The 44,721-nt window shown below is 69.0% G+C and carries 48 protein-coding genes and 6 pseudogenes; 35 read left to right on the plus strand and 19 right to left on the minus strand.

Features of this window, described 5'->3' with window-relative positions:
* The first annotated feature begins 69 nt into the window (after positions 1-69).
* A complete protein-coding gene (locus tag BN4348_RS30685) occupies positions 70-666 on the plus strand; it encodes a GNAT family protein (protein ID WP_066907477.1) in 597 nt (198 codons plus the stop codon).
* On the opposite strand, the gene BN4348_RS30690 is transcribed toward BN4348_RS30685, so the two are convergent.
* A complete protein-coding gene (locus BN4348_RS30690; protein WP_160040252.1) occupies positions 663-1,589 on the minus strand; it encodes a class I SAM-dependent methyltransferase in 927 nt (308 codons plus the stop codon). The genes BN4348_RS30685 and BN4348_RS30690 overlap by 4 nt on opposite strands.
* Before the next feature lie 10 nt (positions 1,590-1,599).
* A complete protein-coding gene (locus tag BN4348_RS30695) occupies positions 1,600-2,517 on the minus strand; it encodes a class I SAM-dependent methyltransferase (RefSeq protein ID WP_066907480.1) in 918 nt (305 codons plus the stop codon).
* A gap of 184 nt (positions 2,518-2,701) precedes the next feature.
* Between BN4348_RS30695 and secY the strand changes: the two genes are divergently transcribed.
* The 9 genes and pseudogenes from secY (at position 2,702) to BN4348_RS30735 (ending at position 8,071) form a co-directional block, all read left to right on the plus strand.
* Entirely contained in the window at positions 2,702-4,027 is a 1,326-nt protein-coding gene (secY, locus tag BN4348_RS30700) for a preprotein translocase subunit SecY (protein WP_066907483.1), read from the plus strand.
* Positions 4,024-4,569, plus strand: coding sequence for an adenylate kinase (locus tag BN4348_RS30705; protein WP_066907486.1), 546 nt, complete (start codon positions 4,024-4,026; stop codon positions 4,567-4,569). Before secY ends, BN4348_RS30705 begins: the two co-directional genes overlap by 4 nt.
* 2 nt (positions 4,570-4,571) lie before the next feature.
* Positions 4,572-4,946: pseudogene (locus tag BN4348_RS30710) on the plus strand (M24 family metallopeptidase); the annotation flags it as partial.
* A 16-nt stretch (positions 4,947-4,962) separates the two neighbouring features.
* Positions 4,963-5,508, plus strand: a complete 546-nt coding sequence (locus BN4348_RS30715; protein ID WP_084453867.1) for a sigma-70 family RNA polymerase sigma factor — start codon at positions 4,963-4,965, stop codon at positions 5,506-5,508.
* Positions 5,509-5,554: 46 nt separating this feature from the next.
* A complete protein-coding gene (locus BN4348_RS30720; RefSeq protein WP_066907492.1) occupies positions 5,555-6,328 on the plus strand; it encodes an anti-sigma factor family protein in 774 nt (257 codons plus the stop codon).
* A gap of 93 nt (positions 6,329-6,421) precedes the next feature.
* A pseudogene (locus BN4348_RS59245) lies at positions 6,422-6,526 on the plus strand (3-oxoacyl-ACP synthase); the annotation flags it as partial.
* On the plus strand, positions 6,526-6,984 hold the full coding sequence (locus tag BN4348_RS30725) for a hypothetical protein (RefSeq protein WP_084453875.1): 459 nt from the start codon (positions 6,526-6,528) through the stop codon (positions 6,982-6,984). The pseudogene BN4348_RS59245 and the gene BN4348_RS30725, both read left to right, overlap by 1 nt.
* An 8-nt stretch (positions 6,985-6,992) precedes the next feature.
* Positions 6,993-7,502 carry a MarR family transcriptional regulator gene (locus tag BN4348_RS30730; protein ID WP_066907498.1) on the plus strand — a complete coding sequence of 170 codons (510 nt, stop codon included), beginning with the start codon at positions 6,993-6,995 and terminating at the stop codon, positions 7,500-7,502.
* A gap of 20 nt (positions 7,503-7,522) precedes the next feature.
* Positions 7,523-8,071, plus strand: a complete 549-nt coding sequence (locus tag BN4348_RS30735) for a TIGR03086 family metal-binding protein (RefSeq protein WP_066907501.1) — start codon at positions 7,523-7,525, stop codon at positions 8,069-8,071.
* Between the two features lie 10 nt (positions 8,072-8,081).
* Here the strand turns inward: BN4348_RS30735 and mmsB are convergent, their stop codons facing one another.
* Genes mmsB through BN4348_RS30750 form a run of 3 tightly spaced genes read right to left on the minus strand, consistent with a single transcriptional unit; the run spans position 8,082 to position 11,659 of the window.
* Positions 8,082-8,963 carry a 3-hydroxyisobutyrate dehydrogenase gene (mmsB, locus tag BN4348_RS30740; protein ID WP_084453868.1) on the minus strand — a complete coding sequence of 294 codons (882 nt, stop codon included), beginning with the start codon at positions 8,961-8,963 and terminating at the stop codon, positions 8,082-8,084.
* Between the two features lie 9 nt (positions 8,964-8,972).
* Positions 8,973-10,133 (minus strand): isobutyryl-CoA dehydrogenase, encoded by a 1,161-nt coding sequence (locus tag BN4348_RS30745; RefSeq protein ID WP_066907506.1) that lies wholly within the window; start codon positions 10,131-10,133, stop codon positions 8,973-8,975.
* 5 nt (positions 10,134-10,138) lie between these two features.
* Positions 10,139-11,659, minus strand: coding sequence for a CoA-acylating methylmalonate-semialdehyde dehydrogenase (locus tag BN4348_RS30750; RefSeq protein WP_066907509.1), 1,521 nt, complete (start codon positions 11,657-11,659; stop codon positions 10,139-10,141).
* A gap of 88 nt (positions 11,660-11,747) precedes the next feature.
* Here BN4348_RS30750 and BN4348_RS30755 point away from each other — a divergent pair.
* The 6 genes and pseudogenes from BN4348_RS30755 to BN4348_RS30780 form a co-directional block, all read left to right on the plus strand.
* Positions 11,748-12,112 (plus strand): annotated as a pseudogene (locus BN4348_RS30755) (NAD(P)/FAD-dependent oxidoreductase); the annotation flags it as partial.
* Between the two features lie 22 nt (positions 12,113-12,134).
* On the plus strand, positions 12,135-12,671 hold the full coding sequence (locus BN4348_RS30760; protein ID WP_066907515.1) for an RNA polymerase sigma factor: 537 nt from the start codon (positions 12,135-12,137) through the stop codon (positions 12,669-12,671).
* Entirely contained in the window at positions 12,668-13,354 is a 687-nt protein-coding gene (locus BN4348_RS30765) for a Rieske (2Fe-2S) protein (RefSeq protein ID WP_066907518.1), read from the plus strand. Before BN4348_RS30760 ends, BN4348_RS30765 begins: the two co-directional genes overlap by 4 nt.
* Positions 13,355-13,516: 162 nt before the next feature.
* A pseudogene (locus BN4348_RS30770) lies at positions 13,517-13,735 on the plus strand (sigma factor-like helix-turn-helix DNA-binding protein); the annotation flags it as partial.
* A 185-nt stretch (positions 13,736-13,920) separates the two neighbouring features.
* Positions 13,921-14,841: a metallophosphoesterase family protein gene (locus BN4348_RS30775; RefSeq protein WP_066907625.1), complete on the plus strand. Its 921-nt coding sequence runs from the start codon at positions 13,921-13,923 to the stop codon at positions 14,839-14,841.
* Positions 14,838-15,245 (plus strand): hypothetical protein, encoded by a 408-nt coding sequence (locus BN4348_RS30780; RefSeq protein ID WP_066907521.1) that lies wholly within the window; start codon positions 14,838-14,840, stop codon positions 15,243-15,245. Before BN4348_RS30775 ends, BN4348_RS30780 begins: the two co-directional genes overlap by 4 nt.
* Before the next feature lie 174 nt (positions 15,246-15,419).
* Here BN4348_RS30780 and BN4348_RS59250 read toward each other — a convergent pair whose 3' ends face one another.
* The 10 genes and pseudogenes from BN4348_RS59250 to BN4348_RS30830 form a co-directional block, all read right to left on the minus strand.
* Positions 15,420-16,304 carry a PecA family PE domain-processing aspartic protease gene (locus BN4348_RS59250; RefSeq protein ID WP_235852611.1) on the minus strand — a complete coding sequence of 295 codons (885 nt, stop codon included), beginning with the start codon at positions 16,302-16,304 and terminating at the stop codon, positions 15,420-15,422.
* A 46-nt stretch (positions 16,305-16,350) separates the two neighbouring features.
* Positions 16,351-16,737: pseudogene (locus tag BN4348_RS63045) on the minus strand (PE family protein); the annotation flags it as partial.
* A gap of 119 nt (positions 16,738-16,856) precedes the next feature.
* Positions 16,857-17,702 (minus strand): SDR family oxidoreductase, encoded by an 846-nt coding sequence (locus tag BN4348_RS30795; RefSeq protein ID WP_066907527.1) that lies wholly within the window; start codon positions 17,700-17,702, stop codon positions 16,857-16,859.
* Positions 17,703-17,719: 17 nt separating this feature from the next.
* Positions 17,720-18,181 (minus strand): lipoprotein LpqH, encoded by a 462-nt coding sequence (locus BN4348_RS30800; RefSeq protein ID WP_066907530.1) that lies wholly within the window; start codon positions 18,179-18,181, stop codon positions 17,720-17,722.
* Positions 18,182-18,188: 7 nt separating this feature from the next.
* On the minus strand, positions 18,189-18,797 hold the full coding sequence (gene rfbC / locus BN4348_RS30805) for a dTDP-4-dehydrorhamnose 3,5-epimerase (RefSeq protein ID WP_066907534.1): 609 nt from the start codon (positions 18,795-18,797) through the stop codon (positions 18,189-18,191).
* 1 nt (position 18,798) lies between these two features.
* The gene (gene rfbB, locus BN4348_RS30810) at positions 18,799-19,794 is read right to left on the minus strand and encodes a dTDP-glucose 4,6-dehydratase (protein ID WP_066907538.1); all 996 of its coding nucleotides are present in this window, start codon (positions 19,792-19,794) and stop codon (positions 18,799-18,801) included.
* Positions 19,795-19,822: 28 nt separating this feature from the next.
* Positions 19,823-20,689, minus strand: coding sequence for an LLM class F420-dependent oxidoreductase (locus tag BN4348_RS30815; protein ID WP_066907541.1), 867 nt, complete (start codon positions 20,687-20,689; stop codon positions 19,823-19,825).
* 21 nt (positions 20,690-20,710) lie between these two features.
* Positions 20,711-21,553, minus strand: a complete 843-nt coding sequence (locus BN4348_RS30820; protein WP_066907544.1) for an LLM class F420-dependent oxidoreductase — start codon at positions 21,551-21,553, stop codon at positions 20,711-20,713.
* A 29-nt stretch (positions 21,554-21,582) separates the two neighbouring features.
* The gene (locus tag BN4348_RS30825; protein WP_066907547.1) at positions 21,583-23,070 is read right to left on the minus strand and encodes an ATP-binding protein; all 1,488 of its coding nucleotides are present in this window, start codon (positions 23,068-23,070) and stop codon (positions 21,583-21,585) included.
* Positions 23,067-24,761, minus strand: coding sequence for an FAD-dependent oxidoreductase (locus BN4348_RS30830; RefSeq protein WP_066907550.1), 1,695 nt, complete (start codon positions 24,759-24,761; stop codon positions 23,067-23,069). Before BN4348_RS30830 ends, BN4348_RS30825 begins: the two co-directional genes overlap by 4 nt.
* A gap of 250 nt (positions 24,762-25,011) precedes the next feature.
* On the opposite strand from BN4348_RS30830, the gene infA reads away from it, so the two are divergent.
* The 8 genes from infA to truA all read left to right on the plus strand — a co-directional run bounded on the left by infA (position 25,012) and on the right by truA (position 29,628).
* Entirely contained in the window at positions 25,012-25,233 is a 222-nt protein-coding gene (gene infA, locus BN4348_RS30835; protein WP_003418601.1) for a translation initiation factor IF-1, read from the plus strand.
* A gap of 52 nt (positions 25,234-25,285) precedes the next feature.
* On the plus strand, positions 25,286-25,399 hold the full coding sequence (gene rpmJ, locus BN4348_RS30840) for a 50S ribosomal protein L36 (RefSeq protein ID WP_003879483.1): 114 nt from the start codon (positions 25,286-25,288) through the stop codon (positions 25,397-25,399).
* 156 nt (positions 25,400-25,555) lie between these two features.
* On the plus strand, positions 25,556-25,930 hold the full coding sequence (gene rpsM, locus BN4348_RS30845; protein ID WP_066907568.1) for a 30S ribosomal protein S13: 375 nt from the start codon (positions 25,556-25,558) through the stop codon (positions 25,928-25,930).
* Between the two features lie 6 nt (positions 25,931-25,936).
* Positions 25,937-26,359 (plus strand): 30S ribosomal protein S11, encoded by a 423-nt coding sequence (gene rpsK / locus BN4348_RS30850; protein WP_066907570.1) that lies wholly within the window; start codon positions 25,937-25,939, stop codon positions 26,357-26,359.
* 9 nt (positions 26,360-26,368) lie between these two features.
* Positions 26,369-26,974, plus strand: a complete 606-nt coding sequence (rpsD, locus tag BN4348_RS30855; RefSeq protein ID WP_066907573.1) for a 30S ribosomal protein S4 — start codon at positions 26,369-26,371, stop codon at positions 26,972-26,974.
* Between the two features lie 76 nt (positions 26,975-27,050).
* Positions 27,051-28,094 (plus strand): DNA-directed RNA polymerase subunit alpha, encoded by a 1,044-nt coding sequence (locus tag BN4348_RS30860; protein WP_066907576.1) that lies wholly within the window; start codon positions 27,051-27,053, stop codon positions 28,092-28,094.
* Between the two features lie 60 nt (positions 28,095-28,154).
* The gene (gene rplQ / locus BN4348_RS30865) at positions 28,155-28,778 is read left to right on the plus strand and encodes a 50S ribosomal protein L17 (protein ID WP_066907579.1); all 624 of its coding nucleotides are present in this window, start codon (positions 28,155-28,157) and stop codon (positions 28,776-28,778) included.
* A complete protein-coding gene (gene truA, locus BN4348_RS30870; RefSeq protein WP_084453871.1) occupies positions 28,708-29,628 on the plus strand; it encodes a tRNA pseudouridine(38-40) synthase TruA in 921 nt (306 codons plus the stop codon). The genes rplQ and truA overlap by 71 nt, the downstream gene beginning before the upstream one ends.
* Positions 29,629-29,640: 12 nt before the next feature.
* Here the strand turns inward: truA and BN4348_RS30875 are convergent.
* Positions 29,641-30,251, minus strand: a pseudogene (locus tag BN4348_RS30875) (cutinase family protein).
* Between the two features lie 62 nt (positions 30,252-30,313).
* Positions 30,314-31,153, minus strand: coding sequence for a cutinase family protein (locus BN4348_RS30880; protein ID WP_066907585.1), 840 nt, complete (start codon positions 31,151-31,153; stop codon positions 30,314-30,316).
* A gap of 128 nt (positions 31,154-31,281) precedes the next feature.
* Between BN4348_RS30880 and eccB the strand changes: the two genes are divergently transcribed.
* Entirely contained in the window at positions 31,282-32,673 is a 1,392-nt protein-coding gene (gene eccB, locus BN4348_RS30885) for a type VII secretion protein EccB (protein ID WP_276002027.1), read from the plus strand.
* Here eccB and mycP read toward each other — a convergent pair.
* The gene (gene mycP / locus BN4348_RS30890; RefSeq protein ID WP_066907588.1) at positions 32,638-33,930 is read right to left on the minus strand and encodes a type VII secretion-associated serine protease mycosin; all 1,293 of its coding nucleotides are present in this window, start codon (positions 33,928-33,930) and stop codon (positions 32,638-32,640) included. The two genes, eccB and mycP, sit on opposite strands and share 36 nt — an antisense overlap.
* Positions 33,927-35,270, minus strand: coding sequence for a type VII secretion integral membrane protein EccD (gene eccD / locus BN4348_RS30895; protein ID WP_066907591.1), 1,344 nt, complete (start codon positions 35,268-35,270; stop codon positions 33,927-33,929). The genes mycP and eccD overlap by 4 nt, the downstream gene beginning before the upstream one ends.
* A 130-nt stretch (positions 35,271-35,400) precedes the next feature.
* Here eccD and eccCa point away from each other — a divergent pair, with 130 nt between their 5' ends.
* The 10 genes from eccCa to BN4348_RS30945 all read left to right on the plus strand — a co-directional run.
* A complete protein-coding gene (gene eccCa, locus BN4348_RS30900) occupies positions 35,401-39,036 on the plus strand; it encodes a type VII secretion protein EccCa (RefSeq protein WP_066907632.1) in 3,636 nt (1,211 codons plus the stop codon).
* Complete coding sequence (locus BN4348_RS30905) at positions 39,033-40,274, plus strand: type VII secretion-associated protein (protein WP_066907594.1); 1,242 nt, start codon at positions 39,033-39,035, stop codon at positions 40,272-40,274. Before eccCa ends, BN4348_RS30905 begins: the two co-directional genes overlap by 4 nt.
* 49 nt (positions 40,275-40,323) lie before the next feature.
* A complete protein-coding gene (locus BN4348_RS30910; RefSeq protein WP_066907597.1) occupies positions 40,324-40,635 on the plus strand; it encodes a WXG100 family type VII secretion target in 312 nt (103 codons plus the stop codon).
* 14 nt (positions 40,636-40,649) lie between these two features.
* Positions 40,650-40,946 carry a WXG100 family type VII secretion target gene (locus BN4348_RS30915; protein WP_066907600.1) on the plus strand — a complete coding sequence of 99 codons (297 nt, stop codon included), beginning with the start codon at positions 40,650-40,652 and terminating at the stop codon, positions 40,944-40,946.
* 186 nt (positions 40,947-41,132) lie between these two features.
* Positions 41,133-41,375 (plus strand): DNA-binding protein, encoded by a 243-nt coding sequence (locus BN4348_RS30920; RefSeq protein WP_066907603.1) that lies wholly within the window; start codon positions 41,133-41,135, stop codon positions 41,373-41,375.
* A gap of 9 nt (positions 41,376-41,384) precedes the next feature.
* Positions 41,385-41,789 (plus strand): type II toxin-antitoxin system death-on-curing family toxin, encoded by a 405-nt coding sequence (locus BN4348_RS30925; RefSeq protein ID WP_264033684.1) that lies wholly within the window; start codon positions 41,385-41,387, stop codon positions 41,787-41,789.
* 201 nt (positions 41,790-41,990) lie between these two features.
* A complete protein-coding gene (gene rplM / locus BN4348_RS30930) occupies positions 41,991-42,434 on the plus strand; it encodes a 50S ribosomal protein L13 (RefSeq protein WP_066907613.1) in 444 nt (147 codons plus the stop codon).
* A gap of 140 nt (positions 42,435-42,574) precedes the next feature.
* The gene (gene rpsI / locus BN4348_RS30935) at positions 42,575-42,967 is read left to right on the plus strand and encodes a 30S ribosomal protein S9 (RefSeq protein ID WP_066907635.1); all 393 of its coding nucleotides are present in this window, start codon (positions 42,575-42,577) and stop codon (positions 42,965-42,967) included.
* A 138-nt stretch (positions 42,968-43,105) separates the two neighbouring features.
* Entirely contained in the window at positions 43,106-44,443 is a 1,338-nt protein-coding gene (gene glmM, locus BN4348_RS30940; protein ID WP_066907616.1) for a phosphoglucosamine mutase, read from the plus strand.
* 47 nt (positions 44,444-44,490) lie between these two features.
* The coding region (locus tag BN4348_RS30945; RefSeq protein ID WP_066907619.1) for a hypothetical protein at positions 44,491-44,721 on the plus strand (231 nt) is incomplete at its 3' end.

Genomic DNA, 44,721 nt, shown 5'->3' on the forward strand with positions numbered 1-44,721 from the left:
CCAACGCTTCCTGCAGCTGGGAAACCGACGATCCGACGCACTACCCCCGGGGGCGTCTAGGCTGGTGCAATGACTGACCAGGACCGCAAAGCCGCCCGCCGCGAGATCGCCGACGCCCTGTTGAAAGCCCTCGAACGCCGGCACGAGATCGCCGATGTCGTGGTCGAGTCCGAGAACAACGCGGCCGCGGTCGAAGCGATCGTCCGGCTGCTCGACACGTCGCACCTGGCCGCCGAAGCGGTGATGAGCATGTCCTTCGCTCAGCTCACCATCGACTCGCGCCGCAAGATCCTGGCCGAGCTCGAGGACCTGAACAAGCAGCTCAGCTTTACACTCGGCGAGCGCCCGGCCAGTTCGGGGGAGACCCTCGAGCTGCGGCCCTTCGCCGCCGAGGAGGACCGGGACATCTTCGGCGCCCGGACCGAGGACATGGGCGCCGCCGGCGACGGGTCGGGCGTCGCGCCCGGCAGCCTCGACGACGAGATCCGCGCGGCGCTGGGGCTGTCTCTTGTACNCGGCGAGGTGAACGTGCGGATCTGGATTCACCCCGAGCACCGCAAGAAGGGCTACGGGACGGCCGCGCTGCGCAAGTCGCGCACCGAGATGGCGTGGTGCTTCCCCGCCGTGCCGTTGGTGGTGCGGACGCCGCCGGCCAAGCCCGCCTAAGTCCGGCTGGTCAGCGCCGCCGATACGTACTTGATGTCGCCGAAGGCGGCCATGGACGGCTGGTCGGGGAACTCAAAACCGTTCTGCGCGTAGAGCTCCGGCGTGCCGTGCACCGTCGACTGCCAGCCGAGGCCGGCCAGGTAGGCCACCACGTCGTTGCGCTCACCCGGGTAGACCAGGTCGGCCCAGTTGAGGTTCAGGCCCAGCCGCCGCCACCGCTCGCTCATCTCGCGACCCCGCTTTTCGATGCGGTCGCGGATGTTGGGCACGTAGCCGGTGCCCAGCCTGCTGCCGGGGGCACTGAGCGCGGTGATGTGGTCGAACAGGCGGTCCTGGGCGTCCGGGGGCAGGTACCCCAGTAGCCCCTCGGCGATCCAGGCCGTGCGCGAAGCGATGTCAAATCCGTTGTCGCGCAATGCCGTCGGCCAGTCGTCGCGCAGGTCGACGCCCACCGCCTTGCGGTCGGCGGTCGGGGTCGCACCGAGCCCGGCCAGGGTGCGGGTCTTGAATTCGATCACCTTGGGCTGGTCGATCTCGTAGACGGCCGTTTCCGCCGGCCACGGCAGCCGGTAGGCGCGGGTGTCCAGCCCCGAGGCGAGGATGACGGCCTGGCGTATCCCGGCCCCCGCGGCGTCGAGGAAGAACGAGTCGAAGAACCGGGTGCGCACCGCCATGCCTTCGCTGAGGCGGCGGGGCGTGAAGGCCGGATCGTCCTCCGCCAGGTCGATTTCGCCGTTCATCATCCGGATGAAGGCGTCGACGCCGACGGCGTTCACCAGCGGCTCCGCGAAGGGGTCGTCGATCAGCGGGTTCGGGCCCCTGGAGGCCATCGCCCGGCGCGCGGCCACCGCGGTGGCCGTCGCGCCCACGCTGGACGCCAGATCCCAGCTGTCGCCCTCAAATCGCCGAGTGTCGTTCGCCACCTGGGTGCCCCTAGCGCAGGGTGGCCGTGACGGCGATGATGTTGCGGAGCTGGGATTCCTCGTCGTCCGGGAACACGCGCCCGTAATCGGCGAAGAACTCCCGCCGCGGCCGGGTGGTCACTTCCCAGCCCCGCGCGCCCAGGTACTCCACGACATTGCTGCGTTCGCCGTCGAAGAACAGCCCCGACAAATCGATGTCGCACCCCAGATTCGCCCACCGCTCGTTGAATTGTTGCGCGCGTTGGGTCATGGTGCGGCCTGAATCGCCGTGGTACTCGGTGGCCAGCTTGCTGCCGGGCGCGCTGAGGTCGGTGATGTTGTCGAACAGCCGGTCCTGCGCTTCGGGCGGCAGGTACATCAGCAGCCCTTCGGCGCTCCAGGACGTCGGTTGCGACGGGTCGAATCCGCTGCGGCGCAACGCCTCCGGCCAGTCGTCCCGCAGGTCGATGGCAACGGTGCGCCGGTCGGCGGTCGGCTCGGCCCCCAGGTTGGCCATGGCGGCGCTCTTGAACTCGACGACCTTGGGCTGGTCCACCTCGTAGACCACGGTGCCGGGCGGCCAGGCCAGCCGGTAGGCGCGCGCGTCCAGGCCGGCGGCCAGGATCACCGACTGGGTGACGCCGTCGCGGGCGGCGTTGAGGAAGAAGTCGTCGAAGAAGCGGGTGCGCACGGCGATCGAATCCTCCTCGAGCCGCAGGTCGCGCTCGCCGTCCGACGCCCCCGCCGGGGCTTTCGATTTTGGTAAGTCGCCGTCGACCAGGCGGATGAAGAAGTCGAGGCCGACCGCCCGCACGAGTGGCGCCGCGAACGGGTCGTTGATGATCGCGTCCGGTTCGGCGCTGGCCAGCGCGCGGGCCGCGGCGACCATGGTGGCCGTGGCGCCGACGCTGGAGGCCAGATCCCAGGTGTCTTGATCGCTTCGCGTCATTGATGCTCCCACTTACTTAGCCAATGCAATGAGCCACCGAAACTCTACCCCTCGCGGCTGTCGGCAAAGGGTGTCGACAGGACCAGTCCCGCCCAGCTGTTAGTCTCGTACACGGTTTGACGCGCGACGCCGTACGTCCTGGCCTGCGGGTGTTAGGCGCGTGACGCAGGACGCAGGAGGAAGAGTGCTTTCGGCTTTCATCTCATCGCTGCGGACAGTCGATCTGAGACGGAAGATCCTCTTCACGCTTAGCATCGTCGTCCTCTATCGGGTCGGTGCCGCTTTGCCGTCGCCGGGGGTCAACTACCCGAACGTGCAGCAATGCATCAAGGAGGCCAGCGGCGGCGAGGCGGGACAGATCTATTCGCTGATCAACCTGTTCTCCGGCGGCGCCCTGCTCAAGCTCACGGTGTTTGCCGTGGGGGTGATGCCCTACATCACCGCCAGCATCATCGTGCAGCTGCTGACCGTGGTCATCCCGCGCTTCGAGGAGCTGCGCAAGGAGGGCCAGTCCGGCCAGGCCAAGATGACCCAGTACACGCGATATCTGGCCATCGCGCTGGCCATCCTGCAGGCCACCAGCATCGTGGCGCTGGCCGCCAACGGCGGGCTGCTGCAGGGCTGCTCGCTGGACATCATCGCCGACCAGAGCATCTTCACCCTGGTCGTCATCGTGCTGGTGATGACGGGCGGTGCCGCGCTGGTGATGTGGATGGGTGAGCTGATCACCGAGCGAGGCATCGGCAACGGCATGTCCCTGCTGATCTTCGTCGGGATCGCGGCGCGCATCCCCGCGGAGGGCAAGACCATCCTGGACAGCCGCGGCGGCGTCATCTTCGCCGCGGTCTGCGTCGCCGCGCTGATCATCATCGTCGGCGTGGTGTTCGTCGAGCAGGGCCAGCGCCGGATCCCGGTGCAATACGCCAAGCGCATGGTGGGCCGGCGCATGTACGGCGGAACCTCGACCTATCTGCCGCTGAAAGTCAACCAGGCCGGCGTCATCCCGGTCATCTTCGCGTCGTCGCTGATCTACATCCCGCACCTGATCACCCAGCTGATCCGGAGCGGCAGCGGCGGCGTGGGCAACAGCTGGTGGGACAAGTTCGTCGGCAGCTACCTGTCCGATCCGAGCGACCCGGTCTACATCAGCATCTACTTCGGCCTGATCATCTTCTTCACGTACTTCTACGTGTCGATCACGTTCAACCCCGACGAGCGGGCCGACGAGATGAAGAAATTCGGCGGGTTCATCCCCGGCATTAGGCCGGGCAAGCCCACCGCGGATTACCTGCGTTATGTGCTGAGCAGAATCACCCTGCCGGGCTCGATCTACCTGGGCGCGATCTCGGTCCTGCCGAACCTGTTCCTACAGATCGGCAATGGCGGAGCGGTCCAGAATTTGCCCTTCGGCGGTACTGCGGTTTTGATCATGATTGGCGTCGGTTTGGATACGGTCAAACAAATCGAGAGCCAGCTCATGCAGCGCAACTACGAAGGGTTCCTCAAGTGAGAGTGGTTTTGCTGGGACCGCCCGGGGCGGGCAAGGGTACGCAGGCCCAAAAGCTCGCCGAGAAGCTGGGGATCCCGCAAATCTCCACCGGGGAGCTGTTCCGCGACAACATCGAGAACGGGACCAAACTCGGCCTGGAGGCCAAGCGTTACCTGGACGCCGGTGACCTGGTGCCCTCCGATTTGACCAATCAGCTCGTCGACGACCGGCTGGACGACCCGGACTGCGCCAACGGTTTCATCCTGGACGGCTACCCGCGCTCGCTCGAGCAGGCCAAGGCGCTGCACGAGATGCTCGAGCGCCGCGGCACCGACATCGACGCGGTGGTCGAGTTCCGCGTCTCGCAGGACGAATTGCTGCAGCGGCTCAAGGCGCGCGGCCGCGCCGACGACACCGAGGACGTCATCATCAACCGGATGAAGGTCTACCGCGACGAGACGGCGCCGCTGCTCGAGTACTACAGCGACGAATTGAAGACGGTCGACGCGGTCGGCTCCATGGACGAGGTCTTCGCCCGCGCGCTGCAAGCGCTGGGCAAGTAATCATGAGCGCGCTGGCACGGCTGCGGAGTCGCAGGGTTGTGCCGCAGCGCAGCCCCGGCGAACTCGACGCGATGGCGGCGGCCGGCGCGGTGGTGGCCTCCGCCCTGCAGGCGGTCCACGCGGCCGCGGTCACCGGCGCATCGACCCTGAGCCTCGACGAGATCGCCGAGTCGGTGATCCGCGAGGCCGGGGCGGTCCCGTCGTTCCTGGGCTACCACGGCTACCCGGCGTCGATCTGCGCGTCGGTCAACGACCGGGTGGTGCATGGCATCCCGTCCGCCGCGGAAATACTGGCGCCCGGCGATTTGGTGTCCATCGATTGCGGCGCGGTGCTGGACGGCTGGCACGGCGACGCCGCCATCACCTTCGGGGTCGGCACNCGGAGGTGATCGAGTGGCCCGTGTGGCAGGCACGTGGAGGGCTTCCGGGGCTGCCGAAGCCGCCCTGATGAAGGCGCTCTACGACGAGCACGCCGCGGTTTTGTGGCGCTACGCGCTCCGGTTGACGGGTGACGCGAGCCAGGCCGAGGACGTCGTCCAGGAGACGCTGTTGCGGGCGTGGCAGCATCCGGAGGTCATCGGCGACACGCAGCGCTCGGCGCGGGCGTGGCTGTTCACCGTCGCCCGCAACCTGATCATCGACGATCGGCGCAGCGCGAGGTACCGCAACGTCGTCGGTTCGCTGGACGAAGAGGGGGCGCCCGAGCAGTCGACGCCCGACGAGGTCAACGCGGCGCTGGACCGGCTGCTGATAGCCGAGGCCATGACGCAATTGTCCGTCGAGCACCGGGCCGTGATCGAACGGTCCTACTACCGCGGGTGGACCACCGCACAGATTGCTGCGGACCTCGAGATCGCCGAAGGAACAGTGAAGTCGCGACTACACTATGCCGTGCGGGCATTGCGGCTCACTCTGCAGGAACTTGGAGTCACGCGATGACCATCCGCATGGTCATCGGCTCCGAAAACTTGATGGGTGACAGGAGATGGACGAGATGAGGACGCCGCTACGGGGCATCGGCCCGCCCGGTGACAACCACTTTGACAACGAGGTGTTCGGGTTGACTGGGGACAACGACCGTTACGCGATGTGGGATGCCGCATACGTGTTGGGGTCCTTGTCCGCCTCTGACCGCCGCGAGTTCGAGTCGCACCTGGCCGACTGCCCGGCATGCCGGGAGGCCGTCGCCGATCTGAGTGGTGTGCCGGCCCTGCTGTCGCAGCTCGACCGCGCGGAAGTGGGCGCGATCGACGAGCCGGGCCGCGCCGCGGCGACGCCCGACATGTCTCCGGAGCTGCTGCCGTCGCTGTTGGCGACGGTGCGCTGGCGCCGGCGCCGCACCCGGGTGGCGACCTGGGTCGCCTCGTCCGCGGCGGCCGCGGTGCTGGGGGTCGGCGTGCTGGTCGGTGTGCACGGGTATACGTCGTCGCCGGCGCAGCAGGTGGCCGCTTCCTCGCAACCGATGGCGCAGGTCGGCACCACCCTGCTGGCGTCGACGGTGCAGTTGGCCAGCCAGCACTGGGGGACGTCGATCAACCTGAAGTGCGTCTGCCTGGCCCCCCTGAACGCCCACCACGACACGCTGGCGATGGTGGTGGTCGGTCGCGACGGCAGCCAAACCCGGCTCGCGACGTGGGTGGCCGAGCCCGGCCACACCGCGACGCCCGCGGGCAGCATCTCCACGCCGGTCGACCAGATTGCCGCCGTGCAAGTGGTTTCGGCCGACAGCGGTCAGGTTCTGCTGCAGCGCTCGCTGTAAAACTCGGCGCGCCGTGAACTGAAGTTAGCCGCGCGTCGTGTTACAGGCATGCCCAGGATGCAGCGGGTGGTCGACCACATCTTCGGAGTCGGCGGCGCCGGGATCCCGATCAACCTCGACCGTGCGATCTCCGACGGACCGGCGAAGGCGGGCGACGTGGTCTTGATGGCGGCGGCGCGCTGGGGCGGGCGAGGATGATGCAACGTGCGCGCGGACCGTTCGCTGCCGAGCTCGACGACGCGTTCCCCACCGCGATCGATCCGCTTGCCTTGTCGCTCAACGAGAATCCGTTCCCGCCGCTGCCGGCGGTGCGGTCGGCGCTGATCCGCTCCATCTACGCGGTCAACCGCTACCCCGAGTTCCTGCCCGAACGGCTGCGCGGCCAACTGCTGCAACGGATTCGGGCGATCAACGCGGAACGTCGCTATCTGGCGATGCGGCTGAGCGCGTTGGGCGTCTACACCACCGGCGCCCACGCGAACTTCATGTACCTGCCTTCGAGGGGTGGGCCGTGGCATGAGGTTTTCGCGGGCAGCGGCCTGCATGTCCGTCACTACGCGGACGGCGGGGCGCGGATCACGGTGGGCAACCGCGCGTCGACGCGGGCGGTGGTCTCGGCGATAGGAAAGGCCACGGTTGGGCCGCGGATGCGGTAAGAAGGGGCGTGGCCGCATCAAGCTCCAAGCGGGATCCGATCGCCGCGGCGCGGGCCAACTGGGAGCGCGCCGGGTGGGGCGACGTGTCGCAGGGCATGGTCGCGGTCACCTCGGTGATGCGCGCGCACCAGATCCTGTTGGCCCGGGTGGAGAACGCGCTGCGGCCCTACGACTTGAGTTTCTCCCGCTTCGAGTTGCTGCGGCTGCTGGCGTTCAGCCGGACCGGGGCGCTGCCGATCACCAAGGCGTCCGATCGGCTGCAGGTGCACGTCACCAGCGTGACCCACGCCATCCGCCGGCTGGAGGCCGACGGGCTGGTTCAGCGGGTGCCGCACCCCACCGATGGGCGCACGACGCTGGTGCAAATCACCGATCTCGGCCGTTCCACCGTCGAGGACGCTACCGTAACGCTCAACGAGCGGGTGTTCGCCGACATCGGAATCGAGGCCGCCGAATCGGAGGCGCTGGTGTCGTCCATTGAAACCTTGCGGCGCAACGCCGGTGACTTCTCGGACTGAATCGAGTGAAAGGCAGCACAGTGGACCCATTAGTTGCACACCAGCGCGCGCAGGACGCGTTCGCCGGCGTCCTTGCCCGCGTCAGCCCCGGGCAGTTCGGCGCCCCGACGCCTTGCTCGGAGTGGACGATCGGGGACCTGATCGACCACGTCATCGGCGGCAACGAGCGCGTCGGGCTATGGGCGGCCAACCCCACCGAGCCGCCGGCCCGGCCCGAGGACGCCGTTGCGGCCCACCGGGCCTCGGCCCTGGCCGCCCAGAACGTCTTCGCCGGACCGGACGGGATGACCGCGATGTACAAGCTGCCGTTCGGGGCAGTTCCGGGCCAGGTCTTCGTCGGGATGCGCACCTCCGACGTGCTGACCCACGCGTGGGATCTCGCGTTTGCCACCAACCAGCCCACCGATCTCGACCCGGAGCTGGCGGCCGAGCAGCTCACCGCCGTGCGAGCATTTGTCAGAAACGAATTCCGCGGGCCCGGCCGGCCCTTCGGCCACGAGCAGTCGTGCTCGCCCGAGCGGGCGCCCGCCGATCAGCTGGCGGCGTTCCTCGGGCGAAAAGTGCAGTGAGGCAAGCTTTTCAGGCGGTGCCGCCGCGCAGGGCCTCGATCACAGCGCTGAAGTCCTTGTCCGCGTGGTCGGCGGCGAATTTGGCGTAGATCTCCGCGGCGTGGGTGCCCAGCGGCGCCGTCGAACCGGTGGAGGTCACCGCGTCCATCGCCAGGCCGAGGTCCTTGTTCATCAGCGCGGTCGCGAAGCCCGGCCGGAAGTCGTTGTTGGCCGGTGACGTCGGAACCGGCCCGGGCACCGGGCAGTTGGTGTGCACCGCCCAGCAATTCCCGGTCGCCCCGGTGATGACGTCGAACAGGGACTGCGCCGACAGCCCCAGCTTCTCGGCGAGCACGAACGCCTCGCCGACCACGATCTGCTGCACCGCGAGCACCATGTTGTTGCACACCTTGGCCGCCTGGCCCGCACCGGCCGCACCGCAGTGAATGACCTTGCCCGCCATGGGTTCCAGCACCGGCCGGGCGCGCTGCAGCGCCGGCTCGTCCCCGCCCACCATGAACGCGAGCGTCCCGGCCACCGCGCCCTTCACACCGCCGGAAACCGGAGCGTCCAGCTGCGCGACCCCGCGCTGCCGGGCCAGCGCGTGCACCTCGCGGGCGTCGTTGACCGAGATCGTCGAGCTGTCGATGAACAGCGCGCCGTCTCGGGCGGCGGGCAGTACCTCGGCGTAGCAGCGTTTGACGATGTCGCCGTTGGGCAGCATGGTGATGACGACGTCGGCCTCGGCCACCGCGTCGGCGGCGCCGTCGAAAACCGTGACGCCGCCGGCGGTCGCGGCGGCCGCGGCCTGGGGTATCGGGTCATACCCACGCACGTCGTGGCCTGCGGCAACCAGATTGGCCGACATGGGCCCGCCCATGTTGCCCAACCCCAGGAACGCGATTGCCGTCAACTGAGCCTCCTACGCGCTCGCCCGCACGCGGCCGGCCTCGGCCCGGCCGATGACCACCCGCATGATTTCGTTGGTGCCTTCCAGGATTCGATGCACCCTCAGGTCGCGGACGATCTTTTCCAGACCGTACTCGCGCAGATAGCCGTAGCCGCCGTGCAATTGCAGCGCCTTGTCCGCGACCTCGAAGCAGGTGTCGGTGACGTAGCGCTTGGCCATCGCGCACAGCTCGACCTTGTCGGGGTCGTCGGCGTCCAGCGCATTCGCGGCGCGCCACAACATCATCCGCGACGTCTCGAGCCCGGTGGCCATGTCGGCCAGGGCGAACCTGATGGTCGGCTCGTCGAGCAGTGCAGAGCCGAAGGCCTGCCGCTCGCGCACGTAGGCGCCCGCTTTGTCGAAGGCGGACTGCGCGCCGCCGAGCGAGCACGCGGCGATGTTGAGCCGACCGCCGTTGAGGCCGTTCATCGCGATGCCGAAGCCGGCGCCCTCGCCGTCCGCACCACCCAGCATGGCGTCGGCGGGCACCCGCACGCCCTCCAGGATGACCTGCGCGGTGGGCTGGGCGTGCCAGCCCATCTTTTCCTCGAGCGCCCCGAAACTCAGCCCGTCGGTGCCCTTTTCGACGACGAACGCGGAGATGCCGCGCGGGCCCTCGCCGCCGGTCCTGGCCATCACCACGTAGACGTCCGAGGCTCCGGCGCCGGAGATGAACTGCTTGACGCCGTCGAGCACGTAGTCGCCACCCTGCTGGACGGCGCGGGTGCTCAACGCGGCGGCGTCCGACCCGGCGCCCGGCTCGGTGAGGCAGTAACTGGCGATGACATCCATCGAGGCCAGCCGCGGAACCCAGAACTTGCGTTGCTCGTCGGTGCCGAAGCTGTCGATCATCCACGCGCACATGTTGTGGATGGACAGGAACGCCGCGGTGACCGGGTCGGCGATGGCCAGCTGCTCGAAGATGCGGACCCCGTCCAGCCGGCGCAGCCCGCTGCCGCCGACGTCCTCGCGGCAGTAGATCGCCGCCATGCCGAGCTCGGCGGACTCGCGCAGCACGTCGGTCGGAAAGTGCTTGGCCGCATCCCAATCCAGCGCGTGCGGGGCGATTCGTTTGGCGGCGAACGCGGCCGCCGTCTCGGTGATGACCCGCTCGTCGTCGTTCAGGGTGAACATGGTGGCTAATTCATCGTGGGGATGACGAATTCGGCGCCGTCCTTGATGCCGGACGGCCACCGCGACGTGACGGTCTTGACCTTGGTGTAGAACTGGATCGACGCGGGGCCGTGCTGGTTGAGGTCGCCGAAGCCGGAACGCTTCCAGCCGCCGAAGGTGTGGTAGGCCACCGGCACCGGGATGGGCACGTTGACACCCACCATGCCGACCTGCACCCGGGACACGAAGTCGCGGGCGGTGTCGCCGTCGCGGGTGAAGACCGCCACGCCGTTGCCGTACTCGTGCTCCGAGGGCAGCCGCAGGGCCTCTTCGTAGTCGTGGGCGCGCACGATGCACAGCACCGGCCCGAAGATCTCGTCGGTGTAGATCGACATGTCGGGGGTGACGTGGTCGAACAGGGTGGGGCCGATGAAGAAGCCGCCCTGCAGGTTGGCGTCGCCGAAGGTCAGGTCGTCGCTGGTGCGCTCGCGCCCGTCGATGACCAATTCGGCGCCGGCCTCGACGCCCTGGCCGATGTAGTCGCGCACCCGCGCCAGCGCGGCCTCGGTGACCAGCGGGCCGTAGTCGGCCTTGGGGTCCAGGCTGTGGCCGACGCGCAGGTTGTTGATCCGCTCGATCAGCCTGGCGCGCAACCGGTCCGCGGTCTGCTCGCCGACGGGCACCGCGACGCTGATCGCCATGCAGCGCTCGCCGGCGCTGCCGTACCCGGCGCCGATCAGCGCGTCGACGGCCTGGTCGAGGTCGGCGTCGGGCATCACGATCATGTGGTTCTTGGCGCCGCCGAAGCACTGCGAGCGCTTGCCGGTGGCCGCGGCCGTCGAGTAGATGTAGTGCGCGATGTCGGAGCTGCCGACGAAACCCACGGCCTTGATGTCGGGGTGGTGCAGCAGGGCGTCGACGGCCTCCTTGTCGCCGTGCACGACCTGGAAGACGCCCGGCGGCAGGCCCGCCTCCACGAACAGCTCGGCCAACCGGACCGGGACCGAGGGGTCGCGCTCGCTGGGCTTGAGCACGAAGGCGTTTCCGCACGCCAGCGCCGGGCCGGCCTTCCACAGCGGGATCATCGCCGGGAAGTTGAACGGCGTGATGCCGGCGACCACGCCCAGCGGCTGGCGCAGCGAATAAACGTCGATGCCGGGGCCGGCGCCCTCGCTGTACTCGCCCTTGAGCAGGTGCGGGATCCCGATGGCGAACTCGATCACCTCGATACCGCGCTGGATGTCGCCGCGCGCGTCGGGCACCGTCTTGCCGTGCTCGATGGACAGCAGCTCGGCCAGCTCGTCGGTGTTCTTGTTGACCAGCTCGATGAAGCGCATCATCACGCGCGCGCGGCGCTGCGGATTCCATGCGGCCCAATCCTTTTGGGCCTCGACGGCCGAGGCCACCGCCGCATCCACGTCGGCCTTGCCGGCCATCGGCACTTTCGCCTGCACCTCGCCGGTGCTGGGGTTGAAGACGTCGGCGGTGCGGGTCGACTGGCCGGCGGTGCGCTTCCCGTCGATGAAGTGCGGGATCTGTGTGGTCATGGGGCCCTCGAGTGTCGTTGACGCGGTTAAGCGGATACTTGCATATCCTAGTAAATGTGGGCCGGGGTGGCAAGGACGACGGGGTGGGGGGTGCCAGCAGATTTTCAGCGCGGCGCTGATCGCCCACGTCGAGGCCGCCTATCCCGGCGATGCCGCGAAAACGCGCCATGCCCGCCGTTGCCGCATCCCGACACCGACCTCGACTGGTTGCGCGTCGCGCGGGCCGATCACGGCAATCAGCTGCGTTGGCCCGACGACCCGCACCTGGCCGCCTGGCTTGCCGCGGCGCGCCTGGACCTGTTCGGTCATCTGAAAGGCCACCTGCCGGCGCCGGCGTCGGCGAAGCCCCGGGTGCGGGATCGGATCCTGCCCATGGCCCGCTCGGCAGTGTCGGCCACCGCGGCAAAGCTGGATCAGCTGATGGCCGACGAACTCCCGTGTAACCCGAGCTGATACTTATCGGTGAAGGAGGCACGTGGCGGCTCACAACGAACCGGGCCCGCGTCCGCTGCGCGCGGTCCCCGATGACGGCTATCCCGACTGGGAGGCCGTGTACTCCGACAACGCGTCCTGGGTGTACCGCACGCTGTTCGCCCGGGTGGGCAACCGCGCCGACGCGGAGGACCTCACCGCCGAGGTCTTCCTGGCCGCGCTGCGGCCGCTGCGCCTGACCGCGAGCGTCGGCGAGGTCCGCGCCTACCTGCGGGCCACGGCCAGGACCGTCCTGGCCGCGCACTGGCGGGAGACGATGGGCCGGGAGATAACCTCGGTCGACGACATAGAACAACCACCCGAGAGCGAGGAGGCGATCAGCACCGCGCCCCAGCGTGTCGCCCGGGTTCTGGACGGCCTGCCCGCCCGGTATCGCCAGATTTTGGAAATGCGTTTCTTGCAAGGCAATTCAATCAAGGAGTCCGCCGCCGAACTGGGAATCAGCGTCGCCAACGCCAAAGTGCTCCAGCACCGGGCCCTGCGGCTGGCGGCACAGGTCAACGATGGAGGTCAGCGATGAACGCGCGTGGGTTGCGCCGGTACGTCGACGACCTGTTGCGGGGCCGCCGGCCCAAGCCGTTTGCGCCCGACGACTTCGAGGCCGCGCAGATCCGGACCGCAATCGAGCTGCGAGCGGCCGGGCAGGGTGATGACGGGCCGCGGCGGGAGTTCCTCGACGACCTGCACGCCCGGCTCGCCGAGCAGATGAACGGCGCGCCGCCGGCGCCGACCAAACAGAACGCGACGCGCCGCCAGGTCATCGTGGGCACATCGGCGGCCGCGGCCGCCGCGGCGGCGGCGGTCTCCATCGATCGGGCGCTGATGGGAAGCCCCGCCGAGGGACCGGCTGTCGCCGGGGAACTCACGCCCAACGACGGAATCTGGCAGCGCGTCGCGGCCAGCTCCGATGTTCCCGACGGCGTCATGCACCCGTTCGATCTGGGGTCGGTCACCGGGTTCGTCCGCCGCGTCGACGGCAAGCCCGAAGCGATATCCGGGGTCTGCACGCATCAGGGGTGCCGGCTGTGGTTCGACGCGCCGGAGGGCGCCCTGCGCTGCCCGTGCCACACGACGTCGTTCTCGCCCAGTGGGAAGGTGCTCTCCCACCAGCTGCCGATCTCGCCAAAGCCGTTGCCCGCGCTGATGGTTCGCGAGGTCAACGGCGCGATCGAGGTGTTCGCGCCACCGCGCCGGCAGGTGTAACCCCCCGCCCTATCTCTTGGCATGGACATCGCCAAGCTTCGGGAACATCTGGTCGCGGTACCGGTCGCCGGCGCGCTGCTGCTGGCCGGCTGCTCGCCCTCGCCGCCCGCCGCCCAGCCGTCGGTGAGCTTCGGTTCGGGCGCCAGCGGCATGCCCGGANCCGAGAGCGAGGAGGCGATCAGCACCGCGCCCCAGCGTGTCGCCCGGGTTCTGGACGGCCTGCCCGCCCGGTATCGCCAGATTTTGGAAATGCGTTTCTTGCAAGGCAATTCAATCAAGGAGTCCGCCGCCGAACTGGGAATCAGCGTCGCCAACGCCAAAGTGCTCCAGCACCGGGCCCTGCGGCTGGCGGCACAGGTCAACGATGGAGGTCAGCGATGAACGCGCGTGGGTTGCGCCGGTACGTCGACGACCTGTTGCGGGGCCGCCGGCCCAAGCCGTTTGCGCCCGACGACTTCGAGGCCGCGCAGATCCGGACCGCAATCGAGCTGCGAGCGGCCGGGCAGGGTGATGACGGGCCGCGGCGGGAGTTCCTCGACGACCTGCACGCCCGGCTCGCCGAGCAGATGAACGGCGCGCCGCCGGCGCCGACCAAACAGAACGCGACGCGCCGCCAGGTCATCGTGGGCACATCGGCGGCCGCGGCCGCCGCGGCGGCGGCGGTCTCCATCGATCGGGCGCTGATGGGAAGCCCCGCCGAGGGACCGGCTGTCGCCGGGGNCCAGGTGAGCGACAGCCATATCGGCTTCTCCGGCCCGCCGAACCCGGACGTCACAGGCACGTTCGGCCACGCGATCGATGAGATGAACAACCTTGGCTACACACCGGATTTCGTCATCCACACCGGCGACCTCACGCACCTGTCGAGCCCCGAGCAGTTCGACCAGGTGAAGCAGATGATGACCAAGCTGCGGACACCGCACATCTTCACGGTGCCCGGCGAACACGATTCGGTCGACGACGCGGGACAGAAGTACCGGAGCGTGTTCGGCGCCGGAACCCGCGGCGACGGGTGGTACAGCTTCGATGTCGCCGGGGTCCACGTGATCGCGCTGGTGAACACGTTGAACCTCAAGAAGCTGGGGCATCTGGGCACCGATCAGCTGGCCTTTGTCGAAAGGGACGTCGCGGGGTTGTCGAACGATACGCCGATCATCGTGTTCAGCCACATCCCGCTGTTCGCGATGTACCCCGACTGGGGCTGGGGCACCGACGACGCCGCTCAGGCACTGAGCTACCTGAGCCGCTTCTCGTCGGTCACCTGCCTCAACGGGCATGTGCACCAACTGTTTTCCAAGACGGAAGGCAATGTCACGTTCTACAGCGGCACGACGACCGCCTACCCCCTGCCGCATCCCGGCGACGGCCCGGCGCCCAAGCCGGTGACGCTGCCGGCCGGCAAGCTGCGCGACGTCCTGGGGATTCGCGAGGTCAACTACACCAGGGGGCAGACCGCCCTGGCGCTGAAAGAGACGACCCTGCAATGAAACTCTTGCTCCGTCTGGGCCTGGCCGCCGCCCTGGCCGTCAGCGCCTTCAGCCATGCGTACCTGTATGTCCACGGCTACCAGCATATTCCGATGATCGGCACGAGCTTCCTGATCCAGGCCAGCGTCTCGTTCTCGCTGGCCCTGCTGATCGCCGCGGGTGGGCCCTGGTGGCTGCAGTGGGCGGCCGCCGCGATGGCGGGCGGCTCCCTGGCGGCCTTCGTCCTGTCGAGAACCGTTGGGCTGTTTGGCTTCTCCGAGCGCGGCTGGGAGCCGGCGCCCCACGCGGCGCTCACCGTGGTCGCCGAGGTGCTGTGCGTGGCGCTGTGGGCGGCCGCCTTCGTCAGGCGGCCTCACCCGACCGCCGCGGGTTTCCGGACGAAAGCGAGTGCCGCCGCGCGCTGAGCGGCTACCGGCGCCGCCGCGTGGATCGCGTTGCTCGTCGAGCCGAGGCTCGCCAAATCTCTTGCTGCGCCGGTCACCGTTTCGGGCACCGCAATCACAAACGGCATCCGACCCCTCCATGCAAGTACATGCCATCAAGTGTCAGCCGCCCCGAGTAAGCGAAATTGGCTGTTTTCAAGTGGATTCAGAATTGGTTGACGCGTCGAAGACGGTCGTCCCGTAACCGCTCGGGCTGTACGAGAGGTAGATGGGATCTTGGAGGAAGGGAGCGATCCCGGTGTTGAAGTTGCCGCCCAGGAGACTCGACACGATGGACGTCTGTTGCGAACCGACCGTCGTCGTGTACAGCAACGTCGTCCCATCGGGTGTGTAGACGGAAATGGTCGTTCCCGCCGGCAGGTATCCGCCGGCATTGGGAGGGTTGAGATTGTCCGGGACGGATCCGTACTGTCCGCCCGAATCGATGAACGCCCCGGAAGTCGATTGGAGGGCCCCGTTGTTGATGCGTATGTCCAGGGTGGTGGAGGGGGCGCCGGTAACGGAGCCCATGGCGGGCAACGGGTTTGTGCCGAAATCTATTACGCCCTTGGGTTCATCGATCAGCACACCCTGACCGAAACTACCGGGCAATGCCGTCACGGGGCTGCTGCCGAGTGGTCCGGCGGGATTGACCCCAACGCCCAAAATGGCTGGTACTTGCGAAGTTGGAATCGAACTGGAAAAGAAGAAGTCGATAGTTTGGGTCGCGGAAGTGGCCACGGCGACGGTGGTCGGCTGGGTGACGATTCCGTTCCCGAAATTCACCGTCGTCGCGTAGGTGTTGTAGTTCACGGTCAAGGTATCGCCGGGTTCGCCGTATACGACGCTACCGCTGCCGGTGGGCAGCCCGAGGGTCGCCGTGTTCACGTCTTGGGGCGGGAGAATGAGACCCCGCGACCCGGTATCGACCACCACGGACACCGTCGGTCCCCCGCCCACCGAGAGGTTCGCGATGATGTCGTTGTTTTGCAACGTGATTGGGACGGTGGCCAGGCCGGGGGTGCCGGTGGCACCGGCCACACCCCCCAACAGGCCGCCCCGGCCGCCGGCGCCGCCAAGCGCGGCGGGCCNCGTTGGCACCGTTGCCGATCAGCGGACGCCCGAAAAGCGCGTTGGTGGGCGCGTTGATCAGCCCCAACACGTCTTCCTGAAGGGTCTGCAGCGGCGACGCGTCGGCGGCGTCGGCGGCGAGATAGGTGCCCGCGCTCGCGTTGAGGGTCTGCACCAACTGGGTGTGAAAAGCCGCCGCCTGAGCACCCAGCGCCTGATACGCCGAGGCGCACCGCGAAAACACCGCCGCGACGGCCGTCGAGACCTCGTCGCCGGCCGCCGCCAGCACCCCCGTTGTGGGTACGGCCGCCGCAGACTGGGCGGCGTTGATCGCTGCACCGAGGCTCGCCAAACGCGTTGCCGCATCGGTCATTACATCGGGAACCGCAAGCACAAACGACATCCGACCCCCCCAAGCAATGGCTCACGTGAAGCGGTCGCGGCCCGACTACAGCGACAAACGTGATCGTAGCGTCACCGGTTGGCGAAAGTGCTTGTTTTCAAGCGTGATTCGGTTGCGTCTCAGGAGGCGGTGGAATCCATCGCCCGCAGGCGCTTGAGCGAGAGTCTGGCGCACCGCGCCGAGACCGCCGGCGAGAGGCGTTCGAGGTACCACACCGCCTTCCACCAGGCCGGCACGATGATGATCGCGTCGCGGCGCGACACGGCACGAAGGACACGGTCGGCGAACTTTTCGGGCGCCATCGGCCGCATCGGCTCCCAGAACTTGAGCAGCGCCTCGTCTCCCGCGCCGGTCTTGGTCATCCGTCCGTACTTGCCGCCGGTGAGGATCGGGGTCCGGATCGCGCCGGGGCACAGCACCGACACCGACACGCCGTGGCGCTCGGCCTCCAACCGCAGCGCCCTCGAGATTGCGACGACGGCGTGTTTGGCGGCGGTGTAGCTCACGGCGCCGGGTGAGGCGAGCAGGCCGGCCATCGAGGCCGTGTTCACGATGTGGCCCGCACCCTGCCGGATCATGACCGGATACACCGCTTGGATGCCGTGCACCACGCCGTGCAGGTTCACGTCCAGCACGTCGTTCCAGTCGTCGAGCGTGTACGAGTCGACCTCGCCGCCCACGCCGATGCCGGCGTTGTTGAACAGGTAGTCGATGCGCCCGGATTGCTGCACCGCCCGGGCGACGGCGCTTTCGAACGCGGGGTAGCTGCGCACATCGAGTTCGATCGCGTGCGCTTTCGCGCCACCGTTGCTCAGGCGTTGCGCCAGCTCCTGCGCCGCCTCGAGTTGGCGATCGGCGATCCACACCTCGGCGCCCGCGCCGGCGACGTTGGTGGCCAGCGCGGCGCCGATGCCGGACGCGCCGCCGGTGACGAATGCGACCTTGCCCGCGAAGCTCGAGGCCATTGGGGAAGGATACTCGCCTACGGGCAGGTGACGTTGACCTCGAAAGGCTTGTGCGCCTGCGCGCCCGCGTTGTCGGTGCCGCTGGCCGTGCCGGTGATCTTGTAGGTGCTGCCCGCCTTGGTAGCGGTGGCGTCTTCGCCGGGCACACCCTCGGTGAAGCTCATGACCACCCCGTCGACGGTGCCGAGCCCCGCGCCATGCACCGCCGACGCGTCGGGCTCGAGCGCGACGATGATGCCGGTGACCATGTCGCCGACCGCGATGGAGAACTTGCCGTTGGTCGTGCCGCACACCACCGGGCCGCTGACGTTTTGGGGCCGGCCGCCGATGGTGACCCGCACCGGCCCGGCCGCGGCGGAGGCGCCGGATGGGGTCGCGCTGGAAGATGTTGCGCTCGAAGCGTTGTCGGCCTTGGCGCAGCCGACCAGGCCCGTGGCGACGGCCGCACCCGCGACGGCGATCAGCAACCCACGCTTCATCGATCGCTCACGTATCGCGCAGCCCGGCGACGAAGCGCTGCGTCTCCTCCCAGGTGGGCAGGAGGCCGGACGCGCGCACCTCCTCGAAGCTGGGCGCCGCGGCGTCGCGGTCGGACAGCGTGGGGGTGGCGCCGTCGACCAGCGGCCAGTCGATCGCCAACTCCGGGTCCGTGGCGCAGATGGTGTGCTCGCGCTGCGGGTTGTATTCCGACGAACACAGGTACATGATCGTCGAATTATCTTGCAGCGCAAGGAAGCCGTGCCCGAGGCCTTCGGAGATGTAAATCGTCCGGCGGTCCTTGTCGTCGAGCAGGACGGAGTCCCACTGGCCGAAGGTCGGGGAGCCGACGCGGGTGTCGACGACGACGTCAAAGACCGAACCGGACACGCAGGTCACGTATTTCGCCTGGCTCGGCGGCACCTGTGCGAAGTGCACGCCACGCAGCACGCCGGCCGAGGACACCGAACAGTTGGCCTGCCGGACGTTCAGCCGATGACCGGCGAACGCGGTGAACGCGCGGTCGGTGAGCCATTCGAAAAACATGCCCCGGGAATCGCCGTGGATGGTCGGGGTGATCTCCCAGGCGCCTTTGACTTTGAGCTCGCGGACTCCCACGTCACTGGCCCCGTTCTTCGTAGCGGCCCTCGGTGGCGTCCTTGAGGGGCCGCCACCACGACTCGTTGGCGCGATACCAGTCGATGGTGGCGTGCAGGCCCTCCTCGAAGTTGGCATGCTTTGGCGTCCAACCCAATTCGTTGTACAGCGACGTCGGGTCGATCGCGTACCGCAGGTCGTGGCCGGCACGGTCGGTGACGTGGTCGAAGTCGTCGGGGTCGTGCCCCAGGGCCTGCAGGATCGCGCGCATGACCGTCAGGTTGTCGCGCTCGCCCTCGGCGGCGATGAGGTAGGTCCGGCCGTTCTCACCCTTTTCCAGGATTCGCCGGACCGCGCTGTTGTGGTCGTCGACGTGGATCCAGTCCCGAACGTTGGCGCCCGAGCCGTACAGCTTGGGGCGCCGCCCGGTGAGCACGTTGGTGATCTGGCGCGGGATGAACTTTTCGACGTGCTGGTACGGCCCGTAGTTGTTCGAGCAGTTCGAGATCGTCGCGCGCACGCCGTAGGACCGCACCCAGGCCCGGACCAGCAGGTCGCTGGCCGCCTTGGTCGCTGAGTAGGGGCTCGACGGGTTGTAGGGAGTGGATTCCGTGAACCGGCTGGGCTCGTCGAGCTCCAGATCGCCGTAGACCTCGTCGGTGGAGACGTGGTGCAGCCGGACATCGTGCCGCCGCACCGCCTGCAGGATCGCGTAGGTGCCGACCACGTTGGTCTGCAGGGTCGTCCACGGGTCTTCCAGGGAGTTGTCGACGTGAGTCTCGGCGGCGAAGTGCACGACCGCGTCGGACTCGGCGACCAGCGCGGCGACCAGCGCGGCATCGGTGATGTCGCCCTTCACCACCGTGATGGCGTCCTCGACGTCGACCAGCGACTCGCGCCGCCCGGCATAGGTAAAGGCATCGAGCACCGTCACGGAATCCTCGGGATGCTCCCGCACCGTGCTGTGCACGAAATTCGCGCCGATGAAGCCGGCTCCACCGGTGACCAGCAATCGCATGGTCACACACCCTAACCGAGCCGGATGATCAGTTTGGGGCAGTTAGCCCTAATGGCCCCGCCAGCTCGCGCAACGCCGACACCAGCGCCTCGTCGTTCGGGGCGCCCAGCACCTGGACGGCCACGTGGTCGGCCCCGGCGTCGCAATGTTCACCGAGGCGCCGCGCGATGGCCTCCGGTGTGCCATAGGCCACCACCGCGTCAATCAGCCGGTCGCTGCCCGGCTTGCGCACGTCATCCTGGGTGAACCCGAGCCGCAGCCAGTTGTTGACGTAATTGCTCAGCGCCAGGTAGTGCTCGACGGTCCGGCGGCCGATCGCCCGGGCCTCGCCAGGGCTCGTGGCGAGCACCACCTTGTGCTCGGGCGCCAGGAACACCGAGTTGCCCAGCTGCTCGCGCGCCTTGGCGGTGTGTTCGGGGGTGACCAGGTAGGGATGCGCGCCGGCGCTGCGTTCCGCGGCCAGCGCCAGCACGCGCGGCCCGAGCGCCGCGAGCACCCGCCGGCTGGTGGGCACCATCGCGGCGTCGAGCGCGTCGAGGTAGCCGACCAGGGCGTCGTAGGGCTTGACGTACTCGTCCGTGTGTTCCCGGTGGCCCGCCCCGACGCCGAGCAGGAACCGACCCGGATGGGCGCCTTCGATGCGCGCGTAGGACTCGGCGACCGCCGGCGCCGGCGCGGACCAGATGTTGACGATCCCCGTCGCCAGCTGCAACGAGGTCGTCTGCGCCAGGGCCGGGTCGACCCAGGCCAGTTCCGCGTCCGGCGATCCGCCGATCCAGACCGCGCCGTAGCCGAGCGCCTCGATCTGGGCGGCCAGACCGGGCGTGATGGAGCGGCTGGGCAGCCAGACCCCGAACCGCCCCAGGTCGGGTTTCAGTGCGACTGCCTCGGTCATCGGTGTCCCCCTCGAAGTCGGTCAGCTCAGCCCGAGCGGCCCCGCCAATTCGGCCAGCGCCGACACCAGGTTTTCATCCTTGGTGAGGACCTGCACGGGCACGTGGTCGGCGCCCGCGTCGAGGTGCTCGTTGAGCCGCGCGGCGATCTGCTCGGGCGTGCCGTAGGCCACCACCGAATCGACCAGGCGATCGCTGCCCGGGCGGACGACTTCGTCGTCGGAGTAGCCCAGCCGCTTCCAGTTGTTGCGGTAGTTGGCCAGGTTGAAGTAGATGTCGAGCGCCTTGCGGCCCACCGCCCGGGCCTGTTCCGCGTCGGTGGTCAGCACCACCTTGTGTTCGGGCGCCAGGAACGCCGACGGGCCGATCAGCTCGCGGGCCTGCGCGGTGTGCTCGGGGGTGGTCAGGTAGGGGTGGGCGCCGGCGGCGCGTTCGGCCGACAGCTTCAGCACCCGCGGGCCCAGGGCCGCCACCACGCGCCGGTTCGCCGGCACGCCGTACTGGTCGAGCTGGTCCAGGTATCCGAGGAGCGCGTCGTAGGGCTTGCGGTATTCGGTGTGCGCCTCGGGGTGGCCGACGCCGATGCCGAGCAGGAATCGGCCCGGGTAGGCCTTGTCGATGCGGTGGAACGATTCGGCCACCGGCCCGGCGGCCGCCGTCCAGATGTTCACGATGCCGGTGGCCACCTGCAACGTCGTCGTGGCCTCGAGCAGGGGCTCCACCCAGGCCAGCTCGGCCGGCGGGGACCCGCCCACCCAGACGGCCCCGTAACCCAGGGATTCGATCTCTTTGGCTTGCTGGGGCGTCACGCCGCGTCCGAACGATCCGAACCGGCCGAGGTTGGGCTTGGTCGCTGCATCGGTCATGGTTGTTCCCAACCGGCCGCGTGGGGCGGCTATTCCGGAAAGCTCACGTCGACGGCGGGCGGGAGCTCGAGCGGCAGCAGGACGATGAACCGCGTGTCGCCGGGAACGGATTCGACCCGCAGGTCCCCGCGATGCTTCTTGACGACGATGTTCCAGGCCAGGTCCAGCCCCAGCCCCGTCCCCTCGCCGACCGGCTTGGTGGTGAAGAACGGCTCGAATATCCGTTCGCGCACGTCGTCGGGGACGCCCGGCCCGCTGTCGCGGATCTCGACCCGCACCATCTTGTCGCCTTCCCGGCAGGTGCGGATGGTCAGCGTGCCGCCCCCGTCGCGCATCGCGGCGAGCGCGTTGTCGATGATGTTGGTCCACACCTGGTTGAGATCGCCCGGGTAGCAAGGGATTTCGGGAAGCGACTTGTCGAAGTCCTTGACCACGGTGATCGCGTGCGCGTCCTTCGTGGCGTCCTTGCCCAGCCGGTCGGCGAACATCGTCAGCGTGCTGCGCAGCAGTTCGTGGACGTCGGCCACCTGGAACGGGGCCCGGTCCATCTGCGAGTACTGCTTGGCGTCGGCGACCAGTGCCGAGATTCGCTTGCTGGCCTCCAGGAGCTGGTTCAGCAGCAGCTCGCCCTCGACGGTGTAGGTGAGCCAGCGGATCGCCTTTTCCAGCGAGGTCGACGCGTCGAGTTCGTCGGTCGTCGCGGCGATCTTCTCCAGCCAATCGGTGTCGATGCCGCCCTCGACGAAGGTCGGCGCGATGTCCCAACCGTCCTCGACGCCGTGCTCGTCGAGCCATTCGCCGACGGCGTCCTCGAGGTCGGCGGTCTCGATCGCCGACAGGTTCGCCGCGGCCGACTTGGCGACCTGGGCGGCCACCTCCTCCTGCAGCCGCACCAGCGCGCGCAGCGCCTCGGGCGTGACGGTCCCGTCGGCGAGCATCGCCAGTTTCTGGCGCATCCCGGCGACCCGCTCGCGCAGCTCGGCGGCGGCCCGGACGGTGGCCGCGGCGGGGTTGTTCAGTTGGTGGGTCAACCCGGCCGACAACTGGCCCAGCGCCAGCAGCTTCTCCCGGTTGTCGATGATCCGCCGGGTCCGCTCGGTGCCCACGGCGATCCCGTCGAGCAGGTGGACCGCCATCGGGAACTGGTCCTGCATGAAGCGGGCGAACGCGGGCGCGTCCAGCACGAAGAACCGCGACGGCTTGGTCACCCGCACCGAGGTGCTGTAGGCCTGCTGCTGCTCGCCGGTGAACGCCTGCCAGGCGCCGCAGTACACCCCGCGCTGCGACGTGCGGTTGGTTTCGATGTCCTGCCCGCCGGAGAGCTTCGACATCACCAGCTCGCCCTCGATCAGGACGAAGAAACACGTCGCGGGTTCGCCCTCGACGCAGATCGGGCCGGGTTCGTAGTTCTGGATTCGCCCGTCGGCGCACAGCACCGCCAGCTGTTCGTCGGTCAGCGCCTCGAACAGGAACAGGCTGCGCAGTTCGTCGGGGCTGCAGGGCGTCTTGGCGGTCATGCTTCGGCGAGGTAGCGATGCACCAGCATCACGGCCATCGACCCCTCGCCGACGGCGGCCGCGACGCGTTTGGCGGACTCGGCGCGCACGTCGCCGGTGGCGAACACGCCCGGCACGCTGGTCTCCAGGTGGTGGGGCGGGCGGTCCAACGTCCAGCCGCACACGTTGCGCAGGTCCGGTCCGGTGAGGATGAAGCCGCGGTCGTCGCGGGCGACCACCCCGTCCAGCCACTCGGTGCGCGGGGCGGCGCCGATGAAAATGAACATCCGGGCGCAGGTGACGTCCTCGGTGTCGCCGGTCCGGTTGTCGACCAGGGTCAGCCTTTCCAGGTGGTCGCCGCCGACGGCGCGCTGAACCTCGGTGCAGGTGCGCACGGTGATGTTGGGCCGCTGCCTGATCTGCTCGATCAGGTAGTACGACATCGACGCCTCCAGGGACGCGGCGCGCACCGCGATCGTCACGGATTTCGCCTCGCGGGACAGGTACATTGCGGCCTGCCCGGCCGAGTTGGCCCCGCCGATCACGTACACCTCCTCGCCGGCGCACTCCGTCGCGATGGAGACGGCCGCCCCGTAGTAGACGCCCCGGCCGGTCAGCTCGGTGCATCCCTGGGCCGACAGCTGCCGGTACGCGACGCCGGTGGCCAGGATGACGGAGTGCGCATCGATCGAGCCGCCGTCGGCGAAGCGCACCGTGCGCTTGGAACCGTTGACCTCCAGCGCGGTGGCGGCGCGGGCGGTGATCAGCTCCGCGCCGAACTTCTCGGCCTGCCTGCGCGCGCGCTCGGCCAGCTGGCCGCCCGACACCCCGTCAGGAAAGCCGAGGTAGTTCTCGATCCGTGAGCTCTGGCCGGCCTGACCGCCCGTCGCGGTGCGTTCGATCAGCACCGTCCGCAGCCCCTCCGACGCGCCGTAGACGGCGGCCGCCAGACCCGCGGGCCCGCCGCCGATGACGATCAGGTCATAGAACTCCTGCGACGGCGTGGTGGTGAGGCCCAGCGTGTCGGCCAGCTGCGCGTCGGTGGGTTCGACGAGGGCGTCGCCGCGTTCGGTGACGACGACCGGCAGCCGTAGGCAATCCGCGCCGGCGGCCTTCAGCAGCCGCTCGCCGTCGGGGTCGTCGGCCATGAACCACGAGTAGTGCAGCCCGTTGCGGGCCAGGAAATCGCGCACCTGCCAGGACCGCTCCGACCAGCGGTGCCCGATCACCTTGGTGTGCGGGATGGGATGCTCCGGCGCGGCCCGCCAGGCGTCCAGCAGCCCGTCGACGACCGGGTAGAACTTCTCCTCCGGCGGGTCCCACGGCTTGAGCAGGTAGTGGTCGAGATCGACGACGTTGATGGCGTCGATGGCCGCGTGGGTGTCGGCGTAGGCGGTCAGCAGCACGCGCCGGGCCGCCGGGAAGAGGTCCATCGCCTGCTCAAGGAACTCGATCCCGCTCATCTGCGGCATCCGGTAGTCGGCGATGAGCACCGCGACCGTCTCGCCCCGCAGCTTGAGCTCCTTGAGCGTCTCCAGGGCGTCCGGGCCCGACTCGGCGCGCACGATGCGGTGCCGGTCGCCGTACTGGCGGCGCAGGTCCCGGGCCACCGCGCGCGAGACCGAGGGATCGTCGTCGACGGTCAGCAGCACGGGTTTGCGCGGTTGCCCGGCGGCAGCCGACGGCTGCGCGGGGTCTTCAGGATTTGTCATCGGCGTTAAGTATGCGCTTGTCAGGCGCCGTGCGGCGGGTCGAGTAGGGCGGCCGGATTCCTCTCGCAGCGATTTTGGCCAGGGCCGATGACCAGGTATCGTTAGGGAACGGTGCGGTTTCGCGCCGACTTTTTGCGTGCCCAGTCCCTAGGAATTTCCTGTCACCGGCTCACGTTCGAAGTCGGTGCATACGTCGCGCCGATCCGGGCGCTTACGCGAACGAAACGAATGACGAGGATTGCTGACAAGTATGGCCAAGAAGGACGGTGCCATCGAGGTCGAGGGCCGCGTGGTCGAGCCCCTGCCCAATGCGATGTTCCGCATTGAGCTGGAGAACGGCCACAAGGTGCTCGCCCACATCAGCGGCAAGATGCGGCAGCACTACATCCGCATCCTTCCCGAGGACCGGGTGGTGGTGGAGTTGTCTCCCTACGACCTGTCCCGGGGCCGCATCGTGTACCGGTACAAGTGACAACAAGCCCGAACCGACCACCGACGAGAAGACAGAACAGGATCGACCACCCGTGAAGGTGAACCCGAGCGTCAAGCCAATCTGTGACAAGTGCAGGGTGATCCGTCGGCATGGGCGGGTCATGGTGATCTGCTCCGATCCGCGCCACAAGCAGCGCCAGGGCTGACCCCCTGCCCCAACACAACTGAATGTTGACCTCCCAGCACCACTGAACGGATAGGCCGTTCATCCACGCCCGGACGGAGGCCGGGCCCCACCCCAAAGCTGGGGCGGGAACGGACTGGGATAAGACCTCCGCCTAGAAAAAGAGGAAACGCCACCTATGGCTCGACTAGTAGGCGTCGATCTCCCACGCGACAAGCGGATGGAGATCGCGCTGACGTACATCTTCGGCGTCGGGCGAACCCGCGCCAACGAAATCCTGGCCGCCACCGGCATCGACAAGGATCTGCGCACCCGGGACCTCACCGACGACCAGGTGACCCATCTGCGTGACTACATCGAGGCGAACCTCAAGGTGGAGGGTGACCTGCGCCGGGAGGTGCAGGCCGACATCCGCCGCAAGATCGAGATCGGCTGCTACCAGGGCCTGCGGCACCGCCGCGGCCTGCCGGTGCGCGGCCAGCGGACCAAGACCAATGCGCGCACCCGCAAGGGCCCGAAGCGCACCATCGCGGGCAAGAAGAAGGCCAGGTAGAACCGGATGCCACCAGCAAAAAAAGCGCAGGCAAGCTCCGCTAAGAAGGGCCAGCACAAGACCCGGAAGCGGGAAAAGAAGAATATTCCGCACGGCGCCGCGCACATCAAGAGCACGTTCAACAACACGATCGTGACGATCACCGACCCGCAGGGCAACGTCATCGCCTGGGCGTCGTCGGGCCACGTCGGCTTCAAGGGCTCGCGCAAGTCGACCCCGTTCGCCGCCCAGCTGGCCGCGGAGAACGCCGCCCGCAAGGCCCAGGAGCACGGCGTGCGCAAGGTCGACGTGTTCGTGAAGGGCCCGGGCTCGGGCCGCGAGACCGCGATCCGGTCGCTGCAGGCGGCCGGCCTGGAGGTCGGCGCGATCTCCGACGTCACCCCGCAGCCGCACAACGGATGCCGTCCGCCGAAGCGCAGAAGGGTCTAGGAGAAAGTCATGGCTCGTTACACCGGACCCATCACCCGCAAATCGCGCCGGCTGCGCACCGACCTCGTCGGCGGCGACCAGGCCTTCGAGAAGCGCCCCTACCCGCCCGGCCAGCACGGCCGCGCGCGGATCAAGGAGAGCGAGTACCTGCTGCAGCTGCAGGAGAAGCAGAAGGCCCGCTTCACCTACGGCGTGATGGAAAAGCAGTTCCGCCGCTACTACGAAGAGGCCGTCCGGCAGCCCGGTAAGACCGGTGAGGAACTGCTGCGCATCCTCGAGAGCCGGCTGGACAACGTCGTCTACCGCGCCGGCCTGGCGCGCACCCGACGGATGGCCCGCCAGCTGGTGAGCCACGGGCACTTTTCCGTCAACGGCGTGAAGGTGGACGTACCCAGCTACCGGGTGTCGCAGTACGACATCGTCGACGTGCGGGACGGCTCGCTGAACACGGTGCCGTTCCAGATCGCGCGGGAGACCGCGGGCGACCGCCCGATCCCGAGCTGGCTGCAGGTCGTGGGGGAGCGCCAGCGCATCCTCATCCACCAACTGCCCGAGCGCGCGCAGATCGACGTGCCGCTGACCGAGCAGCTGATTGTCGAGTACTACTCGAAGTAACGGACTTTCGGGCCGCCCGGCTCGAAACCCCAACGGCATCAAATAGCGGGTGCCGAGAAGGAGAAGAAGAAACACCATGCTGATCTCACAGCGACCCACACTGTCCGAGGAAGTCCTCACCGACACCCGGTCCCAGTTCGTCATCGAGCCGTTGGAGCCGGGATTCGGTTACACCCTGGGCAATTCGCTGCGGCGCACGCTGTTGTCGTCGATCCCCGGCGCGGCCGTCACCAGCATTCGCATCGACGGCGTGCTGCACGAGTTCACCACCGTGCCCGGCGTGAAGGAAGACGTCACCGACATCATCCTGAACCTCAAGGGCCTGGTCGTGTCCTCGGAGGAGGACGAGCCCGTCACCATGTACCTGCGCAAGCAGGGCCCGGGCGAGGTCACCGCGGGTGACATCGTGCCTCCCGCCGGCGTGACCGTGCACAACCCCGACATGCACATCGCGACGCTGAACGACAAGGGCAAGCTCGAGGTCGAGCTCGTCGTCGAGCGCGGCCGCGGCTACGTCCCGGCGGTGCAGAACCGGGCCTCGGGCGCCGAAATCGGCCGCATCCCGGTCGATTCCATCTACTCGCCGGTGCTCAAGGTCACCTACAAGGTGGACGCGACCCGTGTCGAGCAGCGTACCGACTTCGACAAGCTGATCCTGGACGTCGAGACCAAGAGCTCGATCACCCCGCGCGACGCGCTGGCGTCGGCCGGTAAGACGCTGGTCGAATTGTTCGGCCTGGCACGCGAACTCAACGTCGAGGCCGAGGGCATCGAGATCGGGCCGTCGCCGGCCGAGGCCGACCACATCGCGTCGTTCGCGCTGCCGATCGACGACCTGGACCTGACCGTGCGGTCCTACAACTGCCTCAAGCGCGAGGGCGTGCACACCGTCGGCGAGCTGGTCAGCCGCACCGAATCCGACCTGCTCGACATCCGCAACTTCGGCCAGAAGTCCATCGACGAGGTGAAGGTCAAGCTGCACCAGCTGGGCCTGTCGCTCAAGGACAGCCCGCCGACCTTCGACCCGTCGGAGGTTGCCGGCTACGACGTCGCCACCGGCACCTGGTCCACCGAGGCGGCCTACGACGACCAGGACTACGCGGAAACCGAACAGCTGTAGCAGAAAGTCCGTCCCGGCCCTACCTGATACGGGGGTCGGCCCCACTGAGGAGATAGTGCAATGCCCAAGCCCACCAAGGGCCCCCGCCTCGGCGGGTCGTCTTCGCATCAGAAGGCCTTGCTGGCCAACCTGGCCACGTCGCTGTTCGAGCACGGCCGGATCAAGACGACCGAGCCGAAGGCCCGTGCGCTGCGGCCGTACGCGGAGAAGCTGATCACGCACGCCAAGAAGGGCACGCTGCACAACCGTCGAGAGGTGCTCAAGAAGATCCGCGACAAGGACGTGGTGCACGCCTTGTTCGAGGAGATCGGGCCGTTCTTCGCCGACCGCAACGGCGGTTACACCCGCATCATCAAGGTCGAGGCGCGCAAGGGCGACAACGCCCCGATGGCCGTGATCGAGCTGGTGCGGGAGAAGACCGTGACGTCGGAGGCCGACCGGGCGCGACGGGTCAAGGCGTCGAAGAAGGTTGATGCGCCTGTCGCGGCGGCGGCCGCGCCGCAGGCGGCGGTCGAGCCCGAGGAAGCCGTCGGCCCGACCGCCGAGGAGGCGACCGAGCCCGCCGAAGAGGCCGTCGAGGCCACGGAGGCCGAGGCTGCCGCTGAGGAAAAGCATGACGAGGCCGTGGCCGCGAGGGCCGAAGCCGAGGCCGCCGAGGCGGACGACGAGGCTGACGAGAGTTAGCGACCCGGATTTTCAGGTCCGTCTGCGGCTCGACATCGCCTACGACGGAACGGAATTCGCGGGCTGGGCTGCCCAGGCCGGGCAGCGGACCGTCGCCGGCGTTCTCGACGAGGCGCTGACGACGGTCTTCCGCGTTCCAGTGCGGCTGCGCGCGGCCGGGCGCACCGACACCGGGGTCCATGCCACCGGGCAGGTCGCGCACGTCGACGTGCCCGCCGACGCGCTGCCCAACGCCTACCCGCGCGCGCCGCGTGCCGGTGAGCCGGAGTTCCTGCCGCTGGTGCGCCGTCTGGGCCGGTTTTTGCCCGCCGACGTCCGGGTGATCGATATCGCCCGGGCGCCAACGGGTTTCGATGCGCGGTTCTCGGCGCTGCGACGGCACTATGTGTACCGGCTGTCGACGGCGCCCTATGGTGTGGAGCCGCAACTGGCTCGCTACGTCACCGCGTGGCCGCGCGACCTGGACGTTGACGCGATGGCCACTGCGTCGCGGGATCTGTTGGGGCTGAACGACTTCGCCGCGTTCTGCCGGCAGCGGGAGAACGCCACCACCATCCGCGACCTGCAGCGGCTGGACTGGTCACGCGACGGCGACCGGGTGACCGCGCACGTCACCGCCGACGCGTTCTGCTGGTCGATGGTGCGGTCACTGGTCGGGGCGCTGCTGGCCGTCGGCGAGCACCGGCGCCCGGTGTCCTGGTGCCGCGACTTGCTTTCGGCCACAGACCGATCCAGCGACTTCGCCGCCGCGCCGGCGCAGGGGCTGACCCTGGTTGGCGTCGACTACCCGCCCGACGACCAACTGGCCGCACGGATTCTGATCACACGGGATCTGCGCACGCCGGACTAGCGGCGATCGGGACTAGACCCGGCTCGCGACGAAACTGGCGGCCTGGTTGGTCAGTCCGGGCACGTAGCCCAGGTGGGCGCTCCACTTGCTGCCGCTCGAGCAGATCGGGTCGCCGGTGTTGCACAGGTCGATGGTCTTGCCGTCGAAGTCCGGGGTCAGGGCGCTCATCAGCCCGCCCGCCCGGGCCGACGGGTTCCCGAACAGGGCGACGGCGGCGACGTGATCGGCGGCCGCGGCCGGCAGCGGCTGTTGGAAGCCGAGGCCGGGAAGCGGTGCGGCGGTGACGATGTCGATGACCGCGGCGCCCTGCGAATACCCGCCCAGGGCCCTCTTGGTCCTGTCTCTTTTACCCATCTNTGGATATGGTTGCTGGCGTCGTTCGCGCCGTCCGTGGCCGCCAGGAAGTCCTTGTTGGCCGGGTAGTTAACCCCGTACGCACCAACGCTTTTGCGGGTGTCCTGGCGCAGCGAGTTGACGAAGGCCTGGCCCACCTTCCCGACGCCGGGCGGCTCGTCGGTGCCGCGGGCGAACACCACCTCGACGTCCGGGCACGACGCCGAGGCCAGCGGCAACAGCTTTCCGACGACGAAAAGCGCGACCGCTGCAAGGAATGCGGCGGTCAGCCCCAAGCGGATAAGCCTCACACGACGAGGCTACGGGCCCAGGATCAAGGGCCGGTAACGATTTAGACAAGCGGCGCTTGAGGATTCGGCGTGGCCGGCGCGTTCGGCGTGTTCGGCACCGGGACGTTTCCGGGTGCCGACGGGCCGTAACCCGGGGTCTGCGGGCCGTATCCGGGCGCCTGCGGGCCATACACGGGTGTTTGGGGCCCGTAGCCGGGCACCTGCTGGTTGGACCCGGCCATCAGCTTGGACGCGACGAAGGCCGCCGCCTGCGTGGTGTACGCGGGGACGTAGCCCTCGGTGTGGCCGGTCCACTCGTTGCCCTGACCGGCGTGGCAGATCGGGTCTTGCGGATTGCACAGGTCGATCGCCTTGGACCCGAGCAGCGCGCTCTGGGCCGGCAGCGTCCCGCCGGCGCGGTCGGCGACGTCGCCGAAGGTGGCGACGGCCACGATGTTGTTGGCGTACTGCGGCGGCAGCGAGTTGCCCCAGTTGATGCCGCCGATGGGGACGCCGGCGACGATGTCCATCACCGAGGCGCCCTGCGAGTAGCCGCCCAGCACGATCTTGGTGTTGGGGCACGTTTCCACGCTCTTCTTGACGCGGTCGATGGTGTCGTTGGCGCCGTCACCGCCGTGCAGCTGCAGCTTGCTGGCCGCGTAGTTCACCCCGTAGGGCAGGATGTTCAGGCCGGTCTGCTGGCGCAGCGAGTCGACGAACGCGTCGCCGACCCGGCCCAGGCCGGGCGGCTCGTTGGTGCCGCGGGCGAAGATGACCTCGACGTCCGGGCAGTCGAAGGCGGAGGCGACCGGCGTCGTCGTCGGGGACAGGAGCAGGCCGGCGGCGGTGAGCACTGCGGAAACCCCCGGGACCACCCAGCGACCTATGCGGTGGGAAGACACGGTCGAAATTTTACCCGCAACCAGCGCGAACCGGAATTCGGCGGCCTGTGGATAACGGGTGCGGGCGCGGTTTACCTGCGGCTTAACTGGAGCGGGGAGACGGATTCCACAAATTCACCGAGGGTATTTTGGACCGTTCACAGCTGCGCCGGCCGACGACCCGGATACAGGTCAGCGGCTACCGATTCCTGCTGCGTCGCCTCGAGTGCGCGTTGCTGGGCCGCGACATTCACGCCGCGAACGAATCGCTGCGGGCCCCGTCGGCGGCGCTCGGGGTCGGCTGCGTTGTGGCGGCCATCGGGGTGGCGGGCTGCGCGTTGCTGGGTGTGCTGCGGCCGCAGGCGGATCTCGACCAGGCCCGGATCGCCATGGGCCAACAATCCGGGGCCTTGTATGTGCGGGTGGGCGACGCCTGGCATCCGGTGCTGAACCTGGCGTCGGCGCGGTTGATCGCGGCGACGGCCGCGAACCCGCGACCTGTCCGGGAGTCCGATTTGGCCCGTACCAAGCGCGGTCCGCTGCTCGGCATTCCGGGCGCGCCACAGCTGATCGGCGCACCGCTGCAAGCGGACGAATCGGCGTGGACGATCTGCGATACGGACGGGAGCGGTGCGACGACCGTCGTCGTCGGGCCCACCGGAGGAGCGCCGGTCCACCGCCCGGCTTCCGAGCATGCGCTCCTGGTCGCGCCCGCGTCGGGCTCGCCGGCCTATCTGCTTTTCAATGGGCAACGCGCGGTGGTGGACCTTTCCGATGCCGCGGTGGTACGCGCACTTCGGCTGGAGGGCCACGCGCCGCGACCCGTCTCGCAGGCGTTGCTCAACGCGGTTCCCGAGGGTCCCGCGATACGCGCTCCACGGATTCGCGGGCTGGGCACCGCCGCGATCGGGCTGCCGGGGTTTTCCGTCGGCACGGTGCTGCGCATCGCGCGCGGTGACGCCGACGAGTACTACGTCGTTCTGCCCGCCGGGGTCCAGCGCATCGGGCGCGTCGCCGCCGACCTGTTGCGCTTCAGCGATTCGCAAGGCACCGCCAACGCCATCACCGTCGCACCCGACGCGATCCGCGCCGCAGCGGCCGCGAACGTGCTGCCGGTGGCCGATTTCCCCGACCGGGCACCCGAACTCGACGTTGCCAGCACCTTGTGCGTCACGTCGCGGCCCGCGCCGGCCGGAAATTTCGACACCGGGTTCCTGATCGGCGGCGGCCTGCCGGTGCCGGCCGGTCGTACGCCGGTGACCCTGTCTCAAGCCGATGGCCGCGGACCCGCACTGGACGGGGTATTCCTGCCGCCCGGCCGGAGCGCCTATGTGCGGGGCGGTAACCGAACCGGTACGCGTTATCTCGTCACCGACACCGGGGTGCGCTTCGCGATTCACGACGACGACGCCGCGGGCGATCTCGGCCTTCCGGCGCCGATTCCGGCGCCGTGGCCGGTGTTGGCGGCCCTGCCGTCCGGACCGGAATTGAGCAGGCAGGGCGCGTCAGTGGCCCGTGACGCGGTTGGCGGGGGCCCGTAACCGTCCGGCTGCCAGGAGTCCCACCAGCGCAACGAGACAGCCGGCCGCGCCCCGCAGTGCGATGTCACGGGCGTGCCGATCCGGTGGTGCCGGTGACGGCGGCGTGACGATCGGCACGGGCGCCGGTGTCGGCCTGGCGGTCTCGGGGGGACTGGAGTCGGTGCTGACCGCGGCCAGCGCATCGATGGTGCCGTTGCCCACGAGCGGATCCCATCCGGCGGGTGGGTGGTGCGCGGTCGATTCGATGCGTTGCATCACCTGTCGCGCGGTGGACGCGGGGAAGCGGGACCGGATCAGCGCGGCCAGCCCACTGACTACCGGCGCCGCGTAGCTGGTGCCCGAAGCCGGTTGTGCGCCCAGCGCAGTCACGGCCTCGCCGGTGGCGGCTACATCGACCCAGGGGCCGGCAAGGGTGAAGTCAGAAGGCGTCCCGTCGGCGTTGACGGAACCGACGGTCAGCACATAGTCGTCATACCAGGCCGGACTGACCACGACCGTGGTCGTCTGCCAGGTCGCGTCGGACCGTTGACGCGGGCAGGCGCCGCCGCTGTTGCCGGCCGCGGCCACGACCACGGCGTTCTTGACGTCGACCGCATACGCCAACGCGGCTCCCAGCGCTCGGTCGTCGAATGTCGAGCCAACTGGAACGCAGGCAATCGAGGAGATGTTGATCACCGACGCGCCGAGGTCTGCGGCAGTTCGGACGGCCTTGGCCATCGTGTCCACATCGCCGACCCCGGTGCGCGAACGGTCGCGTGCGGAAGCGAATTTCGAACTTGACTGGCGGATGCTGATCACGGTGGCTTCGGGTGCCACCCCGGCGGAGCCGTCCGGCCTGGAATCGGATGCAGCGGCGATGATTCCGGCCACCAGAGTGCCGTGCGCGTCGCAGTCCTGGGTGCCGTCGCCGGTCGATACGTAGTCGCCGCCGGGCACCACGTGGGGCAGCCTCGGGTGCGGTGAAACACCGGTGTCGATGACCGCGACACGTTGTCCCGCGCCGCGGGTGAGTCGCCAGACCGGGCGCAGGTCACCGACATCTGGCAGCGGGTTGCCGCCGTTCGTCGAGTCCGTGCTCATCGTCGCGCAAATCTCGCGTTGCAGCGTCGGCCACGGCGGTGCGGGCAGGGCCGGCTTGGGCAGCCACTTGTCGTCGATGCTCGGCGGCGAAACCGCATGCGCGGTTGGGGTTCCCAGGTGAGGTAGCGCCACCAGTGCCGAGACCGCCAAGAGCCGCGCGGCGGGTGATGCGCTCACGTGAGGTTCAAGGCGCGGACGGCGCCGTAGAGGCCGCATACCCAGCACGTGCTAGGTACCATCGCGATCAGGGCCACACCCTCCAGCACGTCGATGACGCGGCGCAGCACGGGTGACGGCGATGCCGCCGAAGCCGCACAGCCCAGGCACAGCGCCGCGGTGGACACCGCTGCCGTCATCGCCGCGATCCATGCCCCACTTGGCGCGCCGGCGCCGATGATCGCGAAAGTTGTTGCTAAAACCGCAGTTCCGCAAGCGGCGAACACCATCCCGCCCCTGTGGTCGCCGCGACGCGCGCGCAGCATCAGCAACGCGCCCGCCAGGGCGCCGAAAACAATGCGGGGCGGCCCTGGCGCGCCGGTGAGCACAGTCACGACGGCGCCCACGGTGAGCCCGCACGCGAACGCGGCGAGCAGGCTGGTCAACCACGTGCCGGCGCGGATCGCCCTGGCGTCCAGGTCCGGCGCGGGTGGCAGCTGTGGCGATAACCCGGCCAGAGCGATCGACAGCCTCGCCGCCACGCCGAGCAGGCCGAGGGACACGAGCGCGGACACCGAGCCGATGACGTGCGGCGGTGCGGCGGTGATCACGCCGGCAAATGCCGCGGCGGCCACGAGCGTCGCGACGCACGCGAGGGCGGTCAATGTGACCGCGCCGCAGCCAGATACCCGCAGCGCCAAGACCGAGGTGACCGCCGCCGTCATCGCGCCCAGCACCACGTTGGGGAGACCGGGGACACCGGGCACCGCGAGGTAGCCGGCGGCCGCGGTGAATACGGTGGCGATCACGCTCAGCGCGAGCCCGGCCGACGCATCCCCATACCCGCGGTGCGCAACCCTCGCGCAGAGGAGGGCGACCAAACCAGCCGACACCGTGATGCCGAGCGTGGCGCCGGTGACGTTGGTGGTGAACGCCTTTCGGATGAGTGTCAACCCGCCGATACCGGTCAGGACGCTCGCCACGATCGCTCCGCTCAGTCGGGGCGCAGGCAGCAAGCTGCCCCGAGGGTGAGCCGTTGAGTCCAGCAGCGCAGCCACCGCCTCTGCCGTGTCCTCGTAACGCGGACCCGGCGGCGGCGTGGCGGACTCGGTCAGAACCAGCACTTCGCCGTCGCGGATACTGTGCTGCGCCAACGTCGTCGATGCGCTGAACGCGGCCGCGCCGGGCCGGGACAGCCGGTAGCGCCCTGCCTCCGGGTCACCGGAGCCGCGGCCGTCGAGGATGTCGATGATCGACGGCATGAGGACGGCGACCGGTACGCCCGCGGGCAGGGCCAAGTCGACGGCGGCGGTGCCGGCGTGGACCGACACACGGCGCAGCCCCAGATCGGTCCCCGGCAACGATGCCTCCTCCCGTGCGACTAGCGGCACGGTAACCGGTTGCCCATCGCGCGGGCTCCGGCTATCCACAGGCGACTTGCCGCCGATTTCGGCGCTGCATACCGTCGCCCCGACGGTGGGAGGGGCCGAGATGACGCAGTGTTTCGTGCCGGTGGCGCGGCGGCCGCCACTCGCGGTCGGCGCCGCCGATATCGTCATCGACGCGCCGCCGGTTCTTCCGCCGCCACGATCACCCGGATGGCTGCCGGTTCTGGTGTCGGCAGCGGGCCTTGGCGTTATGGCGGTGGCGGTCTGCTCGGGGTCGACGGTCACTCGCAATCCGGCGCTGCTGGCATTTCCGGCGATGACGCTGGTTTCCATGGCGGTGTCGGTGGCCGCCGGGCGTCGCCAACGGCAGGGGCGAAGCATCGACGACGACCGCGTCGACTACCTGTGCTACCTGAGCCGGCTGCGCCTGACCGTCACCGAAATAGCTGCTGCACAACACCGTTCGTTGGTCCAAGGCCATCCGGACCCCGACACGCTCTGGACACTGATCGGCGGGGCGCGAATGTGGGAGCGCGGCGCGTCCGACCCCGACTTCTGCCTCGCCCGCGTCGGCGTCGGGACCCGGCCGCTGTCCACCCGGTTGGTGGCCCCGGAGCCCACGTCCCACGAGCCCTCGGATCCCGTTACCGCCACGGCCCGGAGCCGCTTCCTCCAGGCGCATTCGACCGTGGCGGACGCGCCCGTCGCAATCGGCCTGTCCGGCGCCGGAACGGTCACGATCGACGGCGATCCGACCTCGGTGCGCGGAGTGTTGCGCGCGATAGTCTGCCAGCTTGCCGTGCTGCACCCGCCGGATCAATTGCTGATCGTCGGGGCGGTCAGCGACACCAATCGAGAGCATTGGGAGTGGCTGAAGTGGTTGCCGCACAATCAACATCCGACCGCCACGGATGCGGTGGGTTCCGCCCGGATGGTGTATCGAAGTACGGCGGAGGCGCAGCGCGCGCTCGCCGATGTCGGACCCCATGCGGTTGTCGTGGCGGACCTCGGTGAGCGTGCGACCCCCGGCGCGATCACGGGTGCCACCCTCCTCGAGGTCGGCGCCGGCCGAGAGGGCATGCCGCTGACGATCCGGCGTGGCGACCAAGCCGAACCGCTGCAATCTCCCGACCGGATGGACATGGTGGACACGCTTACGTGTGCCCGCCGGCTCGCGATGTATCGGATCGGCTCGGCGCCGCGCGGCGCGTGGCGGGACTCGGCGGGGCTCGGCGATCTCACCGAGTTCGATCCGACGGCGTTGTGGCGCGGTCAAGATGACCGCGATCGGCTGCGCGTGCCCCTCGGAATCGCGCTCGACGGCGCGCCACTGGAACTCGATATCAAAGAGGCGGCGGAAGACGGCGTGGGCCCGCACGGGCTCTGCGTGGGCGCCACCGGCTCGGGCAAGTCGGAGCTGCTGCGCACCATCGCGCTGGGGATGGTGGCGCGAAACTCCCCGGCGGCGCTCAACCTGCTGCTCATCGACTTCAAAGGAGGCGCAACGTTTCTCGAGTTGGCGCGGGCGCCGCACGTCGCCGCCGTCGTCACCAACCTTGCCGACGAGGCGCCCCTGGTGGCGCGGATGCATGATGCGCTGGCCGGCGAGATGGACCGTCGGCAACGGCTATTGCGCGCGGCGCGGTGTGCCAGCGTCGCGGCCTACGACGGCGTGCGCCGCGCCGGCGGCCGGTTGGACGCCCTGCCGACCTTGCTGATCATCGTCGACGAGTTTTCCGAAATGCTCAGCCAGCACCCCGAGTTCGCCGACATGTTCGTTGCGATCGGCCGGCTCGGGCGGTCGCTGGGCATCCACCTGCTGCTGGCCAGTCAGCGCCTCGATGAGGGCCGGCTGCGCGGCCTGGACGCCCACCTCTCTTATCGGATCTGCCTGAAGACCCTGTCCGCGGCCGAATCACGCGCGGTTCTGGGAACGCTTGACGCATACCAGTTGCCGAACACGCCCGGTGCGGGCTTCCTGCGGACGGGCAGCGGCGAGCCGATTCGCTTCCAGGCCTCATTCGTTTCGGGAAGGGTGCCGGCGGGCACGCAGACGCCCGCGCCGACGGTGTCGGTACGGGTATTCAGCAGTCGGCCGGCCGGCCCGGTGGCGCGCACGTCCGGGCGGGACCGCTCGGCCACTCGGACCGTCCTGGAAGCCGTCCTGGACCGGCTGACCGGACAGGGACCACCCGCGCACCAAGTGTGGCCGCCGCCGCTGGGAGCGGCGCCGGCTCTGGACGCCCTGTTGCACGACCGCCCACCGGCGGCAGGCGGCCTGACCGCGCCGATCGGCCTTGTCGACCGCCCCTTCGAGCAGCGCCGCACACCTCTGATGGTGGAGCTGTCGGGAGCCGCGGGCAACGTGGCGATCGTCGGGGCCCCCCGATCGGGCAAGTCGACGGCACTGTGCACGCTCATCACGGCGTTGGCGGCCACCCACGGCCCGGGGCGGGTGCAGTTTTACTGCCTGGACTTCGGTGGCGGAGCGCTCGGTTCGGTGCGCGCCTGGCCGCATGTGGGCGCCGTCGCCGGGCGGGCCGACCCGGAGCTGGTCCGGCGCGTGGTTGCGGAGATGGAATCCATTGTCCGCCAACGAGAGAGCCGCCGAGGCGGCGCGGCGCGGGACAACGATCCGTTCGCCGACGTCTTCCTCGTCGTCGACGGGTGGGCGAGCCTGCGGCAGGAGTTCGAGGAACTCGAGGTGCCGATCACTGCCCTTGCGGCGCAGGGGCTTTCGTTCGGTGTGCACGTGGCGTTGTCGGCATCGCGTTGGGCCGAGATCAGACCCTCCCTTCGGGATCAGATTGGCACCCGCGTCGAGTTGCGGCTGGGCGATCCCGCGGATTCCGAGATCGACCGGAAGCGGGCGCAGCAAGTACCGCTTGACCGTCCGGGCCGCGGCCTGTCCCGCGAGGGCCTGCACATGGTCATCGCTTTGCCCACCGAGCGGATCTGTCACGGCGGAGAGGCCGCACCGCCGATACTCCTGCTCCCCCCGCGGGTCGACCGGGACGTCGTCGTCCGGGGCGCGGGTGCGCAGCTGGCGGCGCGGATCCTGCTCGGGGTGGAGGAACGCCGATTAGCCCCGGTGCCAGTAGATTTCGGTCAACATTCGCACCTACTGATCCTCGGGGACGACGGGTGTGGGAAGACGGCCACGATGCGGAACCTGTGTCGCGAGATCGTTCGGACCAAGACCGCCGCGGAAGCCCAGCTGCTGATCGTCGATTTCCGCCGCACCCTGTTGGGCGTCGTCGAATCGGAACACCTTGGCGGCTACGCCATGTCCGCGGCCGCGCTGGGCCGGTTGTTACCGGGCCTCCTGGAAGCATTGCGGCGCCGGATGCCGCCGCTGGACGTCGGCCAGGCGCAGCTGCGAGCCGGGTCTTGGTGGTCCGGGCCCGACCTCTATGTCCTGGTGGATGACTACGACCTGGTCGCAACCTCGGCGGGCAACCCGCTCGCCGCCATCGTCGAATATCTGCCGTACGCGCGGGATCTGGGATTGCATGTGGTGCTGGCGCGGCGCAGCGGCGGCGCCGAGCGCGCCCTGTTCGAACCGTTGTTGGCTGGGCTGCGCGACCTCGGCTGCATGACGCTGATGATGAGTAGGCGCCCGGACGAGGGTGCATCGTTTGGTTTCGGGCGCGCGCAGCCGATGCCTGCCGGACGTGGTGTTCTGAGCACCCGCGCCGGTGACGGACGGCTCGTGCAAGTGGCCTGGAGCCCCCCATGACACGCCATCGGGCGGTCCTCGAGGCCGGACCGGGTACGATCCGCCGATTATGTTGTGGGACAGGCGAGTCCGCCGATGACGATAGTGGCGAGATCGTGCGGGAGGCGTTGGGCGCTGTAGACGATCGGGTGGCGCTGGTCGGTGGCCGCCCGGTCGCCGTCGATTCCCTGTGGCGCGCCGCGCTGCGGTCGGTGAAATGCGCCGGCTGCGACGGCCTGCTCGTCGTGTATCCGTCGTGGTGGCCGGCGGCTCGTGTCGACCGGGTGACGCGCGCCGCCAAGTCCTTCGGCGATGACGCGCTGGCCCGTCCCAGGTCGTGGCTGCTGGCGCGGCAACCCGAGGCCCGAACCGGGGCAACCGTGGTGGTGGAGATCGCCGAGCGCCTCGTGGCGGTCGGCGGCGCCGAGGTCGCTGCGCTACCGCGTGTGGCGGAAGCGCATTCGGTTGCCGAGGAGGTGGCGACGGTCATCGCCGGCATGACGGCGGCGGTGATCCTGATCGACGCGCCCGGCACGGTGAGCGGCGCGCCGGCTCTCTCCGCGTTGATCGCCGCTGCCGTGCGCGGGAGCGGCCGCGCCGCGGTCGAGATGGGAGACGCCTGCCTGGCACGGTTGGCGCGGTCGGCGGCTTCGCTGCCGGACGACGCGCGTGAAGGGGCGGTCAGCGCCGGTGGTTTTCGATCCCGCGCGCGGACGGCCGGCGGGCTTGCGGCGGCCGCCCTGGTGCTCACGGCGTTGCCGCTGGCGATCTCGGGCGGGGCTCCCCGCGGCGGCCATGGCCCATCACCGCCGGCGACAACGCCGATGGCGCCCGCGACGTTTCTAGTCGAGGGCCGCGTGGCGCTCACCGTGCCCGCGGACTGGTCCGCGCAGCGGGTGATCACCGGGCCCGGGTCGGCCCGGGTACAGGTCACCTCCCCGTCCGATCCCGAAGTGGCGTTGCACGTCACCCAGTCGCCGGTGTCCGGCGAAACTCTCAGTCGCACCGCCGAGCGTTTGAAACGCGCGATCGACGAGGAGCCCACCGGGGTGTTCGTCGACTTCAACCCGTCGGGAAGCAGCGCGGGACGCCCGGCGGTGACGTATCGGGAAGTGCGCGCCACGCACCACGTGCGATGGACCGTGTTACTGGACGGGCCGGTCCGGATCAGCGTCGGGTGCCAGAGCCGTCCCGCGGACGAGGAGGCCGTCCGCGGTGCGTGCGAACGGGCGGTGCGGTCCGCCCACGCGATCGGTTGAGCCGAAAATCGGGCGGAACCGAACGCCGCCCTTTGCGGTCCAATCTGATATGGCGAACACACTGAGCACCGACTTCGGCCTCATGCGCTCGGTCGCGGCTACGACGGACGCGCGCAACGACGAGATCCGGGCGATGCTGCAGGCCTTCATGGGCCGCATGGACATGGTCCCGCGCTCTGTGTGGGGTGGGCTCGCGGCTGCGCGGTTCAAGGATGTGGTGGATCGCTGGAATGCCGAGTCGACGCGGCTCTACCACGTCCTGCACACCATCGCGGAGACGATCCGGCACAACGAGGCGGTGCTGCTGGAGGCCGGCGAGAACCACGCCCACCGGATCGCCGCCGCCGGCGGGAACCTGTGAGGGAGGGGTCGACTGTGGATCAGGTCCTGTCTTACAACTTCGGCGAAATCGAATACTCGATCCGCCAGGAAATCCATGCGACGGCTGCCCGTTTCAACGCGGCGCTCGACGAGTTGAGCTCGCAGATCGCCCCGTTGCGAGAGCTGTGGACCCGCGAGGCGGCCGCCGCGTACCAGGTGGCGCAGCTGAAGTGGCACCAGGCGGCCACGGCGTTGAACGAGATCCTGGTCGACCTGGGAAATGCGGTGCGCGACGGCGCGGAGGAGATGGCGAGCGCCGACCGCCGGGCCGCCGGCATCTGGGCACGTTAATTGCTTCTGGCCCCTGTGTGGTCCCGGCGGTGGAGAGCCGCCGGGACCACACAGTCGAGCGGCGCGGCTCGGGATGAGCATGCGGGAGTCGAAGCTCAACGAGCCAGTTTGCTCGTCAGTTGCTGGATCGTCTCAGCTCGATAAAACCGGTGCGACAGCCGGCAGACACCATGACATCATGGCCTCATGAACGCAAGCATCAATGACCCGTCTCAGCGCACCACGGGGCTGACTGTTCGCTTGCCTGGGGAGCTTGCGGACATGCTGAAGAACTACGCCTTCGTGACCGATATTTCGGCCAACGAAGTGATCAAGCGTGCGCTTATCGAGTACCTGAAGGTGCATGGTCGGCGGGACGTTATGCGGGCAGCATTCGAACGCGTGGTTGACCAGCACGGGAAAGCGCTGGACAAGCTGAAGGACATGTAAATCATCTACCTGACCGCGGATGATCTCCTGAGGATCAATGAGCAGTTCGTCGGTCGGGATCAACTGCGCGACTTCGGGCTGCTCGACGGCGCGGTGACGCGTCCTCAGCAGAGCGCATTCGGAGAGGACGCGTTTCCCACCATCCATGAGAAGGCTGCTGCGTTGTTGCACGGCCTGGCGCGCGACCACCCATTCGTGAGCGGCAATAAGCGCACAGCGTGGACAGCAACGGCCATGTTCTACATGGTTAACGGCTACAACCTGCGCGTGGAGGCGTTGGACGTGATTAGCCTGATCACCGACGCCGCCGAAGGCCAGTTAGACGTCCAAGACATCGCCGCCATTTTGGAACAGTGGGCACAGCCGTTTCCCGCGCCAGACGAATGGCTGGACAGACCACCCGCGGGTTCTTAGGCAGCCCCGCGTCGACGACCGACTGTGACAATTTTGACCTGCGCGGATAACGATCGGTAGGCTGCTCGGTTGGCGCGCGGTACGCCGGGGCCTCGGGTCAATGTCGGTCGCCGAGAACCCTTCCTTTTGGACCCACCGTGAACGCCTGACCGGCACCCGGCTCGACCCGGGATCCACCTCGAGAAGAAGAAGGTAAGCGCTGTGCCCACCTACGCGCCAAAGGCGGGTGACACCACGCGGTCGTGGTACGTCATCGACGCCACGGACGTGGTGCTTGGCCGCCTTGCCGTCGCGGCGGCCAACCTGCTGCGCGGCAAGCACAAGCCGACGTTCGCGCCCAATGTCGATGGCGGTGACTTCGTCATCGTCATCAACGCCGAGAAGGTCGCCCTGTCCGGCGACAAACTCCAGCAGAAGCTGGCCTACCGCCACTCGGGGTATCCCGGCGGTCTGCACTCGCGCACGACCGGCGAGCTGCTGGAAAAGCACCCGACCCGCGTCGTGGAGAAGGCCATCGTCGGCATGCTGCCCAAGAACAAGCTCAGCCGTCAGATCCAGCGCAAGCTCCGCGTCTACGCGGGCCCGGAGCATCCCCACACCGCTCAGCAGCCGGTTCCGTACGAGATCAAGCAGGTGGCCCAGTGACCGAAACAACCGAGGCCTTGGAGACCACCGGGACCCCCGAGACCACCGAGACCGCAGAGGCCCCCGCGACCCCGGAGGCGCCGGAGACCCCCGAGACGCCGGAGACTGAGGCTCCGGCCGCCCGGCCGGCCGAGGCGTTCGTGTTCGAGCGGCCCATCCAGACCGTCGGCCGCCGCAAGGAGGCCGTGGTGCGGGTGCGCCTCGTGCCCGGCACCGGCAAGTTCGACCTCAACGGCCGCAGCCTGGAGGACTACTTCCCCAACAAGGTGCACCAGCAGCTGATCAAGGCCCCGCTGGTGACCGTCGACCGGGTGGAAAGCTTCGACGTCTTCGCCCTGCTGCACGGCGGCGGCCCGTCGGGCCAGGCCGGCGCGTTGCGCCTTGGCATCGCCCGCGCGCTGATCGTGGCCTCGCCCGACGACCGGCCCGCCCTGAAGAAGGCCGGCTTCCTCACTCGTGACCCGCGTGCCACCGAGCGCAAGAAGTACGGGCTGAAGAAGGCACGCAAGGCGCCGCAGTACAGCAAGCGCTGATCAGCGTCTCTTTCTGGCCGCAACTTGGCAACTTTTGCACGAGTCAGCGGCGTGTCTGCGCACCCACGCGCGCGTTTTCGGTCAGAAAAGAACGGGCACGTTAGGTGAACGACCGGCAATTGTGAGAGGTTTTAGCGCATGGGTCGACTATTCGGCACCGACGGTGTCCGCGGGGTCGCCAATCGCGAGTTGACCGCCGAGCTGGCGCTGGCCCTGGGCGCCGCGGCGGCCCGGCACCTGGCGAGTTCGGACGGGCCGGGCCGGCGGGTCGCCGTGATCGGTCGCGACCCGCGGGCCAGCGGCGAAATGTTGGAGGCTGCCGTGATCGCCGGGCTGACCAGCCAGGGCGTCGACGCGCTGCGGGTCGGGGTGCTGCCCACCCCCGCGGTGGCGTACCTGACCGGCGCGTATGACGCCGATTTCGGGGTGATGATCTCGGCGTCGCACAACCCGATGCCCGACAACGGCATCAAGATCTTCGGCCCCGGCGGCCACAAGCTGGACGACGACACCGAGGATCAGATCGAGGAGCTGGTCGCGGCCGGACCTGGGTTGCGCCCGGTCGGGGCGGGCATCGGCCGCCGCGTCGACGCCGAGGACGCCGCCGACCGCTACCTGCGCCACCTGTCCAAGACCTGCACGCTGCGCCTGGACGGCCTCTCGGTGGTGGTCGATTGCGCCCACGGCGCGGCGTCGTCGGTGGCGCCGCGCGCCTACCGCGCGGCCGGCGCCCGGGTGATTGCGATCAACGCCGATCCCAACGGGCTCAACATCAACGACGGCTGCGGCTCGACCCACCTGGACTCGCTCCGGGCGGCGGTCATCGAGCATCGCGCCGACCTGGGCCTGGCACACGACGGCGACGCCGACCGCTGCCTGGCCATCGACGCCAACGGTGATCTCGTCGACGGCGACCACATCATGGTGGTGCTCGCGCTGGCGATGCGGGACGCCGGCGAGTTGGCCTCCGACACGCTGGTGACCACCGTGATGAGCAACCTCGGGCTGCACCTTGCGATGCGCAAGGCCGGCATCGCGGTGCGCACCACCGGCGTCGGCGACCGCTACGTCCTGGAGGAGCTGCGCGCGGGCGACTTCAGCCTCGGCGGCGAGCAGTCCGGCCACATCGTGATGCCCGCGGTCGGCTCCACCGGCGACGGCATCGTCACCGGGCTGCGGCTGATGACGCGCATGGTGCAGACCGGCTCGTCGCTGGCCGACCTCGCCTCGGCCATGCGGGCGCTGCCACAGGTGCTGATCAACGTCAAGGTCGCCGACAAGGCCACCGCTGCCGCGGCGCCCTCGGTGCAGACCGCCGTCGAAAAGGCCGAGGCCGAACTGGGCGACACCGGCCGAATCTTGTTGCGGCCCTCGGGAACCGAGCCGATGATCAGGGTCATGGTGGAGGCGCCCGAGCAGGGCACGGCGCAACGGGTCGCCACTGCGGTCGCCGAAGCGGTGAGCGCCGCGCGCTGATCCGCCGACGCGGGAACCTCGACGCGGAGCCGGGCGTCGGATTAGGCATGAGATTCGATAGCTCGGGGGTACACAGGGTCGCCGACCAGCTCGACGCGGCCGCCGAACTCCTTGACCGCGCCGTGGGAGATCACTTGGCGCGGTTGGCTTTCGGCGGGGCCGGCGCGGGCCGGGCGCACACCGCTCGCGGCGACGCCCTGCGCGCCCAACTGGAGCGACTGACGGCCGAGGTGACGCAGTGGTCGCGGGCGGCCGCCGACACCGCCGCCGCGCTGCGC

It is taken from the genome of Mycobacterium interjectum (genome assembly GCF_900078675.2).
In the GTDB taxonomy this organism is placed as follows: Bacteria; Actinomycetota; Actinomycetes; order Mycobacteriales; family Mycobacteriaceae; genus Mycobacterium; species Mycobacterium interjectum.

Bases quoted from the DNA above. Each gene is read 5' to 3' on its own strand.
- BN4348_RS30820 (WP_066907544.1), bottom strand. From the start codon at position 21,553: ATGACCGATGCAGCGACCAAGCCCAACCTCGGCCGGTTCGGATCGTTC.
- glmM (WP_066907616.1), top strand. From the start codon at position 43,106: ATGGGTCGACTATTCGGCACCGACGGTGTCCGCGGGGTCGCCAATCGC.
- BN4348_RS30695 (WP_066907480.1), bottom strand. From the start codon at position 2,517: ATGACGCGAAGCGATCAAGACACCTGGGATCTGGCCTCCAGCGTCGGC.
- BN4348_RS30860 (WP_066907576.1), top strand. From the start codon at position 27,051: ATGCTGATCTCACAGCGACCCACACTGTCCGAGGAAGTCCTCACCGAC.
- truA (WP_084453871.1), top strand. From the start codon at position 28,708: ATGACGAGGCCGTGGCCGCGAGGGCCGAAGCCGAGGCCGCCGAGGCGG.
- BN4348_RS30720 (WP_066907492.1), top strand. From the start codon at position 5,555: ATGGACGAGATGAGGACGCCGCTACGGGGCATCGGCCCGCCCGGTGAC.
- infA (WP_003418601.1), top strand. From the start codon at position 25,012: ATGGCCAAGAAGGACGGTGCCATCGAGGTCGAGGGCCGCGTGGTCGAG.
- BN4348_RS30910 (WP_066907597.1), top strand. From the start codon at position 40,324: ATGGCGAACACACTGAGCACCGACTTCGGCCTCATGCGCTCGGTCGCG.
- rplQ (WP_066907579.1), top strand. From the start codon at position 28,155: ATGCCCAAGCCCACCAAGGGCCCCCGCCTCGGCGGGTCGTCTTCGCAT.
- BN4348_RS30725 (WP_084453875.1), top strand. From the start codon at position 6,526: ATGCAACGTGCGCGCGGACCGTTCGCTGCCGAGCTCGACGACGCGTTC.
- rfbB (WP_066907538.1), bottom strand. From the start codon at position 19,794: ATGCGATTGCTGGTCACCGGTGGAGCCGGCTTCATCGGCGCGAATTTC.
- eccCa (WP_066907632.1), top strand. From the start codon at position 35,401: ATGACGCAGTGTTTCGTGCCGGTGGCGCGGCGGCCGCCACTCGCGGTC.
- BN4348_RS30825 (WP_066907547.1), bottom strand. From the start codon at position 23,070: ATGACCGCCAAGACGCCCTGCAGCCCCGACGAACTGCGCAGCCTGTTC.
- rpsD (WP_066907573.1), top strand. From the start codon at position 26,369: ATGGCTCGTTACACCGGACCCATCACCCGCAAATCGCGCCGGCTGCGC.
- BN4348_RS30830 (WP_066907550.1), bottom strand. From the start codon at position 24,761: ATGACAAATCCTGAAGACCCCGCGCAGCCGTCGGCTGCCGCCGGGCAA.
- BN4348_RS30800 (WP_066907530.1), bottom strand. From the start codon at position 18,181: ATGAAGCGTGGGTTGCTGATCGCCGTCGCGGGTGCGGCCGTCGCCACG.
- BN4348_RS30750 (WP_066907509.1), bottom strand. From the start codon at position 11,659: ATGACCACACAGATCCCGCACTTCATCGACGGGAAGCGCACCGCCGGC.
- BN4348_RS30905 (WP_066907594.1), top strand. From the start codon at position 39,033: ATGACACGCCATCGGGCGGTCCTCGAGGCCGGACCGGGTACGATCCGC.
- BN4348_RS30765 (WP_066907518.1), top strand. From the start codon at position 12,668: ATGAACGCGCGTGGGTTGCGCCGGTACGTCGACGACCTGTTGCGGGGC.
- BN4348_RS30745 (WP_066907506.1), bottom strand. From the start codon at position 10,133: ATGTTCACCCTGAACGACGACGAGCGGGTCATCACCGAGACGGCGGCC.
- BN4348_RS30815 (WP_066907541.1), bottom strand. From the start codon at position 20,689: ATGACCGAGGCAGTCGCACTGAAACCCGACCTGGGGCGGTTCGGGGTC.
- rpsK (WP_066907570.1), top strand. From the start codon at position 25,937: ATGCCACCAGCAAAAAAAGCGCAGGCAAGCTCCGCTAAGAAGGGCCAG.
- BN4348_RS30795 (WP_066907527.1), bottom strand. From the start codon at position 17,702: ATGGCCTCGAGCTTCGCGGGCAAGGTCGCATTCGTCACCGGCGGCGCG.
- BN4348_RS30920 (WP_066907603.1), top strand. From the start codon at position 41,133: ATGAACGCAAGCATCAATGACCCGTCTCAGCGCACCACGGGGCTGACT.
- rpsM (WP_066907568.1), top strand. From the start codon at position 25,556: ATGGCTCGACTAGTAGGCGTCGATCTCCCACGCGACAAGCGGATGGAG.
- BN4348_RS30780 (WP_066907521.1), top strand. From the start codon at position 14,838: ATGAAACTCTTGCTCCGTCTGGGCCTGGCCGCCGCCCTGGCCGTCAGC.